Here is a 56,584-nt window from a genome sequence, read left to right as displayed (position 1 = left end):
ACCCGCCGCCGAGGTACAACGCAGCACGCTCGGCGCGTTGGAACACGGGCGGGACCCGCTCGGGCGGGCGGCGCTGCTGGCACTCCTGCGGGCCGTCTCGCGACGGTGAACGACGTGCCGCGCGGCACGCTCAGCCGCCTTGCTGCCCTCGCCGCTCCGCGATGTGCTGGGCCACCTTCTCCGGCAGCTTGATCGGGAGCGGGTTGCGGACCGGCATCGGCCCCTCCCCGCGCACCACGATCGTGTCCCGCATGAGCTTGCGCAGCGTCTCCGGTGCCCGCTCGGCGAGCTGCCCCGACCCGGCGATCACGCCGCGCAGCATCCAACGCGGCCCGTCCACGCCGACGAAGTGCAGCGAGTTCTTGCCCATCTGCACCGCCAGCTCCGGCCCCCACGGACCCGTTGAGCGCACCACCGTGGCGCCGTCGGTGCGTAGCTGCTGGCCGAGCTCCTCGCTGACATCGGGCCACAGGGCATCGGTACGAGGAGCGGCATAGGCACTGATCGTCACCTGGCCGTGCGGCGTCACCACGTGCACGGCACGTACCTTGCCGCTGGACTGGTCCATCTCGACCTGTATCTGGGCGCCGTCCGGGACGGGAACACGAACGGAGCCGAGGTCCATCCGAGGAATCTCGTCCTCCGGAGCCTCGTCCACGTCGTACGGCCCCTCACGCGGGGCGTCCTGCGGCTCCTCACCACGGCCCTGCCCGGCCTCCGCCTCGACGTCCGCGCCCGCGGCGACCTCCTGGTCCGCGGGCAAGGCATGTCGCCCTCCGCGGGACTTCGCGCCACGACTCCTGCGTCCGAAAATCCCCACTAGCTCACGTCTCCGTTACTCGCGCGCTGCACCATCTCGTCCACCCACCAGTGTCGCTTACCGCGTGGCCGGATCATGCATCGCGACCCGCCTGCCATCCGCCGGTCGAACCGTAGCCCGCGGTTCCCCGAACCGAGTGCTCCAACGTCTCGACCTCGACGAACCGCACCTGCTCCACCCGCTGCACGATCAGCTGCGCGATCCGGTCACCGCGGTTGAGCACAATCGGTTCGACGGGATCGTGGTTGATCAGACAAACCTTGATCTCACCCCGGTAGCCCGCGTCGATCGTGCCCGGGCTGTTGACGATCGACAGTCCCGCCCGAGCCGCGAGGCCCGAACGCGGGTGCACGAAAGCCGCGTAACCGACCGGCAACGCGATCGCGATGCCGGTACCGAGTACCTCCCGCTGACCGGGCGCGAGCACCGCATCGCTCGTCGTCGCGAGATCAGCCCCCGCATCGCCCGGCTGGGCATAGTGCGGAACGGGCATTCCGGGATCGATTCGAGTCAGCGCTACCTGAACAGTGGACACGGCCGATCAGGCTACCCTTGGGACATGGACGAGAGCACAGCAGCTGGCGGAACGGAGCGCGGTGAACGCGGGTCGCCGCGTTACCAGGAACGCCTCTACCTCGCGTGGTGGGCCTGGCCGGTGCCCCTCGTGCTCGGCACCTCTCTGGCGGTGACGATCCATCTCGGCTACCCGGGGCTGCGTGCCTGGCTTCCCTACGTACTCGTCCTCGGCATCGTGACCGCGGCGCTCGTCCTGCTCAGCCGCACCAAGGTCGCCGTCCGGCCCACGGAGTCAGGTGCCGTCCTCCAGGTCGCCGACGCGACGTTGCCGGTGCGCTACATCTCCGGCGTGGACGTCATCGATCGCGCCCACAAGCGAAAGGCGCTCGGCCCCGAGCTCGACCCTGCGGCACACCTCGTCCACCGCGGATGGGTCGGCCCGGTCCTTCGCGTGCACCTGGATGATCCGAACGATCCCACCCCGTACTGGCTGTTCAGCACACGCAGGCCGCGACGGCTCGCCGAGCTGCTTCGCGCCGCCGCGCAGCCCGGCACGCACGCCGGCGATCCCCTGCAGACGGGGCCGGCCTGACGTCCGCTGCCGGTACCGCTACGGGCCGCCTGCCGCGCGCTCGACGCCGTCGTCGCCGCACGCCGCGCCGCGCGGGCGCACGGCCTGCCGTGCCGCACTGTCAGGCACAGTCCTGGCAGATGTTGCGCCCGCCTGCGTCTTCGGCCAGCCGAGTCCTGTGATGCACCAGGAAGCACACCGTACAAGTGAACTCGTCGGACTGTTTCGGAACCACCTTCACCGTGAGGTCCTCGCCGGAAAGGCCGGAGAGGTCCGCACCGGGAAGCTCGAAGTTGTCCGAAGCCGTGGCGTCGTCGTCGACGTCCACCACACCCGATTGAGTCTCGTTGCGACGCGCCTTCAGCTCCTCAAGCGAGTCCTCCGCCACCTCTTCGGCCTCGCTACGGCGCGGTGCGTCGTAGTCGGTCGCCATGTCCTTCACCCCTGCGCTCGACGTCGTGTTCTCGGTCAGGTGGATGCCCGGCGAAGCCGCACATCCACACGTACTCAGCTCGCGTGCGCGCCCGACTCAGCCGCACGCGCACATGTATATGTGCCTGTGTCGCTGGACAACGATCCAGCCCCCCAATTTGTGCCCGGAAACGCCATGAAATTGCCCGCGCCACACTCGGAATCGATCTCGATCAGCGCCCGGAGCGCGGAGAGCGTAGCTCATCCGGAGCCCGCGAGGACAACGACGCGCCCGGTAGTGCAATACAGATCACCCTACTTTTAACTCTGACGGGGCATCCCCCGAGATGGCGGTCGGGTAACGCCTCGATCGCGTGTCCTTGCCCTGTTCAACTCGGCCATGGTGCTATCAAGGACGTAGGTCCCCAGCAGGGAACCCCAGCAGGGAATCCCGGCAGGGCCCGTGACCGGCCTGGACCCCGTCCACCTTCTGGGGGATTTACGGGGCATTCGGGGCCGATCCCTGTAACACCGGGAGTCATCGGTAACGACCTATGATTTGAGAACCCGTGGATCGACAGTGTAAGCGGGGCCAATCCGGAAGGGACTCAGTGAGGTGGCGTCGGGGATCATGTCCAGAGTTCGGCGAGCACGCCCGTACCGCCGGTACCGTCCGGTACCGGCACTGGTCGTGCTCACGCTGCTCGGGCTCGCCTCCGGCTACATCTGGATCTCGGTCCTGACCGGCGACGCCGATATCGACGCGGCCGTCCGGTGCGAGCCACACGCTTCCGAGCTCTCCGGCGAGCAGCTCGAGTCCGTCGGTCACGACGCCCTCGACCACGTCACACCACTACCCCCGGACAAGATCTCGGTGCAGGTCCTCAACGCGGGCAGCGTGCGCGGACAGGCCATGCTCACGACCGACACCCTGCGCAAGCTCGGCTTCACCCAAGCAGAACAGCCCGATAACGATCCGATCTACGCGGACGAGTCCGCCAACTGCCGGGGGCAGCTGCGTTACGGCGGCAACGGCGAGCGCGCGGCTCGCACGCTGAGCCTGCTCGTGCCGTGCTTCGAGCTGGTGCGCGACAGCCGCGAGGACGCGAGCGTGGACCTCGTCATCGGGTCCGGTTTCGGCGACATCCTCGCGCGCCCGGAGGCGCACACTGCCCTCGAGCAGCTCGCGGAGTTCTCGGCTCGCCAGGCGGGTACCGGCGACAACGAGCTGTCCACCGGCCAGGCCGAGCCCGACATCGACGAGGAGCTGCTCAGCGAAGCACGCTCGTCCAGCTGCTGAGGCACCGCAGGCAGCCTCCTGCGGTGCTCATACCCGTCCGGCCCCGCAGGAGACGAGTAGCTCCCGCAGCCCGTTCGCGATCGAGGGGGAGGCGGCGAGGGTGGCGTCGGCGCCGAGTGCGGTGTCCGCGCCCGGCGGGCTGACGAGTGCACCCGCCTCCCTGGCGATCAGCGCGCCGGCAGCCCAGTCCCACGGCGAGAGCCCGTGCTCGTAGTAGGCATCCACCCAGCCGGCGGCCACCGCGCACAGGTCGAGCGCCGCGGATCCGGAACGCCGGATGTCCCGCACGCTGCCGAGCACGGCGTTGACCAGCTCGGCCTGCCGTGTACGGCGCCGCGCATCGTAGGCGAAGCCCGTCGCCAGCAACGTGAGCTCGATCCGCTTCGGCTCGGACACCCGCAGCGGAGTGTCCCCCAACCACGCACCGTGCCCCTTGCCCGCCTTCCAGCACCGCCCGCTGACGGGTTCGACCACGGCCCCGGCCACCGACTCCCCGCCGACCCGCGCGGCCACGGACACCGCGTACGCCGGGTAGCCGTAGAGAAAGTTGACCGTCCCGTCGATGGGGTCGACCACCCAAGTCACACCGTCCTCGGAGTCGGCAGCCGGGTCGGGTGCCCGCACGCCGGTGCCCGTGTCCTCCTCGCCGAGCATCGCCTCGCCAGGCCGCAACCGCGCGAGCCGGTCGCGGATGCACGCCTCCGACTCGCGGTCGACAGCGGTCACCACGTCGGTCTCGCTGGACTTGGTGCCCACCTCCACCGTCCGCCCGGCCGCCATGTCCAGGCGTGCCGCTCGCACGAGCTCCGCGGCCTCGGAGGCGACACGCACGGCCACTTCGGTCAACGCGAGGTAGTCGGTCGTCACCTCGTCATGGGATCACAGCGGCACGGGCTCGCGCTCACGTGCCCTCGGCCCGGCCACCCGTGGCTGTGGCGGCGACCACGCGTGTGGCCTCTAGAGTGAGCTATATCCACCACCGAGGGCGAACGCACGTCGAAGGGACATACCGCATGACCGAACTCACATTCGGAATCGACATCGGTGGCAGTGGTGTCAAGGGGGCACTCGTCGACCTCGGCGCCGGTACACTGCACGGCGACAAGTTACGGATGCCGACGCCGCAGCCCTCCACTCCGGAAGCGGTCGCCGAGGTCGTCACCGACGTCGTGCAGGCACTGGACTGGGACGGACCCGTCGGGGTCACCTTCCCCGGGGTCGTGATCGATGGTGTGGTGCACACTGCGCCGAACGTCGACGACTCCTGGATCGGCACGGATGCGCGCGAGCTGTTCGCCAAACACCTCGGCAAGGAAACCGCGGACGTCACGGTGCTCAATGACGCCGATGCGGCGGGTATCGCGGAGGTGCGGTTCGGCGACCGGCGCGGGCGCAAGGGCTGCGTGCTGGTGCTGACCTTCGGCACGGGGATCGGCAGCGCCCTGTTCGTCGACGGCAGGCTGGTACCCAATACGGAGTTCGGGCACATCGAGGTCGACGGCCAGATCGGCGAGCACGGCGCGGCCGCATCCGTTCGCGAGTCCGCTCAGCTGAGCTACCCGGAATGGGCCGGGCGCGTGTCGCGTTACCTCAGTGTGCTGGAACGGTCGATCTGGCCGGAACTGATCATACTGGGCGGCGGCGTGAGCCAGGACGCCGAGGACTGGGTTCCGCTGCTCGAGACACGCACGCCGCTGTCGGTGGCCTCGCTGCAGAACACGGCGGGGATCGTGGGCGCGGCGACCGCGGCGGCCGAGGAACGCGGCGGGTAGCAGCCTCCTGCTCCGCGGCCTGCTCCGCGACTTGCTCCGTGACACTGCCGGCCGGACTACCGTGGCCGCCGCTCCATGACCTGGTGCGCGCGGTGGAGCGTACAGTGGAGGGCGGTGGGAACGCCCCCACGTGCCCGGTCTATCGGCTGCGCCACTGTCGGTGCGTACCGGCCGGGAGGTGATCGTGGGGTAGCATCCTCGCCTACGAACGCGCAGTAAGCCACGATCGCTTCGCCGGCTTGCTGAACATCGCCGTTACAATGGAACAAGTCCGCGCTTCCCAGTTACCACAGCTGAGGGCCGGAGGGTCATTCCCGAACTTGAGGCAGCCGGGATGCAGTCGTCTCGGCGTAAGTGATCAGGAACCTGCGAAAGGGCGTACGTGGCAGCCGCAAAGACCGCAACGCGACGCGGGACCAAGACTTCGAGCGTTGACGAGACCGCCGACCCCGCGTCGGATGTCACGGATGCAGAGTCCACCGACGTAGCCGAGCCCGCCACCACGGGTGAGACGACGGCATCGGCGGGGGATACGGCGGGTAACGCGAAGTCCCGCGCCAAGGACGATGACGAGCCCGTCCTCGAGGACGACGTGGACCTCGGCGAGATCGAGGACGAAGCGTCCGAGATCGCGGACCTGGACAGCGTCGAGGTCGATGTCGTCGACGCGACGGTGACCGAGGAGGACGAGGAGACCGAGGAGTCCGCCGAGGCCAAGGCGCAGGCGGCCAAGGCCAAGGGCGAGCCGGACTTCATCTGGGACGAGGAGGAGTCCGAGGCGCTCCGGCAGGCCCGCAAGGATGCCGAGCTGACGGCCTCTGCCGACTCGGTTCGGGCCTACCTCAAGCAGATCGGTAAGGTCGCCCTGCTCAACGCCGCCGAAGAGGTGGAGCTGGCCAAGCGCATCGAGGCGGGCCTCTACGCCGCCGAGCGGGTCCGCGCCGCCGAGGAGGACGGCGAGCAGCTCGCCACCCAGATGCGCCGCGACCTGAAGTGGATCGTGCGCGACGGTGAGCGCGCCAAGAGCCACCTCCTGGAGGCCAACCTCAGGCTGGTGGTGTCGCTGGCCAAGCGCTACACCGGTCGCGGCATGGCCTTCCTCGACCTGATCCAGGAGGGCAACCTGGGTCTGATCCGCGCGGTGGAGAAGTTCGACTACACCAAGGGCTACAAGTTCTCCACCTACGCCACCTGGTGGATCCGTCAGGCGATCACCAGGGCGATGGCCGACCAGGCTCGCACCATCCGTATCCCGGTGCACATGGTCGAGGTCATCAACAAGCTCGGCCGTATCCAGCGCGAGCTCCTGCAGGACCTCGGGCGCGAGCCCACTCCGGAGGAGCTTGCCAAGGAGATGGACATCTCCCCGGAGAAGGTCCTGGAGATCCAGCAGTACGCCCGGGAACCGATCTCGCTGGACCAGACCATCGGGGACGAGGGCGACTCCCAGCTCGGCGACTTCATCGAGGACTCCGAAGCCGTGGTCGCCGTGGACGCGGTGTCGTTCACGCTGCTGCAGGACCAGCTCCAGTCGGTGTTGCAGACCTTGTCCGAGCGTGAGGCAGGCGTGGTACGCCTGCGGTTCGGCCTCACCGACGGGCAGCCCCGCACCCTCGACGAGATCGGCCAGGTGTACGGCGTCACGCGCGAGCGCATCAGGCAGATCGAGTCCAAGACGATGTCCAAGCTCCGCCACCCGTCCCGGTCGCAGGTGCTGCGCGACTACCTGGACTGAGTTCGGTCGAAGCGCGGCGGTACCGGTCCCGGCCGGTACCGCCGCGCTCTGCCGTCCGGCTTACCAGTCCGGGCGAAGCGGCATCCCGGAGCGCGCGTCGTCCAGCCGCACGCCGATCACCTGGTGCAGCTGGATGTTGTTGCGCTCGAAGCCCAGCCGCGACGCGTTCAGGTACAGGCGCCAGGTTCGCGCCCGCTCGACACCGACCTCGGCGACCGCGTCGTCCCAGTGGGCGTCGAGGTTGCTCGCCCACGCGCTGAGCGTGCGCGCGTAGTGCTCCCGGAAGTTCTCCTCGTGCCGCACCTCGAAGCCGCGGTCGTGCATCGTCGAGATGATGTATCCGGGGCTGAGCAGCTCGCCGTCCGGGAAGATGTAGCGGTTGAAGAACCCTCGAACCCGGGACGGCCGCGAGTTGTCCGCGCGCGTGATGCAGTGGTTGAGCAGCCTGCCACCCGGCCGCAGCTTGGCGTAGAGCTCGTCGAAGTAATTTCCGAGCTGTGCCTTGCCGATGTGCTCGGTCAGGCCGATCGAGCTGATGGCGTCGAACTCGTCCTCGGTGACCGAACGGTAGTCGAGGTGGCGTACCTCGGCCAGGTCGCCGAGCCCTTCCGCGGCGATCTGCTTCTGCGCCCACTCCGCCTGCATCCGGGACAGCGTCACGCCCAGCGCCCGCACCCCGTAGCGCCTGGCGGCGTGTATCACCATGCCGCCCCAGCCACATCCCACGTCCAGAAGGCGCATCCCCGGGGTGAGGCCGAGCTTGCGGGCGACCAGGTCGTGCTTTTCGAACTGCGCGTCCTCCAGGCTCGCGTCCTCGGCCGGGTAGACCGCGCAGGTGTAGGTCATCGACGGCCCGAGAATCCACTCGTAGAAGCGATTCGACACGTCGTAGTGATGCGCGATCGCGGCCTGGTCCCGTGCCCGCGAGTGCCTGAAACCGTGCACACGCGCCTCGACCTGCGGGCGCTTGGCAGGCCACCGCGCGAGCGACCATGCCAGCTGCGCGGCGACACGGGCCCGCAGCGCCGGGGACAGCCGCCCGAAAGCGACGTTCTGCAGCCGCAGCAACGCCGTGTACAGGTCCCCGACCACGTCGAGACATCCGGTGATGTACGCACGACTGAGCCCGAGCTCGCCGGGCGCGGAAGCCAGGTACGACACCGCGAGTGGGGAGCGCACCTCGATCGCGACCGACGCCGACCGCGGTCCGGCGCGACTCCCGTCATAGGCGCGGAACTCCACGTCGGCGCCCTCCCCCACCATGCGCATGAACACATCGGCCAGACGCATCGGAACGCTCCCTTCGTCACCTCTGCCCTATTCGCGTATCGCACGACCCACCGACCGAGCACGCCGCCTGCGCGGCTCCCGTGCGGGACGGTCGCGCCGCATCGGGTCGTGAATAGTACTCCTAACGCTCCCGCACGCACTTCTCGTAGAGATCCGGCAGTCGCCGTTCGGGATCGTATGCGCGTTTGAGCTTCCCGTAGTCATACCCGTTGTACAGCTCCCAGAACTCGGATTCGTCGAAAAACGACGTCGAGTACAACGACTTGTGTCCGCCGAGCTCGACCACTGCCCGCTCGATCTTCCGGTTCGCCGTACCGTGCTGCGCTCCGTCCGGCGCGGGCACCGTCGACCAGAACCCGACGTTGACGTAGAGCGTCTCCGGATCGAGCGGGTACAGGGTCCACCGAACCGGATGGCGCTGCCGCAACGGGCAGACCCAGATCGGGCTGATACCGATCTCGCGATGGAAGAAGTCGAGGAACTCCGCGACCCTGTCGACAGGCACCTCGACGTCCTGGATGACCGGCTCCCGAGGCGGCGCGCCGCGCGCGGCCCTGACCCGGTCGCTGAGCCCGTGCCTGCGGTCGAAGGCGACGATCGAGCGGTAGACGTCCGACCGCAGGTAGCGGCGCGGCCACACGGCACGGATCAGCGGGTTCTGCGCGCCGAGCGCGCGGGAACACCAGAACCAGTCGGTGTCCCAGCGCCACAGGTAGTCGTGCACGCTGAGCGTGTCGGTGGCTCTCCCGCGCAGCGAGCGGTAGAAGACCCGTGCACCCGTATAGTCGCTGAGCTCTCCTGTCGCGTCGGTGAACGAACCGAGCGTGAGGTAGTGCTCGCCGCGGCTGAACACGGTGCCGTCCACGAAGTCGACGGGCAGCCCCTCGTAGCGCCCGTCCTCGCACGCCGTGCGCATCGCCGATACATAGCCGGGTGTGTCCGGGAAGTGCAGGTGCCGCAGCAGCACAGCCGGGCGCACCGGTTCAAGGGCCAGCCGGACCCGCAGCACGTATCCCAGCGTTCCGTACGAGTTCGGGAACCCGTGGAACAGCGCGCTGTGCTCGTTGTCCGGCCTCGCTCGCACCACCCGCCCGTCACCGGTGAGGATCTCCATCTCCTGCGCCGCCTCGTGTGGCAGGCCGTTGCGGAGCGAGGTCGACTCGATTCCCAACCCGGCGATGGCCCCACCCACGGTGATCGTCTTCAGCTGGGGAACGACCGACGGCATCAAGCCGTGCGGCAGTGTCGCGTCCACAAGGTCCTCGTAGGTGGTCATCCCCCCGACCTCGGCCGTTCGTCCCGCAGCATCGATCTCGAGGACGTTGCCGAAGCCGCGCACGTCGAGCGAGTCACCCGAGTGGTCCGGGCGGAACCGGAACAGGTTGGACGTCGGCTTGTCCAGCCGCACGGGAACACCCGGCGGCACCTCGGCGTACCGGGCCCGAAGCGCCGCCACCGCACGGTCGTAGGCCGCGTACCCGGTCGCGGGCGCCTCATCGCCGACAGGCCGATCCCGAAGCATGCTCATACCTACCGATGGTAAGCGGAATTACCGTGTCTGTCCGGCTACGGCGGCTCTTCCGGCGACCGCGCACCGCGCCGGGGTCCCTCCCCGGACCGTAGAGCCACGCCGAAGACCACCGCGAGGATGCCGATCATCTCGGCGGTCGTGGGCACCTGCCCGAGCGCCAAGAACCCCACGATCGCCGCCGTCGCCGGCAGCAGCGCCAGCAGTAGCGCGAACCGGGCGCGGCCGACCTTGCCGAGGACGATCTGGTCCAGCGTGTAGGGAACCACGGTGGACAGCACCCCTACGCCCACGCCGAGCAGCAGCAGCCACGCCGAGCCCCATACCGGGCCGGTGCCGATCGCGAGCGGGGACAGCAGAACGCTGGCCACGACGAACCCGACTGCCAGGCTGTCGAAGCCCGACACGCCGGTGTCGGCGAGGGCGACGCGCTTGCCGAGCAGGATGTAGCCCGCCCAGGCCATCGCGGCCAGCAGCGCGAACAGCACGCCGAGCGGGCTGCCCGCCAGCTGCACGTCGGCGATGAGCAGGACCCCGAAGGCCACGGACAGCAGCGCGAGCAGGTCGCGTTTACCCCGCGAGCCGATGGCGGCCACGGCCACGGGGCCCACGAACTCCAGCGCGACCGCCGTTCCGAGCGGCAGGCGCGCGATGGCCTCGTAGAACACCACGTTCATGCCCGCTGTGACGACCCCGAACGTCCCTGCGAGCAGCAGTGCCTTGCCGCGCCAGGCCCGCTTGGGCGGTCGCCGCCACGCCAGCAGGACCAGCGCCGCACCGAGGCAGCGCATCCACGCCACGCCCGAGGGGGTGGCGTGGTCGAACAACCCCACCGCCAGCGCCGCACCGAGGTACATGGAAATTCCGCTGAGAACGAACAGTGCGGGCGCCGGAAGGCCGGCCAGCCGCGTTCGGGTACGTAGTTCAGGCACGTCATTCATCCTGCAGCAGCACCCGTTGCGGTCTCCTACTGGCCTGCCGACCTGCAAGAACGATGATCTCGTCCCACGAAGTGGGAGCGTTGCCTGCCTGCGGGCGCCGCGAGGCGTGATACAACTCGCACATGGGCGGGAACATTTGCGCCAGGCAGATCGTCTGCAACAGTAGAGGCAGCGGCCATGCACGGTCGGCGGGCAGCGGGCCCGTCGGAAGCCGTGGTGGACGCCGCACGATCGAAGGCATCGACACTCCAGGATGCCGGGACGGAGGGAGACTCCCATGACGACCACGCTCACCCGCCCCGAACTCACAGCCGCTGACCGCTGCGACCGGTGCAGTGCGGCTGCCAAGATCCGAGCAGTACTCCCGGCCGGTGGAGAGCTTCTCTTCTGCGGTCACCATGCCCGCGAGCACAAGGCCAAGCTCGCCGAACTCGATGCCGAGATCCAGCAGGACGACGACTCCCTGCTGACCTGACGCACTCGCGAACGAGCCGAGGGGTCCCTTCGGTGCCTGTGGTGCCCTGAAGGGGCCCCTCGGCTCGTCAGGATCACCTCACCAGGAGCGCAGGGTCGCGATCCGCTCCTCCAGCTGCTCGACGGTCGCCATCGCGGTCGGCGGGCCACCGCAGGTCTTGCGCAACTCGTTGTGGATCGCCGCGTGCGGCTTGCGCGTGCGGTGGTGGTACATCCCCACCAGCGCGTTCAGTTCCTTGCGTAACGCGGTACGCCGCTCCGTCACGCTGGCGTTGCCACTCGCACGGTGCGCCGCGCCCTGGGACTCGGACCCGCCCGCCGAGCCGTCCCGAGCCGCAGCGTCCCGCGACCTGTTCTCCAGCTGCTCCTCTTGCCGTTTACGCAGCAGGGCACGGACCTGGTCCGGTTCGAGGAGACCGGGCAGCCCCAGGTAGTCCTGCTCCTCCTCGGTCTGCGCCAGCGCGGCGGTGCCGAACGAGTCACCGTCATAGATGACCTGATCCAGTTCCGCGGAGGCACGCAACGACGTGAACGGCTTCTCTTCCTCGGTCTGCTCGTCCTTGGTCCTGTTGGCGTCGGCGAGCAGCTCGTCGTCGAGCCCGTCCTTCTCGCGGTCCGGCTTGCCGAGCACGTGGTCTCGCTGAGCCTCCAGCTCGCTGGCCAGCTCGAGCAGGACAGGAACGCTCGGCAGGAACACGCTCGCGGTCTCGCCTTCCTGACGCGACCGCACGAACCGGCCGATCACCTGCGCGAAGAACAGGGGCGTCGAGGCGCTCGTCGCGTACACACCGACAGCGAGCCGCGGCACGTCCACGCCTTCGGACACCATGCGCACCGCCACCATCCAGCGGTCGGTGGACTCGGCGAACTCCCCGATCCGCTTGCTCGAGCCCGGATCGTCGGACAGCACCACGGTGGGTTGCTCACCGGTGATGCCGTGCAGGATCTTGGCGTACGCGCGGGCGGACTCCTGGTCCGAGGCGACCACGAGGCCACCGGCGTCGGGTACCCCGCCGTCGCGCAGCTGCTGCAGTCGCACGTCCGCGGAGTGCAGCACCGAGGGAATCCACTCGCCTGCCGGGTCCAGCGCGGTGCGCCAGGCACGCGCGGTCTGCTCCGCGGTCAGCGGCTCGCCGAGCCGCGCGGTGAACTCGTCACCCGCGCTGGTACGCCACGAGGCCTCCCCCGAGTAGGCCAGGAACACCACCGGCCGCACCACCCCGTCGGCCAGCGCGTCCGAGTAGCCGTAGGAGTAGTCGGCCGCGCTGCGCCAGCTACCGTCGGGGTCCTCGGCATAGGTCACGAACGGGATGGGCGAGTCATCGCTGCGAAACGGCGTACCGGTCAGCCCGAGCCTGCGGGTCGCGGGCGTGAACGCCTCCTGCACGGCATCGCCCCACGACTTGGCGTCCCCTGCGTGGTGGATCTCGTCAAGGACGACCAGTGTCTTGCGGCGCTCGGTGCGCACCCTGTGCAAGGTGGGATGCGCCGCGACCTGCGCGTAGGTCATCGCGACCCCGCGATAGTCCGCCGAGGTCGTGCCTGCCGCGTTGCTGAAGTTCGAGTCGATCGGAATCCCGGCCAGGTTCGCGGCCTCGGCCCACTGGTGCTTGAGGTGTTCGGTCGGCGTTACCACCGTGATCTGGTCGACAGTGCGATCGGACAGCAGCTCGGCAGCCACCCGCAGGGCGAACACCGTCTTACCGGCACCGGGCGTTGCCACCGCGAGGAAGTCGCGTGGCCTGCTCCTCAGGTACTGCGTCAACGCCCTGCGCTGCCAGGTCCGCAGCGGCTTGGCGGTAGCGTCGTCCATGCGTTCGGGCGCCGTCACGGTATCGTCCGACACGGTAAGAGCCAGCTCCTCTCCCCGGCTGCACACGAAAGCCCTCACCGAACTCCGTGCCTGCCCCTCTCGACTCGGCACTGGTGTCGGTCCGTTGGTCACGCCTACGACCGGCCGGACGCGGTGAGGGCCGGTACAAAGCGTACCTGTTCGTGACCGGTTCCCCGGACGGCGACGTGGTGTGCGATGTACCGCATGCGGTGCGTCGCACCATCCGGCGGCGACACATCGCAGAACCACGAGCGAGATCGGCGCTGATGCAGCATGCTGAGAAGTAGCATGAGCAGCGCTACAGACAGGCCGACCACGCAAGAGGCGCCGGGACCGCCACAGGCCCGGGGGTGGCTCCGGCGCGGCTCGCTGGTCGTCAGCCGTATGCGGCAGCGCGTCCACAGGCCCCTGGCCGTCAGCCGCGCGTCCTTCGTCAAGCTACCCCGCAGGACCCTCGTCCGCGCGTGGCAGGGCAACGTGTTCTCGGAAGCCGCGAAGACGGCCTTCTGGCAGACCCTGTCGCTGCCGCCGCTGCTCCTCGCTGTGCTCGGCAGCCTCGGGTACATGGGTGACTGGTTCAGCCCCCGGGTGGTGGACGACGCGCTCGTCGAGATCATCCGGCTCAGCCGCACCATCTTCAGCGAGCGAGTGGTCACCGACTTCATCGAGCCGACCGTCGCCGACATCCTGACCGTCGGTCAGGCGCAGATCGTCTCCACAGGATTCCTCATCGCCCTGTTCGCCGGATCCGCGGCGACCTCGGCGTTCGTCGACGCGATCACCGCGGCGCACGGCCAGCAGGGATTCCGCAACGAGGCGTGGCAACGGCTGCTGTCCCTGCTGCTCTACATCGCCAGTCTCGCCCTGCTGATCGTCGTGCTTCCCGTCATCGCCGTCGGGCCGGACATGCTGTCCAGGGTCATGCCGGGCGACTGGCGCCCGTTGCTCGCCGACTGGGTCGGCCAGCTCTACTTCCCCACGCTCGGCACAGTGCTCGTCCTCGGCCTGGCGACGCTGTACAAGCTCGCGCTACCGCGAAAGCTGCCCTGGCACCGCGGTCTGCCCGGCGCGGTCCTCGCGATGCTGATCTTCCTGCTTTCCAGCTCGTTCCTGCGGCAGTACCTCTCCGATGCCACCGCGACCGGCTACACCTACGGTGCGGTCGCCACCCCGATCGCGTTCCTGCTGTTCGTGTTCTTCATCGGGCTCGCCGTGATCGGGGGAGCTCACTTCAACAGTGCCATCGAGGAACTGTGGCCATCCCAGCCCAGGCGCAGGCAGCGTGGCAGGTGGCACCGGCTCGAACGGGTACGGGAGACAAGCCGGACGCGAGCAGGCACACAGCAAGACGGCGGTGGTGCTTCCGCCGAAGCGGCGACACCACCGCGGGACCACCGCACCCGAGCGGATCCGCGCTGAGAGCCGTCTACTCCTCCCCGCCGGAGGGGAGGTTCTCGAAGATGCGCTTGCAGTCCGGGCACACCGGGGAACCGGGCTTGGCCTGCTTGGTGACGGGGAAGACCTCCCCGCACAGCGCGACCACGTACGCACCGGTGACCGCGCTTTCCGCGATCTTGTTCTTGCGCACGTAGTGGAATACTTCCGGCGCGTCGTCGTCGGAAGCCTCAGTGCCCTCCGGGCGCGTGTCCTGCTCGGGTAAGACCTGGGTACTCACACCCCCATGATGCCTGACCGCGCTCGAACCGCGCGCACGAGGTGAGCATCGGCACCGCTCGGGTCAGCCGTCGATCACCCGGTACTCCCGCTCCTCGAGCAGGTGACGCTCGCGCTGGAAGGTACTCGCCTTCTCGGGCTTACGCGCGGGCCGATCGTTGGCGATCAGCACCGCGACCCACGGCAGCGGGACCGACAGCGCGATGAACGCAAAGGCCAGCCACGGGACCTGATAGGACAGCCCCGCCGCGATCAGGCACGGGAAGCGCAGGGCCATCATCCAGAGGTACTTGCGCTTGCGGGCCGCGAACTCGTCGTCGTACGACGGTGCGGCCTCCGTGATCAACACAGCTGATTCCGAGGCATGGGTGCCGTGTTCCGACCTCGTCACTGCCGAACACCTCCGACTCCCATGCTCCCACCCCTGGCAATGCTGGCGAGCACCACGTTCACCACGACGCGTTCGTACCCGTCACCGGCGCACCGCGCGGTGCGGGCCGTGCGAGGATATCCGTCGTGACCGACCCACTCCCCCGGTTCTCGACGGACCTGTGCGAGCGGCTGCGCGAGGCGTTCGCCGCCGCGCGTTACGACGCCGACGGCGTGGTCGAGCTGCTCGGCACGGCCGCGCACGCCGCGCTCGGCAGAGACGAGCCGGAGCCTGCCTACCAGGCGGCGGCCGATGCCGGCGCGCTCGGCACCCTGATCCGGCTGTTCCTGCTCGGCTCGGCCGAGTCCGGCACGGCGGTCTCGCGCGCGCTGGCGCCTGCCACCGTCGACCAGGCCCTCGACGCCGGGCTGCTGCGTCCGGACGGGGAGCAGCTGCGCGCCGCGCTGGATATCCGGCCACACGCCGATGAGCACGGTTCCTGGTGGGTGGTCAGCGATATCGACACCGTCAGGGACTCCCCGGCAGGCCGGGAGTACGTGGGCGGCGTGGGGCACGCGGCCATGAGCCTCGTCCGGGCGACGAGCCGCAGCCCGGTGGGGTCCCTCTGCGACATCGGGACCGGCAGCGGCGTGCAAGCCCTGCACGCCAGCAGGCACGCGCGTTCCATAACGGCCACCGACGTCTCCCCGCGTGCGCTCGCGCTGGCCGAGGGCACCTTCCTGCTCAACCAGGTGGACGTGGAGCTGCTGCGGGGCGCCTGGTTCTCCCCGGTAGCGCGCAGGCGTTTTGACCGGATCGTGTGCAACCCCCCCTTCGTCGTCGGGCCCGCTCGCGTCGACTACACCTACCGCGACTCCGGCCTCGCCGGGGACGAGGCGAGCGCGCTCGTGGTCCGGCAACTCCCCTCGTTCCTGGCCGAGGGCGGTACCGGGCACGTACTCGGCGCCTGGCTGCACACCGCGGAGCACGACTGGGAGGAGCGTGTGCGCGGCTGGCTCCCGCCCGGCACGGATGCCTGGTTCGTGCAGCGCGACGTGGCGGACCCGCCCCTCTACGTCGGAACCTGGATACGCGACGCAGGCATCGACCCGGCCTCGCCGGAGGGCCGGCGCATCGCACGAGACTGGCTCGACTGGTTCGCCTCGGCGGGCGTGGAAGGGATCGGGTTCGGGTTCGTCACCCTGCGCCGGATCGACGAGGCGGACCGGCCGACCGTGGTCTGCGAGGATCTCCGGCACGCCTACGACGACCCGCTGGGTGCCGAGGCCCAGGACTGGCTGCGGCGGGTCGACTGGTTGCGCACGCAGCCGGATCTGTGCGCGGCCACCTACACGGTGCCGCCCACCGTGGTTCTCGAGCAGATCAACACCCAGGGCGAGAGCGGCTGGGAGCCGCGGATCCGCAGGCTGCACCGTACAGACGGGCCGGGGTGGCAGCACGAGCTCGACGAGCTCGCCAGCGCGCTGCTCGCCGGGTGCCAGGGCCACCTCCCCCTCGCCGACCTGCTCGACCTGCTCGCGGCGGCGCACGGTGAGCCGACCGACGCCCTCGTCGAGACCGCGCTACCGATCGTCAGGGAGCTGGTGCTGCACGGGATGCTGCTGCCCGCGGAGCTCGCCCGCACGGACGGGGTGGCCTCATGAAGGCGGTCGTATCGCGCGTCATCGAGGCGAGCGTGACCGTGCACGGCGAGACGGTCGGCGCCATCGACGAACCGGGGGTGCTCGCGCTGGTCGGGGTCCATGCCGATGACGGGGACACTGCGGCGGCGACGATGGCGCGCAAGCTGCACGAGATTCGAGTGCTACGTGACGAGCACTCGTGTGCCACGGCCGACGCTCCGCTGCTGGTGATCAGCCAGTTCACCCTGTACGGCGACACCAGGAAGGGCAGGCGGCCGTCCTGGACGGCCGCGGCGCGCCCCGAGGTGGCGGAGCCACTGATCGACAAGCTCGTCGCCGAGCTGCGCGCGCGGGGTGCGCGGGTGGCCACCGGCCGGTTCGGCGCGCAGATGCAGGTGCACAGTGTCAATGACGGGCCGTTCACGGTCCTGCTCGAAGTGTGATCGCCCCGGGCGGGTCCCACCCGGCCCGGTCGCGCCCGCGTCCGCACCCGACGGCCCGCGGGTTGGCGCGGGCGTATCGTACTCGTGGGGCAGCTCACTCGCGGATTCTCGGCGCTACTGGGAACGATTTGCGGCGAGTAGGCGTTGACCTGGGTGCCCGACCATGAAACGGGTTGGACGTGTGCGGCGGGTCACCCCGGCGCATGCAACGTAGCTCCGGCACACCCACCGTGCCGGACTGCCCCAGGGGAGGCGGAGCATGTCCGTACAAACACTCGACCGAGACCTCCACACGGCATCCGACGATGGCACAGCCGGCACCGTTGACACCGAAGCCGGCACCGTTGACACCGAAGCCGGCGCCGTGGACACCGCGGTGCCAGAGCTTCCCGCGCAGCCGGCGCCGAGCACCGAGGGCGACCTCGATATGCAGGGCCCCGCGGCCGACCTGGTTCGTGTCTACCTCAACGGGATCGGCAAGACCGCACTACTCAGCGCGGCCGAGGAGGTCGACCTCGCCAAGAGGATCGAGGCCGGAGTGTTCGCCCAGCACATCTTGGACACCGAGGAGGGCCTCTCACCGCAGCGCCGGTCCGACCTAGCCACCGTGGTACGCGACGGCGAGCGCGCCAAGCAACACCTGCTCAGGGCCAACCTGCGCCTCGTGGTGTCGCTGGCCAAGCGTTACACCGGCAGGGGGATGCCGCTCCTCGACCTGATCCAGGAGGGCAACCTGGGGCTGATCCGCGCGGTGGAGAAGTTCGACTACGCCAAGGGCTTCAAGTTCTCCACCTACGCCACCTGGTGGATCCGCCAGGCGATCACGCGGGGCATGGCCGATCAAGGCCGCACCATCCGGCTGCCCGTGCATCTCGTCGAGCAGGTCAACAAGCTGAGCAGGGTCAAGCGTGACCTTCATCAGCGACTCGGCCGGGAAGCCACGCACGGGGAGATGGCCGAGGAGTCGGGCATCCCCGAGGCGAAGGTCGCCCAGCTGCTCGGCCACGCGCGCGACCCGGTCAGCCTGGACATGCCGGTGGGTACCGAGGAGGACGCCCCCCTCGGTGACTTCATCGAGGACGGCGAGGCCGCCGACGCCGAAGGCACGGTCATCTCCGGGATGCTGCACGACGACCTGCGTCGTGTGCTGTCGACCCTGGACGACCGGGAGCAGCACGTGATCAGGCTCCGTTACGGCATCGACGACGGGCAGCCCCGCACGCTCGACCAGATCGGCAGGGCCTTCGGCCTGTCCCGGGAGCGGGTCCGGCAGATCGAGCGCGAGGTCATGGTCAAGCTGCGGCAAGGCGACCGCGCCGACAGGCTGCGCGCGTACGCGAGCTGACCCGCACCGCGGCGGCGCGGCATCCGGGTCCCGACCGGCATAGCCCACGGGCCTGCCCTGCCTGCCGGAGCCGGCTGGTCATCCCGGCCGGCGAGGGCACCCTGGGTTGAGCACCGTCACTGTGTCCAGGGTGGCCACACGGCACCCGCGGATCGACCAGGTACGGTCGTGTTCCTGGTCGAGTCCGCACGAGCACACAAGGGAGCCCGCTCAGCCGTGTCCGCGATGTCCGAGTCGTTCGACTACACCGACGTCCTTCCGCTCGCCGCCGACAGCACCGAGTACCGGTTGGTCACCGAGCACGGGGTCCGCACCGTGGAGGCAGCCGGGCGCACGTTCCTCGAGGTCGAGCCCGAGGCGCTGACCGAGCTCGCCCGCACGGCCGTCACCGATATCCAGCACCTGCTGCGCACGTCGCATCTCGAACAGCTGCGCTCGATCGTCGACGACCCGGAGGCCAGCGGCAACGACCGGTTCGTCGCGATGGACCTGCTGCGCAACGCGGCGATCTCCGCGGGCGGTGTGCTACCGATGTGCCAGGACACCGGAACCGCCATCGCCATCGGCAAGCGCACCGAAGGCGTCCTCACCGGAGGCGAGGACGAGCGAGCGCTGGCACGCGGCATCCACGACGCCTACCAGGAGCTCAACCTCCGCTACTCCCAGATGGCACCGCTGACTTTCTGGGACGAGCGCAACACCGGCACCAACCTGCCCGCCCAGATCGAGCTCTACCACAAGCCGGGCGAGGACCCGAGCTACGAGTTCCTCTTCCTGGCCAAGGGGGGCGGCAGCGCCAACAAGACGTTCCTGTACCAGGAGACGAAGGCGCTGCTCAACCCCAAGCGCCTGGCGAGCTTCCTCGACGAGAAGCTGCGCGCGCTGGGCACGGCGGCCTGCCCGCCCTACCACCTCGCCATCGTCGTCGGCGGCATGTCGGCCGAGTACAACCTCAAGGTCGCCAAGCTCGCCTCCGCCCGCTACCTGGACAGCCTGCCCACGGAAGGGTCCGCCCTCGGGCACGGGTTCCGGGATGTCGACCTCGAGCAGCAGGTACTGGAGCTGACCCGGCAGTTCGGCATCGGCGCCCAGTTCGGCGGCAAGTACTTCTGCCACGACGTGCGAGTGATCCGCCTTCCCCGGCACGGGGCGTCGTGCCCGGTCGGTATCGCCGTGTCCTGCTCGGCCGACCGGCAGGCCAAGGCGAAGATCACCGCCGAGGGTGTGTTCATCGAACAGCTCGAACGCGACCCCGCCCGGTTCCTGCCGGACGTCACCGAGCAAGACCTCTCCGACGAGGTCGTGCCCATCGACCTGACCCGGCCGATGGACGAGATCCGGCAGACCCTGAGCACCCTTCCTGTCAAGACGCGGCTCTCGCTGACCGGCCCGCTCGTGGTCGCCAGGGACATGGCGCACGCCAAGATCGCCGAGCGGCTGGACGCGGGCGAGGAGATGCCGCAGTACCTGCGTGACCACCCGGTGTACTACGCGGGTCCGGCCAAGACCCCCGACGGGTACCCGTCGGGCTCGTTCGGCCCCACGACGGCGGGCAGGATGGACTCCTACGTCGAGCAGTTCCAGGCGGCGGGCGGCTCCCACGTCATGCTTGCCAAGGGAAACCGCTCCAAGCAGGTCACCGCCTCTTGCCAGCAACACGGCGGTTTCTACCTGGGGTCGATCGGTGGCCCGGCCGCGCGGCTGGCGCAGGACTGCATCAAGTCCGTCGAGGTCCTCGAGTACGCCGAGCTCGGCATGGAAGCCGTGTGGAAGATCGAGGTGGAGGACTTCCCCGCCTTCGTCGTCATCGACGACAAGGGCAACGACTTCTTCGACACCTCGTCCGAGCCCGTCCTGCAGATCTCGTTCCGCAGCTGAGGCAGGGCCGCACGCCGGGTGTTCCGGCGTGCGGCCCGTTGCCGGCACCGGTCAGCGCACCGAGACACCGCGTTCGGCAAGCCACCCGACCGGGTCGATGGGCGTCTGCCCGCCCTGCCAGACCTCGAAATGCAGGTGCGGACCGGTGGAGTGGCCACGGTTGCCGATCGTGGCGATCTGTTCCCCTGCACCGACGCGCTGGCCCGCACCGACCAGGATCCGGTCCATGTGCCCGTACACGGTGACCGTGCCGTCGTCGTGCCGGACCTTGACCCACAGGCCGAACCCGCTTGCCGGCCCGGCTTCGACAACCGTGCCGCCGGTCACCGACACGATCGGTGTACCGATGGAGTTGGCGATATCGATGCCGCTGTGGTGCGATCCCCAACGCGCTCCGAATCCGGAGGTGAACCGCCCATCGGCAGGCCGGACGAAACTCGGCCCGGAATCGGCCTGCTCAGCCCGCTCGGCCTCCTTCTCGGCGGCTTCGACCTGCTCGGCCTCCTCTGCGGCACGCTCCGCCTCGCGCTTCTCCTCAGCGGCGCGCTCGGCCTCCTCCTTCTCGCGTTCCCGACGCGTCTCCTGCGCGGCGAGAAGCTTGCGTACCTCCGCGCGCGCATCGGTGCTGGTGCCGTCCTGCTCGAGCACCTCGGGAACGGCGTCGCTCGCCGACCCGTACGCGGCCAGCTCCACCTCCTCCCGGGTTTGAGCCCCGCTCGCCGCCGGCAGGCTCAACGGTACGAGCAGCGCGACAGCGACACACGCGACAAGCACCTCGCGGCGCGGGCCTGCGGTCCGCCGGTGAGAGATACCCCCGGCGACCGGAGCGCGACGCAGCGCGCTTCCGACCGCCGGGGGGCGTCTATGGCCGTCCGGCATGTCCTGGGTCATCGTTGGGCCTTCCGTCTCGGGGAGGCTCGGCCCGACTCCGGGCGGGGGATCCCGGCGGGCGCGATCATCACCTGATCGTGCCCATGTCGTTACCGAGCTGTGACACGCCGACGGAAGGTAATCGCGGCGATCGCGGACTGCAATCCGGCTACATGACGGCGGTCACGCGCATAGTGCCAGCGTTGTGATCTCGATAACCCCATGATCTCGGGCGGCATCGGCCCAGGTCGCGCCGGGCCAGCAGCAGAGCGGGCCCGGCGCCACGGCATACGCCGAGAAGATTCTGGGCGCCAGTTTCCTTGGCAGCAAAGGAATTCTAACCGGCCCGTTCGGACTGATCACGCCAACGCCCCAGCTCGTCGGCGGATAATTGATCCATTATGGCCAGAACGGCCGGAATGGAGTTGATCTCCCGTACGGTGGCCGGCTGCGGGCGCGCGCCGTGACGAAGGTCATGCGCGCTGCCCGCCGGACAGAGGCCGCGCGGGAGGTTCGCGGTGCCCCGCGCCTGTTACAGCTGGACCATCTCGGCAAGGCGCACGAGGCTGCGCTCCATGCCGCGCTTGTTCTTCCGGGGGAAGAAGCTGAGCCCGATCAGTACGGGCATCTTCGCTGTCGACCAGTCGAAGGTCTCTGTCACGCGCGTGGTGCCGTCCTCCAGCGGTTCCAGCTGCCAGCGCCAGCGATGCCCGTTGAAGTGCCGCCACGCGATCAGGCGGTTCTCCTCGAACTCCACCACCGTGTTCAGGATCTTGTACGGCGCGCCCATCTTCATGTCCATCCCGAACTTCGCGCCGAGCTCCAACCGGCGGGCGGTGTCCGGATGTGCTTCGCGGACGGTACCGGACCCGTCCAGCAGCGGATGCTGTGTCGGATCGACCAGCACTTCGAAGATCTTCTCGGGCGGTGCTGCCACGACGCGGCTGACGGAGACCTCACGTTTACCCATCCGGTCACTCTAACGACCGCCGAGGAGTCCGCGCCCGACGCGGTGACGTTCAGCCCTGCCGGTCCTCGGTCCTCAGCACGACGGTGCGCTCCTCGAGAGCCCCGTCCAGCTGCACGGCCACCTGCGGGTAGGTCACCTGCTGGGTACACATCACGTCGCCGCCGGGTGTGTGGTGTACCAGCACGACCGTCACGTCCTGCTCGGTCTCCGCGCCGTGCTCGGCTTCTGCCGTCACGCAGCCGTTGGACTCCATCGCCGTGATGACCAGCGTACGTCCACCCCCGGTCGTGGAGACCTCTCTCGGGTACTCCGTCGGCAGGGCGGAGTCGTCGATCTGCTCGGACGGCACCGGGTCCCCGTGCTGCGGATCGGACTCGCTGCCCGGGTCGGGTGACACCGACTCGGTGGGCCCGCTCGCCGGCGCATCGTTACCCTCGGCGTTCTCGCCGGATGAGTCCTGCCCGCAGCCGACACCGAGGGCGAGCAGCAGTGTCGCGGCCCCGGTGAGTACCTGTCTGGCGTTCATGCCCGTGATGACGCGTGAGCTATCCGAAGGGTTGTCCGTGCCGAGGTGATCATTCTGCGGGCACGTCGATCGGGCGGAGCTGACGCGGGCCGCTGTCCGGGCGGGACGGGGGCTCACCGATCTTCATCCGGGCGCCGACCACGGTGGCGCCCTCGCTCGTCGCGATCACCGGGTCCAGCTCGAGGACGCGGATCTCCGGGACATCCTCCGCCAGCGCGGACACCCGCAGGACCAGCCCGGAAAGCGCATCGAGGTCGGCGGACGGGCCACCGCGGTACCCGGTGAGCAACGCCGACGTACGCGGCTCCCGCACCAGATCCGAGGCATCGACATCGCTCAGCGGGACGGCACGGTAGGCACGGTCGCCGATCAGTTCTCCCAGGCTGCCGGACAGACCGAACGACACGAGCGTGCCGAACGACGGGTCGTCCTGCAGCCCGACGGCGCACGAGCTCCCGCGTGGCGCCATCCGCTGCACGTAGACCTCCGGCTCGTCGGCGAGCTCCCAGACGTCGCGGTAGGCCGTCCGTACCGCGTCCGCGGTGTAGAGATCGAGCCGGGCGCCGGAGAAGTCCGGGCTCCTGCGCAGCCGGTCCACCACCGACTTCAGCGCGACCGGGAAACCCAGCGACTCGGCGGCCCGCACAGCCGCCTCCGCCGACGACACGCGTTCGTAGTCGACGAGCTCGATGCCGTAGCAGGCCAGCAGCTCGATGCACACCGCGTCCGGCAACCAGCCGCCGCGCCCCGGCGCGCCCTCCGGACCCTCGTCCAGCGCATCGCGCACGAGCTGCTGGGCCCGCTGGGGGTGCAGCTCCGCCGGTCGAGTGAACGACCCGGTCGGTCTGGCTCGCCAGGCGGCGTACCGCACCACGCGCGCCAGGGCGGTCACCGCGCGTTCCGGGCTCGGGTAGGACGGGACCGAGCCCCGCGCCGGGGCGCCGTCCGCCCCGTACACCGCCAGCTCCGCGGGGATGCCTTCCACGGCGAGGAACGTCGAGACGATGGGTTTCTGGTCGTGCGGAGCCACCTCGGCCGCAGCTTCCCGGACCGCGCGGGCGTAGTGCGTGCCGGGGATCGCCAGCGGCGGAACGAACACCACCACGAGCGCATCGGTTTCCGGGCTGTGTAGCGCCTCCCGCACCGCGCGGGCGAACTCGTCCGGCCCGGCTTGCGGGCCGACATCGACCGGCTCCCCCACCAGGGTCAGGCCGTACTCGAACGCCGTGTCCGCCGCCAGCGCACCGATCGCCGCGGAGTTGCCGACGATGGCCACCCGCGAGCCTTCCGGCAGCGGCTGGTGCGCGAGCACGAGCGCGGTGTCGAACAGCTGGTCCAGCGACTCCACTCGGATGACACCGGCCTGCTCGAACAGCGCCTGCACGCTCGCGTCGTCGACATCCGCCGACGTGGCGGCGAGCTCGGGACGCACGACACGCCGCCCGGACCGCACCGCCACGATCGGCTTCCGCCGCGCGAGGCGCCGCGCCAGACGCGCGAACTTGCGCGGGTTGCCGAAGGACTCGAGGTAGAGCAGCACCGTCTCGGTGTCCGGGTCCGTCTCCCAGTACTGCAGCAGATCGTTACCGGAGACGTCCGCGCGGTTGCCCGCCGAGACGAACGTGGAGATGCCCAGCCCTCGCTTCTCCGCGTCGTCGAGGATCGCGATCCCCAGAGCCCCGGACTGGCAGAAGAAGCCGGTGTGCCCTCTCGGCGGCAGGCGCGGTGCCAGCGTCGCGTTCAGTCGCACGTCCGGGTGCGTGTTGAGCACACCCAACGCGTTGGGCCCCACCACGCGCATCCCGTGCGCGCGTGCCTCCCCGACCACGCACAGCTCCGCGTGCATCCCGTGCGGGCCGGCCTCCGCGAATCCGGACGAGACGATCACCAGTGTCTTGACGCCCTTCTCGAGGGCTCCGTCCAACACGTCATCGACCTTGTCGGCCGGCACGGCGACCACGGCCAGATCGACGTCGTCGGGAATGTCCACGACGGATGGGTAGGTCAGCACCCCTCGGACCGAGTTGTGCTCCGGGTTCACCGGGTAGACCGTGCCGGAGAAGTCGGCGCCCAGCAGGTTGCTCAACACCGCGTAACCGATCTTCGAACGGTCCGAAGAGGCTCCGATCAGCGCGACCGAGCGTGGGTGCAGGATGTTCTGCACGCTCCGTGCCTCGGCCGCCTGCTCGCGGGACCTCGCCACCGCCAGGGACTCCTCGGTGGGGTCGATGTCGAACTCGAGGTGGATGCTGCCCTCGGCCAGCTCCCTGGTGATCTCGTACCCGGCGTCCCGGAACACCCGCACCATGGCGGCGTTCTCGCTGAGCACCTCGGCGGCGAACCGCTCGATACCGCATTCGGCCGCCGCCGCGGCGAGATGCTCGAGCAGGATCGATCCCAGTCCCCTGCCCTGGTGGGCGTCATCGACGACGAACGCGACCTCGGCCAGCGGCCCTCCTTCCAGGCGCTCGTACCGGCCGACCGCGACGATCTCGGCCCCGAGCACGGCCACGAACGCCACCCGGTCGTGGTGATCGACGACAGTGAACCGGTTCAGGTCACGAGGCGGGATGCGCGGGTAGGCACCGAAGTAGCGGAAGTACCGGGTCCGCTCGGAGAGCCTGCTGTGCAGCGCGACGATGCGATCGGCGTCATCGGGCACGATGGGACGCAGCCGTACGGTCCCCCCGTCGGAGAGCACGACATCGGCCTCCCAGCGGCGGGGGTAGTCGAAGGCCTCCCGTCGCGCATCCTCGGCCGAGCCGTTGCCGGCCGAGTCGTCCTGCGCCGTCATCTCAACCACCCCTCTCGCCGCAGAGCTTGTTCCGGGTCTCAGTCACGAGGGTCGTTGGGATCCAGCCCGTACAGCGGGTAGACCGCCTTGCGCGTCTCCCGGATAGCCGTATCGACGGGTTCCTCGCTCACGCCGTCCCATGGAGTGAATTCGACCGAAGCCCCGTCTCCCATAGTGACCGGAAGGTCGGTGTTCGGGGCTGCCTCGCCGACCGATGCCATCCAGATCGGTGGGACCGGCGTGTGCGGGTCGATGTCCCTGTCGAGCACGGTGGCCATCAGGTGCGTCCACGACCGGGGGACGACCCGCACCAGCTGGTACCCGCCACCGCCGACAGCCAGCCACATCCCGTCGGCGTACTGCTCGGCCAGGCTGCGCAGCTCCTGGTAGATCCGGCGGTGCCCGTCCACCGTCAGCGCCAGCTCCGCCAGCGGGTCCTCGTCGTGCGAGTCCACCCCGCACTGGGTGAGCAGCACCTGCGGGCGGAACTCCTCGAGCAGCCCGGGGACGGTCGCGTGAAAGGCACGCAGCCAGCCGGAGTCCGGCGTGCGTGGGGGCAGGGCGACGTTCACCGCGCGGCCCTCGGCTCCGCTGCCGCCGACATCGCCGGGAAAGCCTGTTCCGGGGAACAACGTCATCGGATGTTGATGCAGCGAGATCGTCAGCACCCGGGGGTCGTCGTAGAAGGCGGCCTGTACCCCGTCGCCGTGATGCACGTCGGTGTCGATGTAGGCGATGCGGTCGAAACCGTTGTCGAGCAACCACGAGATCGCGACCGAGCAGTCGTTGTAGACGCAGAACCCTGATGCGTGGTCGTGCATCGCATGGTGCAGGCCACCCGCGATGTTCACGGCACGTTTGGCACGGCCTTCGGCCAGCTGCCGCGCGGCGAGCAGCGTCGACCCGACGACCAGCGAGGCCGCCGAGTGCATGTTCGCGAACACAGGCGTGTCCCCGGTTCCCAGACCGTGGCCCACATCGAACCCGACCTCGGGGGCACGCTTGACCGCGTCCACATAGCTCGCGGTGTGCGCGCGCACGAGGTCACGCTCTTCGGCTTCCTGCGGGACCAGCAGCGAGACCCCGTCGAGCACGCCCAGCTCGCGCGCGAGGCGGACAGCCAGATCGAGCCGCACCGGGTTGAACGGGTGACCTGCCCCGAAGTCGTAGGACAGCAGCGAGGAATGCCACACGACCGCTGGTGAGTGCATCGCCCCACCCTATCCACTCGCACGAGATCATCAACCTGGCCGCTCGCCGGTGGCGGCCGGTCGTCGCGGGTCACGGCTCCAGTGCGACCAGGACCCGGTATACAGCCCGGCTTGCTGCTCGAAACCCGCCACTTCCAGTGCGAGCACGGCCGCGCTCGCGGTGATTCCCGAGCCACAGTAGGCACCGACCGGCGCGCCCGCCCGCACGCCGAGCTCGGCGAAATACCTCGCGAGATCATCCGGCTCTCGCCAGCGCCGCCGCGCGTCGGTGTGCGCGGTGAACGGGGCGTTGATCGCTCCCGGTATGTGCCCGGCTCGCGGGTCCACCGGCTCGGTGTCCCCGCTGTAGCGTTCCGGGACGCGGGCATCGAGGAGGGTGCCTGCACGCGCGCACCGGGCTGCTTCGTCGGCGTCGAGCACCGGCATCCCACCCGGTCGCACCTCGACGTCGCCCTCCGGCGGGTCCGGCACCGTGGTCGTCACCGGGCGTCCCTCGGCCACCCATGCCGCGTAGCCACCGTCCAGCACCGCCACATCGGTGTGCCCGGCCCAGCGCAGCAGCCACCACGCCCTGGCGGCCACCGAACCGTCCGCGTCGTCATAGGCGACCACCGCTCGGTGGCCGGTCACCCCGGCCGCACGCAGCGTCCGCTCCAGCCGGGCCGGCTCCGGCAGCGGGTGCCTGCCCGCCTCCCCCGGCGCGCCCGCCAGCTCGGTGTCGACGTCGATGAACACGGCTCCGGGCAGGTGTCCGTCGGCATACGACTCCGCGCCCGGCGGGCCCGCCAGCCGCCAGCGCACGTCCAGTACCACCGGCGGGGCAGGCCCCTCGAGCATCGCCGCGAGCTTCTCGGTGCCGATCAGTGGGCCCATACGCACATTCTGCCCGAGGAGGTCCCGTCGCCGGCTACCCACGCGCGCGTGCCACGACGCGCGCCGGCCGCACATCACCCACGCGCGCACGTGCCGCCCGCGCACGGTAGCTACGATGAGGTCGTTGGCGAATGATAGGGATTCATACGCGCCGATCGCGCGCCCGACCCCTTCCCACCCGACTAAGGACAAACAGTGAACGATCTCATCGACACCACGGAGATGTACCTGCGCACCATCTTCGAGCTGGAGGAAGAGGGTGTCGTGCCATTGAGGGCGCGGATCGCGGAGCGCCTCGACCAGAGCGGCCCCACGGTGAGCCAGACGGTCGCGCGGATGGAACGCGACAACCTCGTGGTGGTGGCCGGAGATCGTCATCTCGAGCTGACCGACCACGGACGCGAGCTCGCCATCGCCGTGATGCGCAAGCACCGGCTGGCCGAGCTGCTGCTCGTGGACGTGATCGGGTTGGAATGGGAGCACGTGCACAACGAGGCGTGCCGGTGGGAGCACGTGATGAGCGAGGCCGTCGAGCACAAGCTGGTGCGGCTACTCGACAACCCCACGACCTCGCCGTACGGCAACCCGATCCCCGGCTTGGACAAGCTCGGTGCGGGAGAACCGGCTCCACCGGCCGAGCCCAACCTGGTGCGCCTCGACGACCTGGCCCGTGCCGGCGGCGGCACGGTCACCATCAAGCGGATCGCCGAGCACGTGCAGATGGATGAGGACCTGATGACGACCCTGCGGTCGGTCGGGCTGTCGCCGGAAGGCACGGTGCAGATCGCGCGGGCAACCGGCGCCGATTCCAAGATCACGATCAGCGGCGGCGGCGAGTCGGTCGACGTGCCCGCCGACGTGCTCCACGCGATCCTCGCGACTGTGCAGTAGTCGGCCAGGCACAGCGGTATGGCGACCGGCAACCACTCCCCTGCAGGCAAGTTCCTGGTGACCGGCGGTGCGGGCTACGTCGGCAGCGTGTGCGCCGCACGCCTGCTGGAGGAGGGGCACGACGTCACCGTCGTCGACGACCTGTCCACCGGACACCGGGACGCCGTTCCCGCAGGCGCGCGTTTCGTGCACGGGGACGCGGCCGAGGTCGCCTGCTCCCTGCTCGCGGAGGGGTTCGACGGGGTACTGCACTTCGCGGCCAAGTCCCTGGTCGCCGAGTCCGTGGCCGAGCCCGCTTCGTACTGGCACGGCAACGTCACGACGTCGTTACGACTGCTCGACGCAATGTGCAGGCACGGCATCCCGCGGCTGGTGTTCTCCTCGACGGCGGCCACCTACGGGAACCCGGATCGCACGCCCATCCCCGAGTCGGCACCGACGGAGCCGACCAACACCTACGGGTTCACCAAGCTCGCCATCGACCACGCCATCACCACGTATGCACAGGCGTACGGGCTGGCCGCGGTGAGCCTGCGCTACTTCAACGTAGCGGGCGCCCATCTGTACTGGGGGGAACGTCACAGCGTCGAAACCCACCTCATCCCGATCGTTCTTCAGGTGGCTGCGGGAGAGCGCGACCGGGTACAGATCTACGGCGACGACTACCCGACGGAGGACGGCACCGCGGTACGCGACTACATCCACGTCGCCGACCTTGCCGACGCGCACCTGCGGGCACTGCACCGCGTGGCCGCCGGGGAACACCGCATCTACAACCTCGGCAACGGAGCCGGGTTCTCCGTGCGCGAGGTGATCGATACCTGCCGCGAGGTGACCGGGCAGCACATCCCGAGTGTGACCGCCGCGCGCCGGGAGGGCGACCCGGCTGTGCTGGTCGCCGCCGGTGAGCGCGCGCGCACGGAGCTCGGGTGGAAGCCGGAACGGCCCGACCTCAGCGACATCGTCAACGACGCGTGGGCCTTCGCCCGCGACGGCCACGCCGCATACGGGCGTTCCCCCTCGCCGTGACCGTCCGCGCGTACTCGTGGTGCTACGGAGGCTCCTGCTGATCCGGCTCCACGTGCGGGAGCAGCCGGTCGAGCTCATCCCGGCCGCGGGCGATCCGGCGGATGGTGCGTGGCTCGATGCCCCCACCGAGCGCCCGCATCAGCAGTGCGGCCAGCACATGCGAGGGGTCCGTATCGAGCGCCACCTCCAGGGCCATCCTGGCAAGGGCACCCTCCCCGCTCGCGTAGGCCGCGTAACCCGCGAGAGCGGCAGCCTGCGCCCGTTCCGGAGCCGGTAGTGTCCTGCACAGCAGCTGCCACAACCGCGCGGCAGCACGCGCGAGTTCCCGGCGTTCCGGCGCGGCGGCGGCCAGGAACGAGTCCCGCACGTCGCGGTCGGACAGCGCGAGGGCGAGCTCGGCCAGCTCGTCGTCGGTGAACGCGAGGTCCCCGCCGAGCGACCTGCCCAGCGCGTCCGCCACTACCGCTCGGGCGTTCTCGGGTGAGCACGGTCCGGTACGCGCGGCCCTTCGTGCGCGGATGCGTTCGGCGACCACTTCGGCCCGAGCGCGCCCCTGCGAGCTGCTGTCCGGCTCGACGAGCTCCCGGAGATCCTCCCTGCTCCGGAAGGTCACCAGGCCGGACTCGACAGCGCGAGCAGCAGCCACGGTGCTCTCCGGCTCCGGAAGGACGCCACCGAGTCGCGCGTCTTGGTAGCTGCGCCAGCCGACGCCGCCCGCGATACATGGCGCCCACACCGCGGCGGCATGGTCGATCCCGCGCTCCCGCAGCTCACGACCGATCGCCTCGACCAGAGCCCGCCACGGCAGGTCGTGCCGCTCGGCGTCGCCGCCACCGGTGAGCTCACCGAGGACGGCAGTAGTCACCGATATGGCGCGGGAACGCGAGACCGCCGCGGCCAACTGGCAGGCCAGCGCTCGTTCGTCACCTGCGGCCGGCAGGTCGGCGCGGATGACGGGACCGTACTTGCGGCTGCCCGGATGAATGTCGGCGAGCAGGATCACCGACTCCGCGGGCCGGAATCCCAGGATCTGGGGCAGCGAAGCGAGCAGCTCCGCGATGCCTCGCACGCGGACGACGGGCCGCTTGGCGGAGGTGTCCGCCGATTCCGATTCGTTGGTCATACCCCCACGGTGCGCGGTGAAGCCCGCGCCGTGCGGCGGTCAGCCGAATCGGTGGACGGATGTGGCCGGTGTGCACAACCTCCGGGGACCAGCACCCGCTACGTTCGCCTTGCGAACCATCAACCCTGCACGATGTAGGCCTCGAGCTGCTCCTTGGTGTGTTGAAGCTCGTCCATCCTGCTCTTGACCACGTCACCGATGCTGACGATGCCGCTGAGCTCACCGTTGCTGATGACCGGGACGTGCCTGATCCGGCGAGTCGTCATGACTTGCGTGAGATCGTCGACGGTGTCGTCGGGGGTGCAGGTGGCGACCATGGCCGTCATGATCTCCGAGACCGGGGCGTCGAGCAGTGCGGCGCCGCGCTCGTGCATACGGCGGACGACATCTCGCTCCGACACGATGCCGACCACAGCCTCCTCACCGAGCACGACCATGGCGCCGATGTTGCGCTGGGCGAGCACGGAGAGCAACTCGGACACCGTGGTGTCCGGGCTGATGGTGGCGACTTCGTGCCCCTTGGCGCGGAGCACATCGGCGATACGCATCGAGTTCCTTCCCTCGCATGACGGGCCTCACAGCAGCACCCTGTAGAGTAACCCGCTCATCGACGTCCGCGGAAGACACCGGAGGGTCAACCTACCCGCCGGTAGCCCGTACGGAGCAGATCTACCGGCCAGTAACCCGTGCGACGCGTGCCGTACGCGGGGGCGAGCGGACCGGCTCGCCCCCGCGGCACGTCCGCGCTACGCGCCGGTCAGCTGCAACCGGAGGTCGCTCCGCAGCCCTCGCAGGCGTAGCACGATCCGGCAGGGCGCATCTTGGTCCCGCAGGTCATGCAGAGCGGTGCGTCCGCTGCCTTACCGAGCCGGGCCTCCAGCAGCTCGGTCGTGGTGTGCGCCTCCGGAGTCTGCTGGTCGTCGTCCATGGACGAAGCAGGCGCCGCGGGTTCGTCGTCCGTGTCGCGCGCCCCACTGTCGATCGTGTTGGCGTCGACGCTGCTGCGCAGGGCGTCCATATCGACGTCGTCCTCGGAGGAGCCCGACTCGCCGTACTGCTCGGCCACAGCGGCGGTTCGCTCGGCCGCGGTGAAGATGCCGAGCTGTTCCCGCTTCTCGTACGGGAGGTAGTCCAGCGCCAGCCTGCGGAACAGGTAGTCGAGCACGCTGGTCGCGATCCGGATATCCGGATCGTCGGTCATCCCCGCCGGCTCGAAACGCAGGTTCTGGAACTTGCTCACGTAGAACTCCAGCGGGATGCCGTACTGCAGCCCGACCGAGATCGACATCGAGAAGGCGTCCATCACACCGGCCAGCGTGGATCCCTGCTTGCCGAGCTTGACGAAGATCTCGCCGAGACCGTCGTCCGGGTACTCGCCGGCGTGCAGGTAGCCCTCCGCACCGCCGACCGTGAAAGACACCGTCTGGCTCGGACGCTTCTTCGGTAGTCGCTTGCGGACCGGCCGGTACTCCACCACCGGCTCCTGCTGCGCGCCGCCCACGGCGGCATCCTCCCGGTTCTTCGCCTCGTCCTTGGCGGCGTCGCTGTTGCCCGTGGACAGCGGCTGGCCGACCTTGCAGTTGTCCCGGTAGATCGCCAGCGCCTTCAAGCCGAGCTGCCAGCCCTGGTAGTAGATCTCCTCGACGTCCTCGACCGTCGCTTCCTCGGGCATGTTCACCGTCTTGGAGATCGCACCGGACAGGAACGGCTGGACGGCGGCCATCATCCGCACGTGACCCATCGGGGAGATCGCCCGCTCACCGATAGCGCAGTCGAACACCGGGTAGTGCTCCGCCCGCAGCCCGGGTGCGTCGATCACGTGGCCGTGCTCGGCGATGTACTCCACGATCGCCTCGGCCTGCTCCTCCTGGTATCCCAGCGAGTGCAGGGCACGCGGGATCGACCGGTTGACGATCTGCATGGACCCGCCACCGACCAGCTTCTTGAACTTCACCAGCGAGAAGTCGGGCTCCACGCCGGTGGTGTCGCAGTCCATCATGAAGCCGATCGTTCCGGTCGGCGCGAGCACGCTGGCCTGCGAGTTGCGCCAGCCGTGCTGCACACCCAGCTCGATGCCGCGCTGCCACTCGGCCGTGGCCACGCGCCGCACGGCGACGTCGTTGCTGTCCCTGGCACGGATGGCGTCGTTGGCGGCGGCGTGCTTACGCATCACCCGCTGGTGCGCCTCACTGTTGCGCGCGTAGCCCTCGTACGGGCCGACGACTCCGGCCAGCTCAGCCGAACGGCGGTAGGACACCGCGGTCATCAGCGAGGTGATCCCCGCGGCCAATGCCCGGCCGTCCTCCGAGTCGTAGGCGTGCCCCGTCGCCATCAGCAACGCACCGAGGTTTGCGTAGCCGATCCCGAGCTGCCGGTACTTGCGCGTCGTGTCGCCGATGGCCTCGGTGGGAAAGTCCGCGAAGCAGATCGAGATGTCCATGGCGGTGATGACCAGCTCCACCGCCTTGACGAACAGCTCCGAGTTGAACGTGCCGTCCTCGGAAAGGAACTTCATCAGGTTGAGCGAGGCCAGGTTGCAGCTCGAGTTGTCCAGATGCATGTACTCCGAACACGGGTTGGACGCCGTGATCCGTCCCGACTCCGGGCAGGTGTGCCAGTCGTTGATGGTGTCGTCGTACTGCAACCCCGGGTCGGCGCACTCCCACGCCGCCTGCGCCATCGAGCGGAACAGCGAGCCGGCATCGGTCTCGTCGATCACCTCACCGGTGGTGCGGGCGCGCAGCCCGAACTTCGTACGCGACGACACAGCCTGCATGAACTCGTCCGAGACCCGAACGGAGTTGTTCGCGTTCTGGTACTGGACCGAGCTGATGTCGGTGCCACCCAAGTCCATGTCGAAGCCCGCGTCGCGCAACGCACGGATCTTGTGCTCCTCCCTCGACTTGGTGTGCACGAACTCCTCGATATCCGGATGGTCGACATCGAGCACGACCATCTTCGCGGCGCGGCGAGTGGCGCCACCGGACTTGATCGTCCCCGCCGAGGCGTCCGCGCCCCGCATGAACGACACCGGACCGGATGCGGTTCCGCCGGAGTGCAGCAGCTCCTGGGACGAACGGATGCGCGACAGGTTCAGGCCGGCCCCCGAGCCACCCTTGAAGATCAGGCCTTCCTCGCGGTACCAGTTCAGGATCGACTCCATCGTGTCGTCGACCGACAGGATGAAGCAATTGTGTACGCGGAGGTTGCTCGAGAGGTACTCGCCGGATTCCGTTTGAATATCGTAGACATCCATGGCGCCCCGCGACTCGATGCGTTCGATCTCCAAGCGCTTCAGATCCCGGGCAGCCCGCCCCGGTTGCTCGAAGGACCGCTCGAGCTTGTCCGCCTTGATCGGGTCGATGAAGCCGATTTCGTCGGCGAACGTGCGCCGATCACCGGCGTTCTGGATCTGAATACCCCAGGTATCGTGCCGATCGGAGCGCTTCTCTGTCTTGCGACGAACTCGAGCAAAAATGCCGAACCGTGCGAGTAGTTGCTGAACGTCTCTGATCAGGGGCTCGCTGATCATGTAGAGGCCGACCATGGTGGAACGTTGCCGTGCCGAGACATACCCCTCGGCCTGGAAGAGACTCCGTAGGTAGGCGGCGACTACCGGGAGCGGTGCCGTGAACATGGCAGCGGGCGCGGCGATGTCGATACCCCGCGCCCGCAGATTCCACTTCTCCACGAACTCCTCGAGCTCATTGCCGTATAGCCGGATACGGCGGCAGTCGAGGCTCGCGTCCCTTGTGTCGACCTTCCGCTCCTTGCGATGAACGCTGGGAAAGACGCCGTCGAGGGCCGCCGTTACCCAATCGCGCTCGGCATCGTTGACGGTCATGGCTTCGATGGTCAACGAGCTGTTGGTCCCGTCGTACTGACCGACGAAGCCATCGGACTGCAGCCAACCGGCGAGCGCAGCCTCCGCGATCGCCCGCGACGTGATCTCAGCTTCCCCGAAGGACGTCCGCCGGCGCCACTCGAGCTTGTCGCCCTCGCGGAGCTCTCCGGCCGGCACGAAACGCCCAGACCCTGCAGTCGAGTTCGCTCGCCACACCAGGTGGTCGGCCGTCACGTCCAGCGCATGTCCCGCCTTGGTGTGCAGACGTAGAACGTCCTTCCTGCCATTGAACTTGGTCGCCAGGATCCTGGTCACGCCGTGCGCGTCGAACACCTTCTCGCCGACGGCGTCCTGCGTCACCAGGTCACCGATGGGCACCATCCCAGCGGGGGTACTCACCAAAGCATCATAAGGCTGGCACGCCGAAACCTGCTGGCTGGAGGCCGTTCCGACGTTGAACCACACGGGCGAGTTGAAGCTGAAGTACTGGTGCAGCAACATCCAGGTGAGCTCGTGCGCGAAGACCTCGGCGTCGGCGTCGGTCGTGAAGTAACCGTGCTCGACGCCCGCGTCGGTGTAGGCCTTGACCACCCTGTCGATGAGCTGACGGAGACTGTTCTCCCGTTCCGCGGTGCCCTGCGCGCCCCGGAAGTACTTGCTCACCACGATGTTGGTGGCGTTCATCGACCAGAAGTCGGGGAACTCGACACCGCGCTGTTCGAAGTTCACCGTGCCGTCCCGCCAGTTCGTCATCACGACATCGCGGCGTTCCCAGGTGACCTCGTCATACGGATGCACGCCCTCGGTGGTGAATACGCGCTCCACCCGGAGTCCGCGGCCTTCCCCCTTCGTTGAGCCCTTGCCCTTGCCGGACCGGCCCGACTTCGCTGCGACTCCCACGGTCTCCGTCATCACTTCTCCCTCACTCCGGCGTCCGGACGCTCGGTCCCGACACCTCTCACGAACTTTGCGAACTGTCTCGTCCTGGTTTGCTGCGATACCGGTCAGTCGGCACGCCCGCCCGCGTCGGCCGCATCCGCGGCATCGGCGGTATCAGTGGTCTCGGCAGCACCGCCGGTGCCCCCGATGGCCTCCCGCAACCCCGCGATCTCCTTCTCGAAGTCCTCGATCGAAGAGAAGGCGCGGTAGACACTGGCGAACCGGAGGTACGCCACGCTGTCGAGGTCCCGGAGCGGCCCAAGGATCGCCAGACCGACCTCATGGCTCGGTATCTCCGCGGCGCCCGCCGAACGGATCGATTCCTCGACCCGGTGCGCCAGCTGTTGGATGTCGTCCTCGTCGACCGGACGCCCCTGGCACGCGCGCCGCACGCCGGTCACGACCTTGTCCCTGCTGAACTGCTCGGTGACCCCCGACTTCTTGACCACGGCGAGCACCATGGTCTCGGAGGTCGTGAACCGCCGCCCGCACGCCGAGCACGACCGGCGGCGTCTGATCGCCTGTCCCTCGTCCACCTCACGCGAGTCGACCACTCTGGAGTCGGCGTTCCTGCAGAACGGGCACCGCACTGCGCAACACCTGCCTCTCACCGCATGGTCGCCGACCACCGACGCTGCCACCCGACCCGGGCGGCACCCACCGCATGGACCCGACACGAACGCTCGGTGGACATACCCCACCGCGCTTGTGAACACCTACTCTTCCAGTGTACCCCAACCTGTGGAGCAACTACACCAGTGTAACTACTACATGTTGGGGTCGACGATAGATCGGTTCCGCATGGCCCGCAACCGACCCGACAGGGTGATACTTCCCGGGCCTTCCGGCCGTCGCCGTGGACCGCACCGCCCAGAGAACCCTACTCCGGCACCTGCACCGGCACGGTCAACACCGCCCCCGCCGCGACGCCCGACCCGTCCTCGAGCTCGTTCAGCCGGTGAATGCGTTCCACGACCGCGCGCGGGTCGCTGTCCGGAGCGTGCTGGCGGGCGAGATCCCACAGCGACTCGCCGTCGGACACGGTAACCACTCCGGTCCGCTCCGGCACCTCGTGCGACACGGCCCCGGCCAAGCCACCGAGCGCGAGACCGAGCACGATCACGACCGCACACACCGCTACGCCGACGGTCCCCAGGAGAACCCACGACTCCCGTGAACTCTTACCCTCTCGCGGGACCAGACACGCCGTCGGCCGTAGTCCCGGCCGTGCCGGCCCTGCCGGCCCTGCGGGCCGACGCCGCGAGCCCGTCACGGATCGCCGCACATCGATCACCCGGTCACGCCGTGAGCCACCCCGGGGCGACCCGGCCGGAACTGCCGTTCCGGCGTCACACCCGGCGTCACACCCGGCGTCACACCCGGCGTCACACCCGGCGACATCCGCGCTGACGTCCGGGCCGGGCGATCGCCCGACACCCTCACTGCCCGCCAGTACCGGCATCGCGGACCCTCCTCGTCGCCTCGTTCGCGGCATTCGCCATCGGCTCGCCGAGAGCTCGCCCGCGGACCCCGTCTGCAGGGTGCTCCGGCGATACACCTCAGGTCGAACACCCGTTCTATCGAACGTCTGAGCGACTTTGTACCACGCCCTACCGACAAAATCGAGAGCTCCGAACATTCCGAGATCGTCGAACCCGCGTCGAACAGGCGGGCGAGCAGAACCGACGGATGCTACTCACCTGCGACCCGGCACGCGGCGACGGTGAGCGAGCCGCACAGCCCACCGGCGTGTCGCACCCGCAGGGGAACCCGGACGCCAGGCATCCTGATGCGCAGTGCCGCCCGGGAAGGCGGCGCACGACCGGACCGGCCCGCTCGGCGGGCGGTCGGCGGCCGGCGGCGACGGGCCCGGCGCGGCGCACGGATCACACCCGGGTCGGACCCGGTGACCTGCCCGATATCCGTACCATTCGACCGGCGTGTCGCTCGAACAGTTGTTTGAAGTCACCCGCTGTACGCGCTAGATTTGACACAGCGGCCAACCGGTCGTCACAGCCAGCAGTCGTAACACGGACAACGCATTGGTCCGCCATTGACGTACTCGGGCCCGTTCGGACGGCACGAGTGGGCGGCGGCAGGACCCTGATGGAGGCAACGCGGTGGCACGGGACATCACGAACGAACCCGCAGCGAGCCGGCCGGACCCGGACACGAGCCGGTCCGCGGCAAGCGACGGGGCGGATACCGAGGACAATGTGCGCCCGTTCCCGCCTGCGGACAAGCGGGGCGATCTCACCATCCGGCAGGGTCAGATCCTGGAGGTCATCCGCTCCTGGGTGAAGCGGCTCGGCTACCCGCCCAGCGTGCGCGAGATCGGGGACGCCGTCGGGCTGACGTCCACGTCATCGGTCGCTCACCAGCTCCAGGCATTGCAACGCAAGGGCTACCTCCGCAGGGACCCCAACCGCCCGCGCGCCGTCGGTGTGTTTCCGGCCGATGTGGACCCGAGTGAGCTCGATGCGCCCCCGGACGCCGACGAGTCCGGCCTCGCGGGTGAGTCATCTCCCAAACCCGCCTACGTCCCACTCGTCGGCCGGATCGCTGCCGGTGGCCCGGTGCTCGCCGAGGAGTCGGTCGAGGACGTCTTCCCGCTGCCCCGCGAGATCGTCGGCGAAGGCGAGCTGTTCCTGCTCAGCGTCAAGGGTGACTCGATGGTCGACGCTGCCATCACCGACGGCGACTGGGTCGTCGTCCGCAAGCAGCCCAGCGCCGAGAACGGCGACATCGTCGCCGCCATGATCGAAGGGGAGGCGACCGTCAAGACGTTCAAGATGTCCGACGGTCACGTCTGGCTGTTGCCGCACAACGAGGCTTATGACCCCATCCTCGGCGATGAGTCCACTGTGCTCGGCAAGGTCGTGGCGGTACTCCGCCGGCTCTGATCCGCGGCCCGGACGCCGCGCGCGTGGCTCAGCCGCACTGCACACGCCACACTCGTGAGCCCACCGGCAGCGGGCTCACGAGCGAGTCGACCGATGCCGACGGCGTACCAAGGCCACCCCCACGGCCAGGACCATCGCGGCCACCGTGGCTGACACAGCAGATACGACTGCTCCCCAGCTCCGGTTCTGGCTCTCGTCCTCCACCGCCGTGTCGCTCCCGGATCCCGGCTCGGCAGGATCCTCCCGTCCGCTCGGCGGTGGACTCGAGCGCTCGGACGCCCGTTGCTGCGGCGCCAGCGCGGCTGCACCCTCCACGGCACGGACCGGCTGACCCACTCCCTCACTCGTGGACAGCATCGTGCCGTCCGGCTCGACGGCCACGGCCTCACCCTGCGGTTCGTCGGGCAGCGGGACCCGCACCGGTTCCCGCTGCAGCGCGGCGACCACGTCGCGGTCCGGCGCGGCGTACAGGTACGCGTCGGTATACGTACGCAGTACCACCACCGTGCCGTCCGCGCCCGTCGCGCCTCCGGTCACGGTCAGGGTTCCGAGCGTGCCGACAGGGCCGCCCTGGGTGTCCGTCGATCCGATCGCCACCGTGGCGACCTTCTCCAGGGGTGTCGGACCCGGACTGCTCAGCACGTCGCCAGGCCGGTACACCCCGGCGTTGCCGGTGACCGACTTGGTGACGATATGCGGCACGCCCTCGTGGTCGAGCACGAGCGCCTCGGCATCATGCGGCCCGTCCGGGTAGGTGAGCCGGTACAGGGTGGCGTCTCCGTCCGGGCGGAGCTCGTGCAGGGCCACCGTGTCTCGCTGCCGCCGGTTGTCCCCGGTATCGGACAGCCACAACGTCCCGTCCGGGGCGCGAGCGAGGTCTTCCACGTCGAAGGGATCGGTCCCGGCGGTGATGACATCGCGGACCCGGCAGTCCCGCCCCAGCACGTAGACCTCGAGCCGCGTCCCGCCGTCGTTGACCGCGTACCAGTGCCGGCCGTCCGCGGCCAGCCCCGATAGGGAGTGCAGGCGTTCGTCGTCGACGACGCACAACGGCTCGGCGCGGGGTTCGGCGGCTGCCGGGCCATGCGGTGCCAGGGTCAGCGCGAGACATGCCACGAGACAGGGTGCCGTTCGTGCACTCGTCGACCGCGACGGCCCGGTCATCCTCGAACCGCCCCGTGGTCCTCGCAGCGGCTGGACCAGCGGCTGGACCAGCGACTAGACCACTGCCCCATTGGTGCAGAACTCGCGAAGCGCGTTCGCCAACCCGGGATGCACTCGTGCGCTGAGCCGTGTTCCGGCCGCCACGTGCTCCTCGACGAGCACCTCCCCTTCGGTGTGCGCCCGAGCCACCAGCTCACCACGTGTGTACGGCACGAGTGCCTCGATCAGGACCTCCGGATGCGGGAGCTTCTCGGCGACGGCGGAGATCACGGCGTCGACACCCTCACCGGTCTGGGCCGAGACCACCACGGCATCGGGCAGCAGGTGCCCCAGCCGGGCCAGCGCCACCTCCCCCGCGACGTCCGCCTTGTTGATCACGAGTAGCTCGGGAGGCAGCGGCTCGTCCCGTTCCTCGGCGATGCCACGCAGCACGTCCCGGACAGCCTGCACCTGCTCTTCCGGGGCCGCGTCCGCCCCGTCGACGACGTGCAGCAACAGGTCGGCGTCGGCAGCCTCCTCCAGGGTCGAGCGGAAGGCGTCGACCAGCTGATGCGGGAGGTGGCGCACGAATCCCACCGTGTCGGTCAGCGTGTACTCCCTGCGGTCCGGAGTCACGGCACGCCGCGTGGTCGGGTCCAGTGTGGCGAACAGCTCGTCCTGCACGAGCACTCCGGCTCCGGTGATCGCGTTGAGCACGCTGGACTTGCCGGCATTGGTGTAACCGACGATCGCGACGCTGGGCACGGCGTTGGCGACACGCCTGCCACGCTTGGTCTGCCGGATCGTGTTCATCCCGGCGATCTCGCGGCGCAGCTTCGCCACGCGCTTGCTGATCCGCCTGCGATCGGTCTCCAGCTTCGTCTCACCGGGACCACGCAGTCCCACGCCACCGGAGCCGCCGCCGGCACGCCCGCCTGTCTGCCGGGACAGCGCCTCACCCCAGCCCCGCAGCCGGGGGATCAGGTACTGCAGCTGGGCGAGCTCGACCTGCGCCTTGCCCTCCTTCGACCGGGCATGCTGGGCGAAGATGTCCAGGATCAGTGCCGTCCGGTCGATCACCTTGACCTTGAGCTTCTCCTCCAGCTGTCGCAGCTGCCCGGGTGCCAGCTCACCATCGGCGATGACGGTATCGGCGCCCGTGGCGCGTACGGTCTCGGCGAGCTCGCGCACCTTGCCCGAACCGACGTAGGTGGCAGAGTCGGGGCGGTCACGCCGCTGGATGAACCCTTCGAGCACCGTGGAACCGGCCGTCTGGGCCAGCCGGGCCAGCTCGTTCAGGGACTCCTCGGCCTGCGCGGACGTTCCTTCCGTCCAGACCCCGACGAGTACGACGTTCTCCAGCCGCAACCGCCGGTACTCGACCTCGGTGATGTCCGACAGCTCGGTCGACAACCCGACGACTCGGCGCAGAGCCGCTCGGTCCTCCAGCTCCCACTCACCTGCGGACAGGTTTCCTCCTCGTTGCTGCGTACTCGGTTCATCGGATGCGCCACCGGCGCGGTTGTTGCCTGTCGTACGGTCTGTCGCTTCTGCCATGCTGACACCATCGTCCCACGGATCGGCTACGCTCCGCGAGTGAATACCCTCCGCCGCAGGACAGGCCCACGGCTCGAACGCAGGGCAGGGCGATGGTGCCGGTCCTCGACGGGCCCGAGCACCTATTCGGGTGTGCTCGCGCTCGCGATCGACTCGTTCGGCACAGTCACGACCTCGCTGTAGACGTCTTCGAACTGGTCGAGAGTCGTGGCGAGCGCGTGCTCACCGGCCAGCAGGCGGCTAGCGGCGCCGAGCCGCGCACTACCACCGGGCGCGCGCAGCACCCGCCGTAGCCGGTCGGCGAGTCCATGCACGTCACCGGGCCGGTACAGCCAGCCGTTGACCCCCTCTCGCACGAGGTGCGGGAGGGCCACCGCATCGGCCGCGACCACCGGCTTGCCCGCGGACATCGCTTCGAGCGTGGCGATGCTCTGCAGTTCGGCCACGCCGGGCATGCAGAAGACCTCGGCCCTGGCATACGCGGCGAGCAGGTCCTGCTCCGGTATGAATCCGTGGAACCGCACCGAACCGGCGATGCCGAGTTGCTCGGCAAGCTCGGTCAGTTGCGCGCGACAGGCGCCGTCACCGACGATTTCCACCCGGATATCCGGATCGGCGAGGAGCCCGACCGCGCGCAGCAATTCGCAGACTCGCTTCTCCTTGTCCAGCCTGCCGACGAACAGGATCGTCCCGGCAATGGTGTTGCCGTTGTTCTGGTAGCGCTCGGCATCGATGCCACAGGAGACCGCGCGAGCCTCGTGCACGAAACCGTGGGACCGCAGCAACGCCACGGCGCGTGGTGTCGGAGCCGTAACCGCGTCCACTCTGCCGTAGACCCTGCCGAGATCGCGCCAGGCCCACCGGGCCGCGCGCGCACCGAGCGCGTGCGGAAGAGGCAGGTAGCCGAGCAGGTTCTCCGGCATGAAGTGGTTCGTCGCCACCGCGGGAATCCCGCGCGCCGTAGCGCCGTTGACCAGTGCCCTGCCGATAACGAAGTGTGATTGCGCATGTACCACGTCGGGGTTTACCTCCGACATGATCCGGTCGAGATCGCGGCCCGCACGCCAGGGTGGACAGACCCGGAAACTGGGATGAAACGGCGTTCGGCGCGACCCGAGCCGATGCACGATGACGCCGTGGAAGAGCTCCGTCCGGGACCTGGTATCGGTGCTCGGGCAGATCACGTGCACATCGTGCCCGCGCCCGGCGAGCCCCGTGGCCAGCCGTTCGGCGAACCGCGCCGCGCCGTTGACATCAGGCTGGAAGGTATCCGCGCCGATCAGGATCCGCCGTTGTCGGCGGATCGCGACCTGCTGGGGCAAGGTGACGTTCATCGGGATCTCCTGTCTATTGTGGCCGGAGCCAGGCCCCGGTCCGGTGATCGTCTTCGAGTAAGGTGTCTGTCGAACGGTGCGCGGCGAGCACGGCGACTCCGGTGACGGCCACTGCGGCGCAGACCGCCTGCGCAGCAGCCGGAATCGCACCGGCAGGTACCGCCTCACCGAGCACAGTCATGCCGACCCCGACCGCCACGACCGGATCGCCGACGGTCAGGCAGGCGAGCACCAAGTCCGGCGAACCGCCCGCGTAGGCGTGCTGGATCAGCCAACCCCCCAGCGCGGCGGCGAGCACGACCCCCGCGGCTGACCCGAGTAGGTCCCAGGACCAGCCGCCGGTACGCAGCTGCACCGTCGCGATCCTGGTCAGCACCGAGACCAGCGCGTAGCAGGCCGCGGCCGCGGTCGCGAACGCGAGACAGCGGCCGATACGCCGGCCCGACCTACCGAGCGGAACCAGGGCGGTCACCAGTACAGCGATCACCACGCATGCCCGTAGCACGGTGCCGCCGTCCACGTCCGGCATCGTGCCCGCAGCCGGCATCGCAAGCAGCACAAACCCGGTGACCCCTGCGACGGTCAGCGCCAGCGCGCTCAGCTCACCGCCACGTATCGTGCGGCGCTGCCGGCACGCCGCGAGCAGCACCGACGCGACGAGCGCCAGCACCCCGATCGGCTGCGCAACCGCGAGCGGCGCGAAGGCGAGCGCGAGTGTGTGCAGCCCGGCCCCCGCGGCCAGTGCCAGCAAACCGGACAGCCAAGTTGGGTCGCGTGCCAGCAGGCCCGCCCGGCGCAACTGCAGCCCGCCTGCGCCGACGGTGCGAACCGCATTGTGCTGCATCTCGGCGGCGGTAGCGAAGCACAAAGCGCCCAGCACGGCGAGCGCGATTCCGACCGCGATCATCACGGCTCACTCGCCTCGCGCGCGCTCGGCGCATCGTGCCGGAAGGTAGATCAGCTGCCCGAGCACGAGCAGCACGAGTACCAGCAGCAACCGCTGGGTCGGGCCGCGCAAGTCCTGCATGAACTCGGGCAACGTACCGAAATGGCTGATCAGGAACACCACGAGAGCACCCGCAGTCACGCCCGCGCCACGAAGCAGCCAGAGCCGGTAGCGCGCCAGCTCTGGCCGGGCGAGGCGGCGGGCCACCAGATATGCAGCGACTGGCGGGCCGGTGAACCCCACACCGGCCGCGTAGCGGTGGATCTCCGCGGACAGTGACAGCGGACCCGCACTGTTGGTGGGAAACAGCGCGACGAGGACGAATCCGGTTGGGACAAGCCACAGCCCGAGCCGAAGCAGGCCGGTCCCCCGCGCTGGCCTGCTACTCGGCTCGGGCTGTGACCAGGCCGCGGATCGTGACCCGTTCCCGGACAGCAGCCCCGTGTCGGAGAGCCCGATGAGCGCGCCCAGCGCGCCGATGGCCATGCATACCGCACTGGCGCCGAACATCCAGCCGACACCATCGACGAAGATGTACTCCGACATCGTGGAGCGGAGGCCGCCGCCCGCCGCGACATGCAGGTAAACCATGAACGCCACGGACAGGGCCAGCCCGCCGAATCCGATGACGATGCCCGCCGCGATGCGGGTGTTGTCCGAGCCCACCGCTTCGCGTGCCACGCGGTGCGGTGTCCTCCCCATATCGGTCACGCCATCGACGATCTCGCGACAGAATGGAAGAGACCATCAGGTATGCACCCCATTCCGATGGGGGATATCCCTACGCAGGGAACCGGGTCATCCCTGATCGATCACACCGCTTCCGCCCGCGCGACGAGGGTCGCCACGGGTGCGTCCGTGTGTCTACCTGCGAAGGCAGGTATCGCCGTGCACGAACAGCGAGTGTGCCGCCGACTCGCCGGGGCGCGACAGACGTGTTTCCGCCGGCGTGCCCGCGACCAAGGGCGTGTCTCTTGATCCCCTACGTCGCGAGCGGGGATCAGCGGAGTGCCTCACCAGGCCGAGGAGTCGCCGGTAGTGGTCTTCACCCGGTAGGGACGAGCACGGACGAGAACGCCGCGAGGCGCTTCGCTGGCCCCGCGCAGCAGGTACGCGGGATTGAGAAGAGACACGACCTACGCCGGTGCCTGCCACCAGTGGGTGTCCAGTTCGCCGCGGGCCAGCAGCACCGCGGGCCCGGTCAGGCTCGACGAGTTCGGCCCGACCGTGACCGTGACGGCACCGCCGGGTACCCGTACCGTGCGGGTGCCCTCCTGCTGCCCGGCCCCGTACACGGCCATCGCGGCCGCGGCGACGGTGCCGGTCCCGCAGGCGCGGGTCTCCCCGACCCCGCGTTCGTAGACGCGCATGCTCAGCTCGTCCGGCCCGAGCTCGGTGACGAACTCGATGTTGACTCCTCCCGGGAACCGCCGCGCGTCGTAGGCCGGTTCGGAGCGCAGGTCCAGCGCCGTCAGGTCGGTGTCCACCCGGCACACCAGGTGGGGGTTGCCGACATCGACGGCGATGCCGGTCAGCGCCAGCCCGTCGACCGATGCCATCGACTCCCCCGTCACCCTCGCGTGGCCCATCTGCACGGTGACGGTGCCGTCGGCGTTGACCCGCACCGGGCGGTCCCCTGCGCGGCTCCCGATGACGAAGTCGGCCCCGCCGTCGGTCCCGCGCGCCACCAAGCCGTCCTCGACCAGGTAACGGGCGAACACCCGCACACCGTTGCCACACATCTCCGCGATCGAGCCGTCGGCGTTGCGGTAGTCCATGAACCACTGCGCCTCCGAGCGCGCCGACTCCGGCACCTCGTCGGCAAGCGCTTCCCCGCGCACGACGCGCAGTACCCCGTCGGCGCCGAGCCCGCGTTGCCGGTCGCACAGCGCCCGCACCCGCTCGGTGGTCAGCTCCAGCTCGCCGTCGGGGTCGGGTAACAGCACGAAGTCGTTCTGCGTGCCGTGCCCCTTGAGGAATGCGATACCCACGGCTATGAGGTTACGTGTTCGAGCGCTCGCCCGGTCAGGTCGGTCCCACGGCCGTCCAGCCAGGTGATCCGGTTGTCCCTGCGGAACCACGAGCGCTGCTTGCGCACGAACCTGCGGGTCGCTCGCGCGGTGGCGTCCGCGGCCGCTCGCATGTCCCCCGCACCGTCGAGCTCGGCGAGTACCTGCCGGTAGCCGAGCGCCCTTGACGCCGTCCTTCCCTCTCGCAGACCGCGGTCGAGCAGTTGCCGGACCTCATCGACCAGCCCCGCGCTGAACATGCCTTCCACCCTGCTGTCGACACGCCTGTCCAGCTCGTCCACGTCGCGGTCCACCCCGATAAGGATCGTGCCGTGCCTCGGCTCCGCCGGCTCGGGCAGGTTCGCCGAAAACGGGCGGCCGGTGATCTCGATGACCTCCAGCGCGCGGATGATCCGGCGCGCGTTCGACGGCAGGATCGACCCCGCCGCGGCCGGGTCGCTCTCGGCGAGGCGGCGGTGCATGGCCTGCGCACCGACCTCCTCGGCCTCCCGCTCCAGCCGCATCCGCACATCGGGGTCGGTTCCCGGGAACCGGAGATCGTCGAGTACCGCCTGGATGTAGAGCCCGGAGCCGCCGCACAGCACCGGTACGGTCCCCGCGGCGAGCAGCTCGTCCATCCTGGCCCGGGCGTCGCGCTGGTACGCGGCCACCGAGGCCGTCTCGGTGACCTCGAGAACGTCCAGCAGGTGATGGTCGACGCCACGCCGCTCGCTCACCGGCATCTTGGCCGTGCCGATGTCCATTCCGCGGTACAGCTGCATCGCGTCCGCGTTGATCACCGCACCGCCGAGGGCGACGGCGAGCTCGACCGCGAGCTCGGACTTGCCGGTCGCGGTCGGGCCGACGACGGCGACGGGACGCATGCCGGTCACACTCGCTCCCAGATCGCCACATGGTAGCCGACGCCGAACGGGGCGCCCGAGTACAGCATCTCGCCCCGCCACTTGCGGTCGTCCTCGGCATCACCGACGGCCCGCGACCGCGCCATCCCGACGGCGACCTGCCAGGTTGCGCGCCCGCTCGCGCCCAGCTCCGCGGCCTCGGCAGCGTCCAGTGACCCCAACGCCTCGAGGTCCACCTCGCCGAGCGCGGCAGCCACCGTCTCGTCGAAGCCCGCGGCACGGTCGTCGGGTCCGCCAGGGGCACGCTGCCCGTGCCGCGTCGAGCCGTCGCCGAGCACGAGCAGGCCGGCGCGCTCGTCGCGGCGCCCCAACCGCCGTCCCAGACGCGCGCACTCCTCCGGTGCGCAGCCGGCGTCGACGACCTCGACCGCCGCTCGGGCGACGCCGGCCCTTGCGCGCAGCCAGCCTGTCATCAGGACCGGCAACGGGAGATCAGCCGTGACCTCACCGGGCGCGGTGTCGTCCGGGTCGGCCAACGACACCCGCACGTCGGCGCCGAACCCGACGAACGAACCATGTCGCCACGGCTCGTAGTGCCCGCAGGACTCCCCGTCACCGGGGCCGACCGCCAACCACCTGTCGGCCTCGCCACGCAGCCACCGGACGGCTTCCTCGGCGGCCTCGCGCACCGCACCGGTCTCCCGAAGTACGCCGGGCACCAGCTCGGGAACGAGCAACGGGGGCTGCGGTACCAGGGCGACACGATCGATCACGACCACCGAGAGTACCCACCCACCCTCCGGTGGGAAGCGTCCCCGCCCGGGGTGGCGCTGCGTACGGGCGTCGGCGCGTCTCGAGTACCACATATGGCGCAGAACTGTTTGAATGCAGGTAGGACCCGATGAGGCAGTCGACACAGCACACGGCCCCGCCCAGGCGGGGCGCCCGTGGCACACGGGCGAGCAGCCACGAAGGAGCCGGCCATGGCTGAGGAGATGGCGCACGACAAGCCCACCGAGCAGCAGGACGCCCACGCGCCCGCGCCGAACGAGGTACTGCACGGGCGGATGAGCCTCGCACACGCTGCTCCACCCGTGCCGAATGCCGAAGCGGACCCGTCCCGGTGGGGTCGTATCGACGACGAGGGAACCGTGTTCGTGTTCGTCGCCGGTGGCGAGCGCCCGGTAGGCGTCTGGCAGGCGGGCTCGTCCGAGGAAGGGTTGGAGCATTACGCCCGCCGGTTCGACGACCTGCGTACCGAGGCCGAGCTGCTGGAGACGCGCCTCAACTCCGGGGCCGGTGACCCGAAGCAGGCGCTGAGCTCGGCGACCCAGCTGCGTAACGGGCTCGACGAGGCCGCCGTCGTCGGTGACATCGAAGCACTCCGGGCACGCCTGTCACACATCATCGCGCACGCGGAGCAGGCGATCGAGCAGGCCAAGCGCCAGCGGGAGGCGACCCGCGCCGCTGCCGTCGAACGCAAGACCGCGCTTGTCGAGGAAGCCGAGGAGATCGCGGAGCATTCCACACAGTGGAAGGCCGCAGGCGACCGGTTGCGCTCGATCGTCGAGGAATGGAAGACGATCAAAGGCGTGGACCGCAAGACCGATGACGCGCTGTGGAAACGGTTCGGCAAGGCACGGGACGCGTTCAGCAGGCGTCGCGGCGCGCACTTCGCCGAGCTGGACAAGCAGCGTGCCGCGGCCAAGGAACGGAAGCAGGAGCTGGTCGACGAGGCGGAGTCGCTGACGCAGTCGCAGGACTGGGGCCCGACCGCGGCCCGCTACAAGCAGCTCATGGCCGAGTGGAAAGCAGCAGGCAAGGCGCCGAAGGACTCCGACGAGGCACTCTGGCAGCGCTTCAAGGCGGCGCAGGACACGTTCTTCGCGCGCCGTTCGGCGGCTTTCTCCGAGCGCGACGCCGAGTACGCGGAGAACGCTCGCCGCAAGGAGGAGCTGCTCGCCGAGGCCGAGCAGCTCGATCCGTCGCGGAACCTGGACTCGGCGAAGGCCCAGCTGCGCAAGCTGCAGGAGCGCTGGGACGAGATCGGCAAGGTGCCCCGGGAACGGATGCGGGAGCTGGACGGCAGGCTCAAGGCGGTGCAGGACAAGGTCCGGCAGGCCGAGGACAGCAAGTGGCGCGCGAGCGACCCGGAAGCCCAGGCACGCGCCGCGCAGTTCCGGGAGCGCGTGCAGCAGTTCGAGGACCAGGCTGCCAAGGCCCGCGCGGACGGCGACGAGCGCCGGGCGCGCGATGCCCAGCAACAGGCCGACCAGTGGCGCGAGTGGATGAACGCCGCGGAGCGCGCCGTCGCCGACCGCTGATACGCCTCAGCTCGTCCCCGGCGAGCGTTCGCGGCCTCACTGGCGTGAGCCGGCCACCCGCATCCAGTTGATCGCCAGGATGACGGCGGTGATCAGCGCCAGCACCATGCCAACGCCCGGGCCGCCGCCCGCGACGCCGGGTGCTGCCGTGGACTGCTGACTCCAGACGGCGAGCAGGCCGTCCACGAACATGACCCAGCCGCCGATGGCACACACCCACGCCATCCACCAGCGGCGCGCGAGCAGCGTCAGTGCCGAAATCACGATGCCGAAAGCGACCGTCGTCGTCGCGAACAGCCCGGGCACGATGCCCGACTCACCCGTGAGCGCCCGCCAGCCGGGGTCGCCGTCGACCCAGGGCAGCAGCACGGCGACGATCAGGATGAACACCAGTACCGCGATACCGAAGCCCCGCCTGCCGAGCTCGACCGTTCGCGCGGCCCTGCGCTCGACCTGCTCGATCTCCTCGCGCAGCTCCGCGACCTCCTCGGGGTCGCCGTCGCGGGAATCGTTCAGCATGTCGAGCACCCGCCCGCTGCTACCGCGCTCTGCTCGGTCTGCGGGGCACCGATCGTCGGGAAGCCGAGGCTGACGCCGCCGCTGGCGATCCCCGCGGTCCGGGGGCGCTGGCCGGCCTCGGAGTTGTCACCGGCGCGGGTGCGCCGGTGCGCCAGTACCGTCCCGTCCGCGACGAGATGATGGGGCGCGGCGTAGCTGATCTCGGTCTCGACGAAGTCGCCCGGGCGCACCTCGCCGTCGATCGCCTCCCCGGCCGGGGTGAAGTGGACCAGCCTGCCGTCCCGTGCGCGCCCGCTCATCCGGCGGGTCTCGGTGTCCTTGCGCCCCTCACCGCGCGCGACGAGCAGCTCGACCCGCTGCCCGACCAGCTTGGTGTTCTCCTCCCAGGCGACCTCGTCCTGCAACGCGACGAGCCGCTCGTACCGCTCCTGCACCACGTCCTTGGGGACCTGCCCGTCCATCTCGGCGGCGGGTGTGCCCTCTCGCTTGGAGTACTGGAACGTGAAGGCGCTGGAGAACCGCGCCTGCCGCACCACATCCAGCGTCTCCTGGAAGTCCTCCTCGGTCTCGCCGGGGAAGCCCACGATGATGTCGGTGGTGATGGCGGCGTTCGGGATCGCCGCGCGCACCTTGTCGAGGATCGACAGGAACCGCTTCGCCCGGTACGAGCGACGCATCGCCTTCAGCACCCGGTCCGAGCCCGCTTGCAGGGGCATGTGCAGCTGGGGGCAGACGTTCGGGGTCTCGGCCATCGCGTCGATGACGTCGTCCGTGAACGCCGCAGGGTGGGGCGAGGTGAACCGCACGCGCTCGAGCCCCTCGATCTCGCCGCACGCCCTGAGCAGCTTGCCGAACGCGTACTTGTCGCCGAACTCGACGCCGTAGGAGTTGACGTTCTGACCGAGCAGGGTGACCTCGACGACGCCCTCGGCGACGAGCGCTTCGACCTCGGCGAGTATCTCGCCGGGCCTGCGATCCCGTTCCTTGCCACGCAGCGAGGGCACGATGCAGAAGGTGCAGGTGTTGTTGCACCCGACCGAGATCGACACCCACCCGGAGTAGGCGGAGTCACGGCGGGCCGGCAGGGTCGACGGGAACGTCTCCAACGACTCCAGGATCTCCACCTCGGCCTCGCGGTTGTGCCGGGCGCGTTCGAGCAGGGTGGGAAGCGAGCCGATGTTGTGCGTGCCGAAGACGACGTCGACCCACGGAGCGCGCCGGACGATCTCGCCCCGATCCTTCTGGGCAAGGCAGCCGCCCACGGCGATCTGCATGTCCGGGTTCGCCTTCTTGTCGCTGCGCAGGCGCCCCAGGTTGCCGTACAGCTTGTTGTCCGCGTTCTCCCGCACGGCGCAGGTGTTGAACACGACCACGTCGGCCTGCGTGCCTTCTGCCGGTACGTAACCGGCGTCCTCGAGCTGTCCTGCCAGCCGCTCGGTGTCGTGCACGTTCATCTGGCAGCCGAACGTGCGGATCTGGTATGTCCGTGGCACATCTACCAGGGTAGACCCGCCGGAAGCACCTCCGTTTCCCGGTCGCACGGTCCGTGGCCGCACGCTCCGCCACCCTGGAGCTCGACGAGCGGGTACGCGCACGACGCGCTGCCGGGCACCACGTCGTGCACCTCGGGTTCGGCGAGGCGGGACTGCCTGTCCTCCCGGAGGTCCGCGAGGTACTCGCCGGGGCGACCGGGCTCAACTCCTACGGTTCTGTGGTCGGCTCTGCCGAGGCCCGCGGGTCGGCGGCGGGCTACTTCGTGCGTCGCGGCCTGCCTACCGAGCCCGAGCAGGTCATCTACGCGGCCCAGGCCGGCCTGACCGGTCGCGGGGTCATCGACGCACCGATTTCCGAGGCCGCTGGTGGCGTGCCGGACCCGAACGGCCTCGACCGGGTACTGGAGCGAGCTCGCGCGGACGGTCGCAAGCCCGCGGCGGTGATCCTCACGCTGCCGTGGGTCGCCGACGCAATCGGCCGGCTGCGCCGGGCCCTCGCCGAGTTCGGCAAGCGGTAACCGGCCCGCATGCGCGAACCCCGCGCGCGTTAGCAGTAGTCCCGGCCGCCGATCAGTGGATTGACCCACGAGAGTGGTCTTTGCGAAATGGGTGTGCCCCGGGACGATGAACGAGTCACGAATCCGCATCAATACGAGCTCGCGCCCCGGGTGGCTGGATAGACGATCTCGTGTCTAGAGTTACCGTCGCTATTGGCCACTGGGGCGCCTCTTCCAGTGGTACCGCTTTCCCAGACTACCGACTCTCGAGAACACCGGTCGTCCAGCGCGAAGGAGTGTCGAGTCCGTTGGCTCATCCATGGGCGCAATCCACGCGCTTCACCGGCGGCGTGGAGGCCCGATGAACGAAGCAACGTCGTCCACCGCTCCGATGATCCGGACGCAGGACGTCAACAAGCACTTCGGCGAGTTGCATGTCTTGAAGGACATCACCATCGAGGTGCCACGTGGTCAGGTTGTCGTGGTCGCCGGCCCGTCCGGCTCGGGCAAGTCCACGCTCTGCCGGACGATCAACCGTCTCGAGCCGATCGACTCGGGAACGATCGAGGTCGACGGCGAGCCACTGCCGAAAGAAGGCAAGGCTCTTGCGAAGCTCCGCGCGGACGTGGGCATGGTGTTCCAGCAGTTCAACCTGTTCGCCCACAAGTCGATCGTGGACAACGTGACGCTCGGGCCCATCAAGGTACGCGGGAAGAGCAAGTCCGCCGCCCGGGAGGAGGCGATGGAGCTGCTGACCCGGGTCGGTATCGCCGACCAGGCGGAGAAGTTCCCGGCACAGCTTTCCGGCGGGCAGCAGCAGCGTGCGGCGATCGCCCGCGCACTAGCCATGAATCCCAAGGTCATGATGTTCGACGAGCCGACATCGGCGCTCGACCCCGAGATGGTGCAGGAGGTTCTGGACGTCATGGCCTCGCTCGCGAGCGAGGGCATGACCATGTTCGTCATCACCCACGAGATGGGCTTCGCGCGCCGCGCCGCGCATCGGGTGATCTTCATGGACTACGGGTCGGTCATCGAGGACACCAGCCCGGAGGAGTTCTTCACCAACCCACGCACAGAGAGGGCCCAAGATTTCCTCAGCAAGATCCTGACCCATTGAGGAAGCGCCATCATCACCAGTACCCCCGGTGAGTAGAAAGGAATCAGTTATGCGGATGCGATACACGGCATTCACGGCCCTCATGGCCTCTGCCGCTCTCGTCCTGGCGGCGTGTGGTGGGGACGACGACGCCGGCGAGCAGGACGCCGACGTCGAGGCCAGTGAGTTCGAAGAAGGCACGACGATGGCGCAGCTCGCCGAGGCCGGCGAGATCACCATCGGCACGAAGTTCGACCAGCCGCTGTTCGGCCTGCAGGCCCCCAGCGGCGAGCCGGTCGGTTTCGACGTCGAGATCGCGAAGATCATCGCCTCCGAGCTCGGCATCGGCAGCGACGGGATCGAGTGGCGCGAGACGACATCGGCCAACCGCGAGGAGTTCCTCAAGGGTGGGCAGGTGGACATGGTCGTGGCCACCTACACCATCAACGACGAGCGCAAGCAGGAAGTCGACTTCGCGGGCCCGTACTACAACGCGGGGCAGTCCATCCTCGTCCTCGAGGAGAACGACGAGATCAGCGGACCGGAGGACCTCGCGGGCAAGGATGTCTGCACGGTCGAGGGCTCGACGCCCGCGCAGAACATGCGGGACAACTACCCCGAGGCGAACCTCGATCTGACCGACACCTACTCGAACTGTCTCGAACCGCTGCGCCAGGGCCAGGTCGACGCGCTGACCACGGACAACGTCATCCTCTCCGGGTTCATCGACCAGAACCCCGACGAGTTCAAGCTGGTCGGCGAGCCGTTCACCGAGGAGCCCTACGGGGTGGGCGTGCCGAAGGGCGACGACGAGTTCCGCTCCTTCATCAACGACGTCCTCGAGGAGTCCTTCGACGACGGCCGTTGGCTGGAAGCCTGGGAAAACACCGCGGGTGAGGTGCTCGAGACCCCGGAGACCCCGGAAGTCGACCGCTACTGAGGATGCCCTGCATCGGGGAGGTGGGCGTTGTGCCCACCTCCCCGACTGCATGACCTGGAGGTGACGCGGCATGGAAGCGGTCGTGGACAACCTGCCGCTGTACTGGCAGGGATTCCGGACGACGCTGATCCTCGCCCTTGTCTCGGGCGCGATCGCGCTCGTATGGGGAACCATCCTCGGGGCGTTCCGGGTGTCGCCGGTACCGCCGCTGCGCGCGTTCGGTGGCGCCTACGTCGAGATCGTACGGAACACGCCCCTGACGCTGGTGTTCTTCTTCTTCGTGTTCGTCTGGCCCCAGATCGGACCGTCCGTGCCGTTCTTCATCTCGGCGATCGCGGCACTGTCGATCTACACCGCCTCGTTCGTCTGTGAGGCGGTGCGTTCCGGCATCAACAGCGTCGGAGTCGGTCAGGCAGAGGCCGCTCGCGCGGTCGGTCTGACGTTCACGCAGACCCTGAGCATCATCATCGTCCCGCAAGCCCTGCGGACGGTGGTCCCACCGTTGATCAACGTGTTCATCGCGCTTGCGAAGAACACCTCGGTCGCCGGCGGGTTCTTCGTCGCCGAGCTGTTCGGTGTGGCGCGCAGGCTGGCCAACGCGCATCCACCGGACGTGATCGCCGTGCTAATCGGAGTGGGCGTCGCCTATCTCGTGATCACGGTTCCGGCCGGAGTGCTGGCCGGCTACGTGGAGCGGAAGGTGGTGTTCGCCCGGTGAGCTCCGTTCTCTACGACACGCCAGGCCCCCGCGCGCGGCGGCGCTCGCTGATCGGGTCCGTCGCCACCGGTATCGCCATCGCCGCGCTGCTCGTTTTCATCGTTTTCCGCGTCGCCGAGACCGGCAGGATCGACGCCGAGCTCTGGCAGGTCTACACCGACCCGCCGAGGGGCAGCTCGGCAGTCGACGTCTGGACCTCGCTGCTCATCAACGGGCTCGGCGCCACGCTGCGCGCCGCCGCCGTCGGTGGGGTGCTCGCGCTGGCAGTGGGACTCGTACTCGTCGTACTGCGCATGGCGAAACCGTGGTGGGTTCGCTACCCGGCGACAGCGATCATCGAGGTCTTCCGGGGACTACCGGTCATCCTGCTCATGTTCTTCGGGGTGCTCGGGCTCGGGATGCCCATCTTCCAGGGCGTCGTCTTCGGACTCGTCATCTACAACGCGGCAGTCATCGGGGAGATCCTGCGTGCCGGGATCGTGTCTCTCCCCAGTGGACAGGCGGAGGCCGGTTCGGCGATCGGGCTGACACAACCGCAGATCCTCTTCTCCATCTTGCTGCCTCAGGCGATCCGACGGATGCTGCCGAGCCTGATCAGCCAGTTTGTCGTGCTGCTGAAGGACACCTCGCTCGGGTTCATCATCGGCTACACCGAACTGCTGCGGATCCTGCGCATCAACACGGAGTTCTTCGGGGAGAGCTACCTGTTCGTGCTCTTCTTCGTCGGCGCGGCGATCTACATCGCGGTCAACTTCCTGCTCTCGCGCCTGGCGATCTGGCTGGAACGGCGCGGTTCCATGAAGGCGGCAGGTGGTGCGGTGCACGCCGACACCGAGCACGCCGAGACCCACCCGGAAGCGGGACAGAAACCGTAGGCGCCTTCCCCGCCCTGCCGCGGGCAGTCGGTTCGCGGCAGGGCGGGGCCGGTACTCATGCCGTCCCGTCCGCGCCGGTGTCGCCGCCTGCATCCCGCGTGCCGCCGGGATGCCGCAGCCGGATGCTCACGAGGTGGGTGCGTTCCGCACCCACCACCCGGTACACGCTGACCAGCCAGGTACCCGCACGTGCGCGGACCCTGCCGAGGTAGTCGTCCGCACAGCATCGTGTGTACGTGACGAGCCAGTCCTGCCTGCGCTCCGGTCTGTGCTCGAAACAGAACCCCTGGTCGTTCACCCTCTCCGTGTAGACGTGTTCCCGCTGCCCTGCTGTGCGTTCGTAGCGATACTCGAGTTCGTGCCGGTGATTCCATCCCCACATGCCACGGAGCGTGCGGGTGCAGAACCGCGGCCGGGTTCCGCGCGCGCGTGACGGCGGGAACTGAAAATCTCGACTGACGGACCTTCGGCTTACACTTCGTGCGCACACGGTCGCGAGGAGTGATACTGGTGGGTAATGCGAAGCAGCCGAACTTCCGCATGCGGCAGTTGGCGCGCACGCTGCGCGCGCTACGCGAGGAGGTCGGCTACACGCAGGAAGAGTCGGCCCGAAAGCTGAGGTTCTCCGACTCGAAGATCTGCCGGATCGAGCAAGGGCAGCTGCCCGGATATCACGAGTTCCTGGCCATGCTCGACATTTACGGAATCGTCGTCAACGACTACGACGAGTACATCCGAATGTACGAGCGCGCGGAGGAGAAAGGGTGGTGGCACGCCTACGGGCTCAACGACCGGGGATTCGTCAGTGCCGAGGCCGAGGCGTCCACGGTGCGCACCTTCCAGCTGGCGCACATTCCCGGCTTGTTGCAGACCGAGGCATACATGCGCGAACTGTTCACCGCTACCTACCTTCCTCGCCGGCTTCACGAGCTGGAGAACCAGGTAGCCGTGCGCATGCGCCGCCAGCGCAGGCTGACCGAGGAACCGCTACTACACCTGCACGCCGTTGTCGATGAGAGCGCGCTACACCGGCCGATCGGCACCATGGACCAGCATCACGCACAGCTACGGCAGGTCGCGGATCGCGCCAGGCTCGGCAACGTGACAATCCAGGTGATACCGACGGAACTCGGCGCCCACTCCGGGCAGCAGGGTAGCTTCACGGTACTGAGCTTTCCCGATCCGGCCGAAGCCGCTCTGGTCTACGTCGAGCAGGCCTTCACATCGTTCTGTGTGGAGAAGGAACCTGAGGTCAGCGCTGCTACGATGGTGTTCGACCACCTCGCCGAGCTTGCCCTGGACGAGGACGACTCCCAGGCGCTGGTCGAGCGAGTTGCTACGAGTAGACGATGTGCACAGCCGAGAGAGGCGAGAGCCGATGCCTTCGGTGGACTCCACCACCTGGCGGAAGAGCAGCTACAGCGGCGGCGACGGTAACAACGGCGACTGTGTCGAGGTCGCCGTCGCCGGGTCGGCCGTCGCCATCCGCGACTCCAAGGACCGCGACTCCGGCAGGCTGCGGCTGTCGGCCACCTCCTGGCACGCGTTCCTCACCGGGCTCGGCTCCCCGGCGGTCACGACCCGCGCTTGAACAGCTTGTTGCCGAGCCACACCACCGGGTCGTAGCGGCGCCCGGCCACCCGCTCCTTCATCGGGATCAGCGCGTTGTCGGTGATCTTGATGCCCTCCGGGCACACCTCGGTGCAGCACTTCGTGATGTTGCACATGCCGAGGCCGTGCTCGTCCTGA

55 protein-coding genes (2 of these 55 only partly in view) are annotated in these 56,584 nt (G+C 69.1%); 22 read left to right on the top strand and 33 right to left on the bottom strand.

The window, feature by feature from the left end:
• A protein-coding gene (locus CHB84_RS10465; RefSeq protein WP_141134639.1) for a serine aminopeptidase domain-containing protein crosses the window boundary here: on the top strand, positions 1 to 109 show its 3' end. The gene continues 656 nt to the left of window position 1, outside the view; only the last 109 of its 765 coding nucleotides appear in the window; its start codon lies off the left edge, out of view; it ends in the stop codon at positions 107 to 109.
• A gap of 21 nt (positions 110 to 130) precedes the next feature.
• On the opposite strand, the gene CHB84_RS10460 is transcribed toward CHB84_RS10465, so the two are convergent.
• Both CHB84_RS10460 and dut read right to left on the bottom strand, forming a co-directional pair.
• Positions 131 to 820: a DUF3710 domain-containing protein gene (locus tag CHB84_RS10460; RefSeq protein WP_089301355.1), complete on the bottom strand. Its 690-nt coding sequence runs from the start codon at positions 818 to 820 to the stop codon at positions 131 to 133.
• Between the two features lie 73 nt (positions 821 to 893).
• Entirely contained in the window at positions 894 to 1,355 is a 462-nt protein-coding gene (gene dut, locus CHB84_RS10455; protein ID WP_089301354.1) for a dUTP diphosphatase, read from the bottom strand.
• A gap of 24 nt (positions 1,356 to 1,379) precedes the next feature.
• Here dut and CHB84_RS10450 point away from each other — a divergent pair, with 24 nt between their 5' ends.
• Positions 1,380 to 1,928 (top strand): DUF3093 domain-containing protein, encoded by a 549-nt coding sequence (locus CHB84_RS10450; RefSeq protein WP_089301353.1) that lies wholly within the window; start codon positions 1,380 to 1,382, stop codon positions 1,926 to 1,928.
• 100 nt (positions 1,929 to 2,028) lie between these two features.
• Here CHB84_RS10450 and CHB84_RS10445 read toward each other — a convergent pair whose 3' ends face one another.
• Entirely contained in the window at positions 2,029 to 2,340 is a 312-nt protein-coding gene (locus tag CHB84_RS10445; RefSeq protein WP_089301433.1) for a DUF4193 domain-containing protein, read from the bottom strand.
• Between the two features lie 609 nt (positions 2,341 to 2,949).
• On the opposite strand from CHB84_RS10445, the gene cei reads away from it, so the two are divergent.
• Positions 2,950 to 3,618 (top strand): envelope integrity protein Cei, encoded by a 669-nt coding sequence (gene cei / locus CHB84_RS10440; RefSeq protein ID WP_089301352.1) that lies wholly within the window; start codon positions 2,950 to 2,952, stop codon positions 3,616 to 3,618.
• A 27-nt stretch (positions 3,619 to 3,645) separates the two neighbouring features.
• On the opposite strand, the gene CHB84_RS10435 is transcribed toward cei, so the two are convergent.
• Positions 3,646 to 4,485, bottom strand: coding sequence for an inositol monophosphatase family protein (locus tag CHB84_RS10435; RefSeq protein WP_245818664.1), 840 nt, complete (start codon positions 4,483 to 4,485; stop codon positions 3,646 to 3,648).
• Between the two features lie 146 nt (positions 4,486 to 4,631).
• Here CHB84_RS10435 and ppgK point away from each other — a divergent pair, with 146 nt between their 5' ends.
• A complete protein-coding gene (gene ppgK, locus CHB84_RS10430; RefSeq protein WP_089301351.1) occupies positions 4,632 to 5,390 on the top strand; it encodes a polyphosphate--glucose phosphotransferase in 759 nt (252 codons plus the stop codon).
• A 382-nt stretch (positions 5,391 to 5,772) separates the two neighbouring features.
• Positions 5,773 to 7,125: an RNA polymerase sigma factor gene (locus CHB84_RS10425; RefSeq protein WP_089301350.1), complete on the top strand. Its 1,353-nt coding sequence runs from the start codon at positions 5,773 to 5,775 to the stop codon at positions 7,123 to 7,125.
• Positions 7,126 to 7,185: 60 nt separating this feature from the next.
• Here the strand turns inward: CHB84_RS10425 and CHB84_RS10420 are convergent, their stop codons facing one another.
• From CHB84_RS10420 to CHB84_RS10410, 3 genes are all read right to left on the bottom strand, one after another.
• On the bottom strand, positions 7,186 to 8,415 hold the full coding sequence (locus CHB84_RS10420; protein ID WP_089301349.1) for an SAM-dependent methyltransferase: 1,230 nt from the start codon (positions 8,413 to 8,415) through the stop codon (positions 7,186 to 7,188).
• Between the two features lie 121 nt (positions 8,416 to 8,536).
• Complete coding sequence (locus CHB84_RS10415; protein WP_425432295.1) at positions 8,537 to 9,943, bottom strand: FAD-binding oxidoreductase; 1,407 nt, start codon at positions 9,941 to 9,943, stop codon at positions 8,537 to 8,539.
• 38 nt (positions 9,944 to 9,981) lie between these two features.
• On the bottom strand, positions 9,982 to 10,800 hold the full coding sequence (locus tag CHB84_RS10410; protein ID WP_089301348.1) for an EamA family transporter: 819 nt from the start codon (positions 10,798 to 10,800) through the stop codon (positions 9,982 to 9,984).
• Positions 10,801 to 11,161: 361 nt separating this feature from the next.
• Between CHB84_RS10410 and CHB84_RS10405 the strand changes: the two genes are divergently transcribed.
• Entirely contained in the window at positions 11,162 to 11,359 is a 198-nt protein-coding gene (locus CHB84_RS10405) for a DUF7455 domain-containing protein (RefSeq protein WP_089301347.1), read from the top strand.
• A gap of 78 nt (positions 11,360 to 11,437) precedes the next feature.
• On the opposite strand, the gene CHB84_RS10400 is transcribed toward CHB84_RS10405, so the two are convergent.
• The gene (locus CHB84_RS10400) at positions 11,438 to 13,171 is read right to left on the bottom strand and encodes a DEAD/DEAH box helicase (protein ID WP_089301430.1); all 1,734 of its coding nucleotides are present in this window, start codon (positions 13,169 to 13,171) and stop codon (positions 11,438 to 11,440) included.
• 405 nt (positions 13,172 to 13,576) lie between these two features.
• On the opposite strand from CHB84_RS10400, the gene CHB84_RS10395 reads away from it, so the two are divergent.
• Entirely contained in the window at positions 13,577 to 14,611 is a 1,035-nt protein-coding gene (locus tag CHB84_RS10395) for a YihY/virulence factor BrkB family protein (RefSeq protein ID WP_089301346.1), read from the top strand.
• Positions 14,612 to 14,618: 7 nt separating this feature from the next.
• On the opposite strand, the gene CHB84_RS10390 is transcribed toward CHB84_RS10395, so the two are convergent.
• Both CHB84_RS10390 and CHB84_RS10385 read right to left on the bottom strand, forming a co-directional pair.
• Positions 14,619 to 14,867, bottom strand: coding sequence for a DUF3039 domain-containing protein (locus CHB84_RS10390; protein ID WP_089301345.1), 249 nt, complete (start codon positions 14,865 to 14,867; stop codon positions 14,619 to 14,621).
• Between the two features lie 63 nt (positions 14,868 to 14,930).
• On the bottom strand, positions 14,931 to 15,257 hold the full coding sequence (locus CHB84_RS10385; RefSeq protein WP_089301344.1) for a DUF3099 domain-containing protein: 327 nt from the start codon (positions 15,255 to 15,257) through the stop codon (positions 14,931 to 14,933).
• A 125-nt stretch (positions 15,258 to 15,382) separates the two neighbouring features.
• Between CHB84_RS10385 and CHB84_RS10380 the strand changes: the two genes are divergently transcribed.
• The 4 genes from CHB84_RS10380 (at position 15,383) to CHB84_RS10365 (ending at position 20,545) form a co-directional block, all read left to right on the top strand.
• Positions 15,383 to 16,900, top strand: coding sequence for a DUF7782 domain-containing protein (locus CHB84_RS10380; RefSeq protein WP_089301343.1), 1,518 nt, complete (start codon positions 15,383 to 15,385; stop codon positions 16,898 to 16,900).
• A complete protein-coding gene (dtd, locus tag CHB84_RS10375; RefSeq protein WP_089301342.1) occupies positions 16,897 to 17,322 on the top strand; it encodes a D-aminoacyl-tRNA deacylase in 426 nt (141 codons plus the stop codon). Before CHB84_RS10380 ends, dtd begins: the two co-directional genes overlap by 4 nt.
• Positions 17,323 to 17,581: 259 nt before the next feature.
• Positions 17,582 to 18,667 carry a sigma-70 family RNA polymerase sigma factor gene (locus CHB84_RS10370; RefSeq protein WP_089301341.1) on the top strand — a complete coding sequence of 362 codons (1,086 nt, stop codon included), beginning with the start codon at positions 17,582 to 17,584 and terminating at the stop codon, positions 18,665 to 18,667.
• Between the two features lie 225 nt (positions 18,668 to 18,892).
• Positions 18,893 to 20,545 carry a fumarate hydratase gene (locus CHB84_RS10365; RefSeq protein ID WP_089301429.1) on the top strand — a complete coding sequence of 551 codons (1,653 nt, stop codon included), beginning with the start codon at positions 18,893 to 18,895 and terminating at the stop codon, positions 20,543 to 20,545.
• Between the two features lie 51 nt (positions 20,546 to 20,596).
• Here CHB84_RS10365 and CHB84_RS10360 read toward each other — a convergent pair whose 3' ends face one another.
• The 6 genes from CHB84_RS10360 to CHB84_RS10335 form a co-directional block, all read right to left on the bottom strand.
• A complete protein-coding gene (locus tag CHB84_RS10360) occupies positions 20,597 to 21,436 on the bottom strand; it encodes a M23 family metallopeptidase (RefSeq protein ID WP_089301340.1) in 840 nt (279 codons plus the stop codon).
• A gap of 511 nt (positions 21,437 to 21,947) precedes the next feature.
• A complete protein-coding gene (locus tag CHB84_RS10355) occupies positions 21,948 to 22,385 on the bottom strand; it encodes an SRPBCC family protein (protein ID WP_089301339.1) in 438 nt (145 codons plus the stop codon).
• Between the two features lie 49 nt (positions 22,386 to 22,434).
• Positions 22,435 to 22,911 carry a hypothetical protein gene (locus CHB84_RS10350; RefSeq protein ID WP_089301338.1) on the bottom strand — a complete coding sequence of 159 codons (477 nt, stop codon included), beginning with the start codon at positions 22,909 to 22,911 and terminating at the stop codon, positions 22,435 to 22,437.
• Positions 22,912 to 22,960: 49 nt separating this feature from the next.
• Positions 22,961 to 25,705 (bottom strand): bifunctional acetate--CoA ligase family protein/GNAT family N-acetyltransferase, encoded by a 2,745-nt coding sequence (locus CHB84_RS10345; protein ID WP_089301337.1) that lies wholly within the window; start codon positions 25,703 to 25,705, stop codon positions 22,961 to 22,963.
• A gap of 38 nt (positions 25,706 to 25,743) precedes the next feature.
• A complete protein-coding gene (locus CHB84_RS10340; RefSeq protein ID WP_089301336.1) occupies positions 25,744 to 26,916 on the bottom strand; it encodes an acetoin utilization protein AcuC in 1,173 nt (390 codons plus the stop codon).
• A 30-nt stretch (positions 26,917 to 26,946) separates the two neighbouring features.
• Positions 26,947 to 27,789: a sulfurtransferase gene (locus CHB84_RS10335; RefSeq protein ID WP_089301335.1), complete on the bottom strand. Its 843-nt coding sequence runs from the start codon at positions 27,787 to 27,789 to the stop codon at positions 26,947 to 26,949.
• 195 nt (positions 27,790 to 27,984) lie between these two features.
• On the opposite strand from CHB84_RS10335, the gene CHB84_RS10330 reads away from it, so the two are divergent.
• Positions 27,985 to 28,680 (top strand): iron-dependent transcriptional repressor DtxR, encoded by a 696-nt coding sequence (locus CHB84_RS10330; RefSeq protein ID WP_089301334.1) that lies wholly within the window; start codon positions 27,985 to 27,987, stop codon positions 28,678 to 28,680.
• Positions 28,681 to 28,698: 18 nt separating this feature from the next.
• On the top strand, positions 28,699 to 29,709 hold the full coding sequence (gene galE, locus CHB84_RS10325) for a UDP-glucose 4-epimerase GalE (RefSeq protein WP_089301333.1): 1,011 nt from the start codon (positions 28,699 to 28,701) through the stop codon (positions 29,707 to 29,709).
• Between the two features lie 22 nt (positions 29,710 to 29,731).
• On the opposite strand, the gene CHB84_RS10320 is transcribed toward galE, so the two are convergent.
• The 5 genes from CHB84_RS10320 to CHB84_RS10300 all read right to left on the bottom strand — a co-directional run bounded on the left by CHB84_RS10320 (position 29,732) and on the right by CHB84_RS10300 (position 36,738).
• Entirely contained in the window at positions 29,732 to 30,832 is a 1,101-nt protein-coding gene (locus tag CHB84_RS10320; protein ID WP_089301332.1) for a DUF4192 domain-containing protein, read from the bottom strand.
• Positions 30,833 to 30,951: 119 nt separating this feature from the next.
• Positions 30,952 to 31,380 carry a CBS domain-containing protein gene (locus tag CHB84_RS10315; protein ID WP_089301331.1) on the bottom strand — a complete coding sequence of 143 codons (429 nt, stop codon included), beginning with the start codon at positions 31,378 to 31,380 and terminating at the stop codon, positions 30,952 to 30,954.
• A 209-nt stretch (positions 31,381 to 31,589) separates the two neighbouring features.
• Positions 31,590 to 35,588 carry a vitamin B12-dependent ribonucleotide reductase gene (locus CHB84_RS10310; protein WP_089301330.1) on the bottom strand — a complete coding sequence of 1,333 codons (3,999 nt, stop codon included), beginning with the start codon at positions 35,586 to 35,588 and terminating at the stop codon, positions 31,590 to 31,592.
• A 92-nt stretch (positions 35,589 to 35,680) separates the two neighbouring features.
• The gene (nrdR, locus tag CHB84_RS10305) at positions 35,681 to 36,205 is read right to left on the bottom strand and encodes a transcriptional regulator NrdR (RefSeq protein ID WP_089301329.1); all 525 of its coding nucleotides are present in this window, start codon (positions 36,203 to 36,205) and stop codon (positions 35,681 to 35,683) included.
• A 290-nt stretch (positions 36,206 to 36,495) separates the two neighbouring features.
• Entirely contained in the window at positions 36,496 to 36,738 is a 243-nt protein-coding gene (locus CHB84_RS10300; protein WP_245818663.1) for a LysM peptidoglycan-binding domain-containing protein, read from the bottom strand.
• Between the two features lie 1,093 nt (positions 36,739 to 37,831).
• On the opposite strand from CHB84_RS10300, the gene lexA reads away from it, so the two are divergent.
• Positions 37,832 to 38,518, top strand: coding sequence for a transcriptional repressor LexA (gene lexA / locus CHB84_RS10295; protein WP_089301428.1), 687 nt, complete (start codon positions 37,832 to 37,834; stop codon positions 38,516 to 38,518).
• 75 nt (positions 38,519 to 38,593) lie between these two features.
• Here lexA and CHB84_RS10290 read toward each other — a convergent pair whose 3' ends face one another.
• From CHB84_RS10290 to CHB84_RS10255, 8 genes are all read right to left on the bottom strand, one after another.
• A complete protein-coding gene (locus CHB84_RS10290) occupies positions 38,594 to 39,682 on the bottom strand; it encodes an SdiA-regulated/phytase-like domain-containing protein (protein WP_176439898.1) in 1,089 nt (362 codons plus the stop codon).
• A 54-nt stretch (positions 39,683 to 39,736) separates the two neighbouring features.
• Positions 39,737 to 41,218 (bottom strand): GTPase HflX, encoded by a 1,482-nt coding sequence (hflX, locus tag CHB84_RS10285; protein ID WP_089301326.1) that lies wholly within the window; start codon positions 41,216 to 41,218, stop codon positions 39,737 to 39,739.
• Positions 41,219 to 41,340: 122 nt separating this feature from the next.
• The gene (locus CHB84_RS10280; RefSeq protein WP_089301325.1) at positions 41,341 to 42,552 is read right to left on the bottom strand and encodes a glycosyltransferase; all 1,212 of its coding nucleotides are present in this window, start codon (positions 42,550 to 42,552) and stop codon (positions 41,341 to 41,343) included.
• A gap of 13 nt (positions 42,553 to 42,565) precedes the next feature.
• Positions 42,566 to 43,459, bottom strand: a complete 894-nt coding sequence (locus CHB84_RS10275; RefSeq protein WP_089301324.1) for a DMT family transporter — start codon at positions 43,457 to 43,459, stop codon at positions 42,566 to 42,568.
• Positions 43,460 to 43,465: 6 nt separating this feature from the next.
• Entirely contained in the window at positions 43,466 to 44,179 is a 714-nt protein-coding gene (locus CHB84_RS10270; protein ID WP_089301323.1) for a DUF998 domain-containing protein, read from the bottom strand.
• Between the two features lie 455 nt (positions 44,180 to 44,634).
• The gene (gene dapF, locus CHB84_RS10265; RefSeq protein ID WP_089301322.1) at positions 44,635 to 45,489 is read right to left on the bottom strand and encodes a diaminopimelate epimerase; all 855 of its coding nucleotides are present in this window, start codon (positions 45,487 to 45,489) and stop codon (positions 44,635 to 44,637) included.
• A 2-nt stretch (positions 45,490 to 45,491) separates the two neighbouring features.
• Positions 45,492 to 46,391, bottom strand: coding sequence for a tRNA (adenosine(37)-N6)-dimethylallyltransferase MiaA (gene miaA, locus CHB84_RS10260; RefSeq protein ID WP_089301427.1), 900 nt, complete (start codon positions 46,389 to 46,391; stop codon positions 45,492 to 45,494).
• Between the two features lie 5 nt (positions 46,392 to 46,396).
• A complete protein-coding gene (locus CHB84_RS10255; protein WP_089301426.1) occupies positions 46,397 to 47,143 on the bottom strand; it encodes a class III extradiol ring-cleavage dioxygenase family protein in 747 nt (248 codons plus the stop codon).
• Positions 47,144 to 47,353: 210 nt separating this feature from the next.
• Between CHB84_RS10255 and CHB84_RS10250 the strand changes: the two genes are divergently transcribed.
• The gene (locus CHB84_RS10250) at positions 47,354 to 48,694 is read left to right on the top strand and encodes a DUF349 domain-containing protein (protein WP_425432294.1); all 1,341 of its coding nucleotides are present in this window, start codon (positions 47,354 to 47,356) and stop codon (positions 48,692 to 48,694) included.
• A 36-nt stretch (positions 48,695 to 48,730) separates the two neighbouring features.
• Here the strand turns inward: CHB84_RS10250 and CHB84_RS10245 are convergent, their stop codons facing one another.
• Both CHB84_RS10245 and miaB read right to left on the bottom strand, forming a co-directional pair.
• The gene (locus CHB84_RS10245; protein WP_089301424.1) at positions 48,731 to 49,213 is read right to left on the bottom strand and encodes an Rv2732c family membrane protein; all 483 of its coding nucleotides are present in this window, start codon (positions 49,211 to 49,213) and stop codon (positions 48,731 to 48,733) included.
• Complete coding sequence (gene miaB / locus CHB84_RS10240; RefSeq protein WP_089301321.1) at positions 49,207 to 50,706, bottom strand: tRNA (N6-isopentenyl adenosine(37)-C2)-methylthiotransferase MiaB; 1,500 nt, start codon at positions 50,704 to 50,706, stop codon at positions 49,207 to 49,209. Before miaB ends, CHB84_RS10245 begins: the two co-directional genes overlap by 7 nt.
• A 53-nt stretch (positions 50,707 to 50,759) precedes the next feature.
• Here miaB and CHB84_RS10235 point away from each other — a divergent pair, with 53 nt between their 5' ends.
• The 5 genes from CHB84_RS10235 to CHB84_RS10215 all read left to right on the top strand — a co-directional run bounded on the left by CHB84_RS10235 (position 50,760) and on the right by CHB84_RS10215 (position 54,835).
• Positions 50,760 to 51,224: a PLP-dependent aminotransferase family protein gene (locus CHB84_RS10235; RefSeq protein ID WP_089301320.1), complete on the top strand. Its 465-nt coding sequence runs from the start codon at positions 50,760 to 50,762 to the stop codon at positions 51,222 to 51,224.
• A gap of 340 nt (positions 51,225 to 51,564) precedes the next feature.
• Entirely contained in the window at positions 51,565 to 52,323 is a 759-nt protein-coding gene (locus CHB84_RS10230; RefSeq protein ID WP_089301319.1) for an amino acid ABC transporter ATP-binding protein, read from the top strand.
• Positions 52,324 to 52,372: 49 nt separating this feature from the next.
• Complete coding sequence (locus CHB84_RS10225) at positions 52,373 to 53,242, top strand: glutamate ABC transporter substrate-binding protein (RefSeq protein ID WP_089301318.1); 870 nt, start codon at positions 52,373 to 52,375, stop codon at positions 53,240 to 53,242.
• A 70-nt stretch (positions 53,243 to 53,312) separates the two neighbouring features.
• Entirely contained in the window at positions 53,313 to 53,960 is a 648-nt protein-coding gene (locus CHB84_RS10220) for an amino acid ABC transporter permease (protein WP_089301317.1), read from the top strand.
• On the top strand, positions 53,957 to 54,835 hold the full coding sequence (locus CHB84_RS10215) for an amino acid ABC transporter permease (protein ID WP_089301316.1): 879 nt from the start codon (positions 53,957 to 53,959) through the stop codon (positions 54,833 to 54,835). Before CHB84_RS10220 ends, CHB84_RS10215 begins: the two co-directional genes overlap by 4 nt.
• A 55-nt stretch (positions 54,836 to 54,890) precedes the next feature.
• Here CHB84_RS10215 and CHB84_RS10210 read toward each other — a convergent pair whose 3' ends face one another.
• Positions 54,891 to 55,217: a hypothetical protein gene (locus CHB84_RS10210; protein ID WP_089301315.1), complete on the bottom strand. Its 327-nt coding sequence runs from the start codon at positions 55,215 to 55,217 to the stop codon at positions 54,891 to 54,893.
• A 128-nt stretch (positions 55,218 to 55,345) separates the two neighbouring features.
• Between CHB84_RS10210 and CHB84_RS10205 the strand changes: the two genes are divergently transcribed.
• Positions 55,346 to 56,272, top strand: a complete 927-nt coding sequence (locus CHB84_RS10205; protein WP_245818662.1) for a helix-turn-helix domain-containing protein — start codon at positions 55,346 to 55,348, stop codon at positions 56,270 to 56,272.
• Positions 56,214 to 56,426: a DUF397 domain-containing protein gene (locus tag CHB84_RS10200; RefSeq protein ID WP_089301314.1), complete on the top strand. Its 213-nt coding sequence runs from the start codon at positions 56,214 to 56,216 to the stop codon at positions 56,424 to 56,426. The genes CHB84_RS10205 and CHB84_RS10200 overlap by 59 nt, the downstream gene beginning before the upstream one ends.
• Here the strand turns inward: CHB84_RS10200 and CHB84_RS10195 are convergent.
• A protein-coding gene (locus CHB84_RS10195) for a succinate dehydrogenase/fumarate reductase iron-sulfur subunit (RefSeq protein ID WP_089301313.1) crosses the window boundary here: on the bottom strand, positions 56,410 to 56,584 show its 3' end. Its footprint extends 578 nt past the window's final position; only the last 175 of its 753 coding nucleotides appear in the window; its start codon lies beyond the right edge, outside the window; its stop codon occupies positions 56,410 to 56,412. The genes CHB84_RS10200 and CHB84_RS10195 overlap by 17 nt on opposite strands.

Source organism: Haloechinothrix alba (genome assembly GCF_900188115.1).
In the GTDB taxonomy this organism is placed as follows: Bacteria; Actinomycetota; Actinomycetes; order Mycobacteriales; family Pseudonocardiaceae; genus Haloechinothrix; species Haloechinothrix alba.
This window is presented reverse-complemented; position numbering and strand designations above follow the sequence as displayed.

Coding starts and splice junctions, on each gene's coding strand:
- CHB84_RS10450 (WP_089301353.1), top strand. CDS start 1,380: ATGGACGAGAGCACAGCAGCTGGCGGAACGGAGCGCGGTGAACGCGGG.
- CHB84_RS10445 (WP_089301433.1), bottom strand. CDS start 2,340: ATGGCGACCGACTACGACGCACCGCGCCGTAGCGAGGCCGAAGAGGTG.
- cei (WP_089301352.1), top strand. CDS start 2,950: ATGTCCAGAGTTCGGCGAGCACGCCCGTACCGCCGGTACCGTCCGGTA.
- ppgK (WP_089301351.1), top strand. CDS start 4,632: ATGACCGAACTCACATTCGGAATCGACATCGGTGGCAGTGGTGTCAAG.
- CHB84_RS10420 (WP_089301349.1), bottom strand. CDS start 8,415: ATGCGTCTGGCCGATGTGTTCATGCGCATGGTGGGGGAGGGCGCCGAC.
- CHB84_RS10415 (WP_425432295.1), bottom strand. CDS start 9,943: ATGAGCATGCTTCGGGATCGGCCTGTCGGCGATGAGGCGCCCGCGACC.
- CHB84_RS10410 (WP_089301348.1), bottom strand. CDS start 10,800: ATGTACCTCGGTGCGGCGCTGGCGGTGGGGTTGTTCGACCACGCCACC.
- CHB84_RS10405 (WP_089301347.1), top strand. CDS start 11,162: ATGACGACCACGCTCACCCGCCCCGAACTCACAGCCGCTGACCGCTGC.
- CHB84_RS10400 (WP_089301430.1), bottom strand. CDS start 13,171: ATGGACGACGCTACCGCCAAGCCGCTGCGGACCTGGCAGCGCAGGGCG.
- CHB84_RS10395 (WP_089301346.1), top strand. CDS start 13,577: ATGCGGCAGCGCGTCCACAGGCCCCTGGCCGTCAGCCGCGCGTCCTTC.
- dtd (WP_089301342.1), top strand. CDS start 16,897: ATGAAGGCGGTCGTATCGCGCGTCATCGAGGCGAGCGTGACCGTGCAC.
- CHB84_RS10370 (WP_089301341.1), top strand. CDS start 17,582: ATGTCCGTACAAACACTCGACCGAGACCTCCACACGGCATCCGACGAT.
- CHB84_RS10365 (WP_089301429.1), top strand. CDS start 18,893: ATGTCCGAGTCGTTCGACTACACCGACGTCCTTCCGCTCGCCGCCGAC.
- CHB84_RS10360 (WP_089301340.1), bottom strand. CDS start 21,436: ATGACCCAGGACATGCCGGACGGCCATAGACGCCCCCCGGCGGTCGGA.
- CHB84_RS10355 (WP_089301339.1), bottom strand. CDS start 22,385: ATGGGTAAACGTGAGGTCTCCGTCAGCCGCGTCGTGGCAGCACCGCCC.
- CHB84_RS10350 (WP_089301338.1), bottom strand. CDS start 22,911: ATGAACGCCAGACAGGTACTCACCGGGGCCGCGACACTGCTGCTCGCC.
- CHB84_RS10345 (WP_089301337.1), bottom strand. CDS start 25,705: ATGACGGCGCAGGACGACTCGGCCGGCAACGGCTCGGCCGAGGATGCG.
- CHB84_RS10340 (WP_089301336.1), bottom strand. CDS start 26,916: ATGCACTCACCAGCGGTCGTGTGGCATTCCTCGCTGCTGTCCTACGAC.
- CHB84_RS10335 (WP_089301335.1), bottom strand. CDS start 27,789: ATGGGCCCACTGATCGGCACCGAGAAGCTCGCGGCGATGCTCGAGGGG.
- galE (WP_089301333.1), top strand. CDS start 28,699: ATGGCGACCGGCAACCACTCCCCTGCAGGCAAGTTCCTGGTGACCGGC.
- CHB84_RS10320 (WP_089301332.1), bottom strand. CDS start 30,832: ATGACCAACGAATCGGAATCGGCGGACACCTCCGCCAAGCGGCCCGTC.
- CHB84_RS10315 (WP_089301331.1), bottom strand. CDS start 31,380: ATGCGTATCGCCGATGTGCTCCGCGCCAAGGGGCACGAAGTCGCCACC.
- CHB84_RS10310 (WP_089301330.1), bottom strand. CDS start 35,588: ATGACGGAGACCGTGGGAGTCGCAGCGAAGTCGGGCCGGTCCGGCAAG.
- CHB84_RS10290 (WP_176439898.1), bottom strand. CDS start 39,682: ATGACCGGGCCGTCGCGGTCGACGAGTGCACGAACGGCACCCTGTCTC.
- hflX (WP_089301326.1), bottom strand. CDS start 41,218: ATGGCAGAAGCGACAGACCGTACGACAGGCAACAACCGCGCCGGTGGC.
- CHB84_RS10280 (WP_089301325.1), bottom strand. CDS start 42,552: ATGAACGTCACCTTGCCCCAGCAGGTCGCGATCCGCCGACAACGGCGG.
- CHB84_RS10275 (WP_089301324.1), bottom strand. CDS start 43,459: ATGATCGCGGTCGGAATCGCGCTCGCCGTGCTGGGCGCTTTGTGCTTC.
- miaA (WP_089301427.1), bottom strand. CDS start 46,391: ATGCGTCCCGTCGCCGTCGTCGGCCCGACCGCGACCGGCAAGTCCGAG.
- CHB84_RS10250 (WP_425432294.1), top strand. CDS start 47,354: ATGGCTGAGGAGATGGCGCACGACAAGCCCACCGAGCAGCAGGACGCC.
- CHB84_RS10245 (WP_089301424.1), bottom strand. CDS start 49,213: ATGCTGAACGATTCCCGCGACGGCGACCCCGAGGAGGTCGCGGAGCTG.
- CHB84_RS10230 (WP_089301319.1), top strand. CDS start 51,565: ATGAACGAAGCAACGTCGTCCACCGCTCCGATGATCCGGACGCAGGAC.
- CHB84_RS10225 (WP_089301318.1), top strand. CDS start 52,373: ATGCGGATGCGATACACGGCATTCACGGCCCTCATGGCCTCTGCCGCT.
- CHB84_RS10220 (WP_089301317.1), top strand. CDS start 53,313: ATGGAAGCGGTCGTGGACAACCTGCCGCTGTACTGGCAGGGATTCCGG.
- CHB84_RS10210 (WP_089301315.1), bottom strand. CDS start 55,217: ATGTGGGGATGGAATCACCGGCACGAACTCGAGTATCGCTACGAACGC.
- CHB84_RS10200 (WP_089301314.1), top strand. CDS start 56,214: ATGCCTTCGGTGGACTCCACCACCTGGCGGAAGAGCAGCTACAGCGGC.